48 protein-coding genes and 3 pseudogenes (2 of these 51 only partly in view) are annotated in these 56,485 nt (G+C 71.4%); 24 read left to right on the forward strand and 27 right to left on the reverse strand.

Annotation, left to right across the window (positions count from 1 at the left end; all coding sequences use genetic code 11):
* The 4 genes from NQO67_RS38310 to NQO67_RS38325 form a co-directional block, all read right to left on the reverse strand.
* Window positions 1–24: the 5' end (the start) of a lysozyme gene (locus tag NQO67_RS38310; protein ID WP_255955109.1), read on the reverse strand. Its footprint begins 849 nt before the window's first position; the window shows 24 of its 873 coding nt (coding positions 1–24); its start codon is at window positions 22–24; the stop codon falls past the left edge of the window.
* 138 nt (window positions 25–162) lie between these two features.
* Window positions 163–1,002, reverse strand: a complete 840-nt coding sequence (locus NQO67_RS38315; RefSeq protein ID WP_255955110.1) for a phosphotransferase enzyme family protein — start codon at window positions 1,000–1,002, stop codon at window positions 163–165.
* A gap of 175 nt (window positions 1,003–1,177) precedes the next feature.
* The gene (locus tag NQO67_RS38320; RefSeq protein ID WP_255955111.1) at window positions 1,178–1,957 is read right to left on the reverse strand and encodes a GH25 family lysozyme; all 780 of its coding nucleotides are present in this window, start codon (window positions 1,955–1,957) and stop codon (window positions 1,178–1,180) included.
* Between the two features lie 237 nt (window positions 1,958–2,194).
* Window positions 2,195–3,478 carry a Tim44 domain-containing protein gene (locus NQO67_RS38325; RefSeq protein ID WP_255955112.1) on the reverse strand — a complete coding sequence of 428 codons (1,284 nt, stop codon included), beginning with the start codon at window positions 3,476–3,478 and terminating at the stop codon, window positions 2,195–2,197.
* 307 nt (window positions 3,479–3,785) lie between these two features.
* On the opposite strand from NQO67_RS38325, the pseudogene NQO67_RS44700 reads away from it, so the two are divergent.
* Window positions 3,786–3,866: pseudogene (locus NQO67_RS44700) on the forward strand (IS5/IS1182 family transposase); the annotation flags it as partial.
* Window positions 3,867–3,899: 33 nt separating this feature from the next.
* On the opposite strand, the gene NQO67_RS38330 reads toward NQO67_RS44700, so the two are convergent.
* Both NQO67_RS38330 and NQO67_RS38335 read right to left on the reverse strand, forming a co-directional pair.
* The gene (locus NQO67_RS38330) at window positions 3,900–4,838 is read right to left on the reverse strand and encodes a sigma-70 family RNA polymerase sigma factor (protein WP_255955113.1); all 939 of its coding nucleotides are present in this window, start codon (window positions 4,836–4,838) and stop codon (window positions 3,900–3,902) included.
* Between the two features lie 10 nt (window positions 4,839–4,848).
* On the reverse strand, window positions 4,849–6,039 hold the full coding sequence (locus NQO67_RS38335) for an NAD(P)/FAD-dependent oxidoreductase (RefSeq protein ID WP_255955114.1): 1,191 nt from the start codon (window positions 6,037–6,039) through the stop codon (window positions 4,849–4,851).
* A gap of 537 nt (window positions 6,040–6,576) precedes the next feature.
* Between NQO67_RS38335 and NQO67_RS38340 the strand changes: the two genes are divergently transcribed.
* The 5 genes and pseudogenes from NQO67_RS38340 (at window position 6,577) to NQO67_RS38360 (ending at window position 10,356) form a co-directional block, all read left to right on the forward strand.
* The gene (locus NQO67_RS38340) at window positions 6,577–7,287 is read left to right on the forward strand and encodes a phytoene desaturase family protein (RefSeq protein WP_255955116.1); all 711 of its coding nucleotides are present in this window, start codon (window positions 6,577–6,579) and stop codon (window positions 7,285–7,287) included.
* A 57-nt stretch (window positions 7,288–7,344) separates the two neighbouring features.
* Window positions 7,345–7,812 (forward strand): VOC family protein, encoded by a 468-nt coding sequence (locus NQO67_RS38345; RefSeq protein ID WP_255955117.1) that lies wholly within the window; start codon window positions 7,345–7,347, stop codon window positions 7,810–7,812.
* A gap of 496 nt (window positions 7,813–8,308) precedes the next feature.
* Window positions 8,309–9,205, forward strand: coding sequence for an RpnC/YadD family protein (locus NQO67_RS38350; protein WP_255955118.1), 897 nt, complete (start codon window positions 8,309–8,311; stop codon window positions 9,203–9,205).
* Window positions 9,206–9,211: 6 nt separating this feature from the next.
* Window positions 9,212–9,487: pseudogene (locus NQO67_RS38355) on the forward strand (hypothetical protein); the annotation flags it as partial.
* A 188-nt stretch (window positions 9,488–9,675) separates the two neighbouring features.
* A complete protein-coding gene (locus NQO67_RS38360) occupies window positions 9,676–10,356 on the forward strand; it encodes a DedA family protein (protein ID WP_255955119.1) in 681 nt (226 codons plus the stop codon).
* Window positions 10,357–10,435: 79 nt separating this feature from the next.
* Here the strand turns inward: NQO67_RS38360 and NQO67_RS38365 are convergent, their stop codons facing one another.
* On the reverse strand, window positions 10,436–11,089 hold the full coding sequence (locus tag NQO67_RS38365) for a dienelactone hydrolase family protein (protein WP_374119269.1): 654 nt from the start codon (window positions 11,087–11,089) through the stop codon (window positions 10,436–10,438).
* A gap of 172 nt (window positions 11,090–11,261) precedes the next feature.
* A complete protein-coding gene (locus NQO67_RS38370) occupies window positions 11,262–11,915 on the reverse strand; it encodes a dihydrofolate reductase family protein (RefSeq protein ID WP_255955120.1) in 654 nt (217 codons plus the stop codon).
* 231 nt (window positions 11,916–12,146) lie between these two features.
* Between NQO67_RS38370 and NQO67_RS44705 the strand changes: the two are divergent.
* From NQO67_RS44705 to NQO67_RS38380, 3 genes and pseudogenes are all read left to right on the forward strand, one after another.
* Window positions 12,147–12,395 (forward strand): annotated as a pseudogene (locus tag NQO67_RS44705) (DUF6882 domain-containing protein); the annotation flags it as partial.
* 112 nt (window positions 12,396–12,507) lie between these two features.
* A complete protein-coding gene (locus NQO67_RS38375) occupies window positions 12,508–12,930 on the forward strand; it encodes a hypothetical protein (protein ID WP_255955121.1) in 423 nt (140 codons plus the stop codon).
* A gap of 185 nt (window positions 12,931–13,115) precedes the next feature.
* Window positions 13,116–14,141: a zinc-dependent alcohol dehydrogenase family protein gene (locus NQO67_RS38380; protein ID WP_255955153.1), complete on the forward strand. Its 1,026-nt coding sequence runs from the start codon at window positions 13,116–13,118 to the stop codon at window positions 14,139–14,141.
* Between the two features lie 33 nt (window positions 14,142–14,174).
* Here the strand turns inward: NQO67_RS38380 and NQO67_RS38385 are convergent, their stop codons facing one another.
* Window positions 14,175–14,951 carry an SAM-dependent methyltransferase gene (locus tag NQO67_RS38385; protein WP_255955122.1) on the reverse strand — a complete coding sequence of 259 codons (777 nt, stop codon included), beginning with the start codon at window positions 14,949–14,951 and terminating at the stop codon, window positions 14,175–14,177.
* 1,078 nt (window positions 14,952–16,029) lie between these two features.
* Between NQO67_RS38385 and NQO67_RS38390 the strand changes: the two genes are divergently transcribed.
* From NQO67_RS38390 to NQO67_RS38410, 5 genes are all read left to right on the forward strand, one after another.
* Window positions 16,030–16,800 (forward strand): bestrophin-like domain, encoded by a 771-nt coding sequence (locus NQO67_RS38390; protein WP_255955123.1) that lies wholly within the window; start codon window positions 16,030–16,032, stop codon window positions 16,798–16,800.
* A 166-nt stretch (window positions 16,801–16,966) separates the two neighbouring features.
* Window positions 16,967–18,208 (forward strand): phospholipase D-like domain-containing protein, encoded by a 1,242-nt coding sequence (locus NQO67_RS38395; protein ID WP_255955124.1) that lies wholly within the window; start codon window positions 16,967–16,969, stop codon window positions 18,206–18,208.
* A 171-nt stretch (window positions 18,209–18,379) separates the two neighbouring features.
* Window positions 18,380–19,021 carry a COG4315 family predicted lipoprotein gene (locus tag NQO67_RS38400; RefSeq protein ID WP_255955125.1) on the forward strand — a complete coding sequence of 214 codons (642 nt, stop codon included), beginning with the start codon at window positions 18,380–18,382 and terminating at the stop codon, window positions 19,019–19,021.
* Between the two features lie 581 nt (window positions 19,022–19,602).
* Window positions 19,603–20,613, forward strand: a complete 1,011-nt coding sequence (locus tag NQO67_RS38405) for a cellulase family glycosylhydrolase (protein WP_255955126.1) — start codon at window positions 19,603–19,605, stop codon at window positions 20,611–20,613.
* A 286-nt stretch (window positions 20,614–20,899) separates the two neighbouring features.
* Window positions 20,900–21,889: a LacI family DNA-binding transcriptional regulator gene (locus NQO67_RS38410; protein WP_255955154.1), complete on the forward strand. Its 990-nt coding sequence runs from the start codon at window positions 20,900–20,902 to the stop codon at window positions 21,887–21,889.
* 693 nt (window positions 21,890–22,582) lie between these two features.
* On the opposite strand, the gene NQO67_RS38415 is transcribed toward NQO67_RS38410, so the two are convergent.
* Entirely contained in the window at window positions 22,583–23,743 is a 1,161-nt protein-coding gene (locus NQO67_RS38415) for an adenosine deaminase (protein ID WP_374119266.1), read from the reverse strand.
* A 226-nt stretch (window positions 23,744–23,969) separates the two neighbouring features.
* On the opposite strand from NQO67_RS38415, the gene NQO67_RS38420 reads away from it, so the two are divergent.
* A complete protein-coding gene (locus NQO67_RS38420) occupies window positions 23,970–24,734 on the forward strand; it encodes a prolyl oligopeptidase family serine peptidase (protein ID WP_255955128.1) in 765 nt (254 codons plus the stop codon).
* Between the two features lie 18 nt (window positions 24,735–24,752).
* On the opposite strand, the gene NQO67_RS38425 is transcribed toward NQO67_RS38420, so the two are convergent.
* Window positions 24,753–25,706: a LysR family transcriptional regulator gene (locus NQO67_RS38425; protein ID WP_255955129.1), complete on the reverse strand. Its 954-nt coding sequence runs from the start codon at window positions 25,704–25,706 to the stop codon at window positions 24,753–24,755.
* 62 nt (window positions 25,707–25,768) lie between these two features.
* On the opposite strand from NQO67_RS38425, the gene NQO67_RS38430 reads away from it, so the two are divergent.
* The 3 genes from NQO67_RS38430 (at window position 25,769) to NQO67_RS44910 (ending at window position 28,634) form a co-directional block, all read left to right on the forward strand.
* Entirely contained in the window at window positions 25,769–27,136 is a 1,368-nt protein-coding gene (locus NQO67_RS38430; protein WP_374119267.1) for an MFS transporter, read from the forward strand.
* Window positions 27,137–27,365: 229 nt separating this feature from the next.
* Window positions 27,366–28,376 (forward strand): sigma-70 family RNA polymerase sigma factor, encoded by a 1,011-nt coding sequence (locus NQO67_RS38435; protein ID WP_255955130.1) that lies wholly within the window; start codon window positions 27,366–27,368, stop codon window positions 28,374–28,376.
* A 24-nt stretch (window positions 28,377–28,400) separates the two neighbouring features.
* Window positions 28,401–28,634 (forward strand): hypothetical protein, encoded by a 234-nt coding sequence (locus NQO67_RS44910; RefSeq protein WP_508493704.1) that lies wholly within the window; start codon window positions 28,401–28,403, stop codon window positions 28,632–28,634.
* Window positions 28,635–28,768: 134 nt separating this feature from the next.
* On the opposite strand, the gene NQO67_RS38445 is transcribed toward NQO67_RS44910, so the two are convergent.
* From NQO67_RS38445 to NQO67_RS38485, 9 genes are all read right to left on the reverse strand, one after another.
* The gene (locus tag NQO67_RS38445; RefSeq protein WP_255955132.1) at window positions 28,769–29,767 is read right to left on the reverse strand and encodes a BtrH N-terminal domain-containing protein; all 999 of its coding nucleotides are present in this window, start codon (window positions 29,765–29,767) and stop codon (window positions 28,769–28,771) included.
* Between the two features lie 30 nt (window positions 29,768–29,797).
* A complete protein-coding gene (locus NQO67_RS38450; protein WP_255955133.1) occupies window positions 29,798–30,403 on the reverse strand; it encodes a Uma2 family endonuclease in 606 nt (201 codons plus the stop codon).
* 97 nt (window positions 30,404–30,500) lie between these two features.
* Entirely contained in the window at window positions 30,501–31,799 is a 1,299-nt protein-coding gene (locus tag NQO67_RS38455; RefSeq protein ID WP_255955134.1) for a thymidine phosphorylase, read from the reverse strand.
* 120 nt (window positions 31,800–31,919) lie between these two features.
* Window positions 31,920–32,261: a cytidine deaminase gene (locus NQO67_RS38460; RefSeq protein ID WP_255955156.1), complete on the reverse strand. Its 342-nt coding sequence runs from the start codon at window positions 32,259–32,261 to the stop codon at window positions 31,920–31,922.
* A gap of 106 nt (window positions 32,262–32,367) precedes the next feature.
* Complete coding sequence (locus tag NQO67_RS38465) at window positions 32,368–33,660, reverse strand: ABC transporter permease (protein WP_255955135.1); 1,293 nt, start codon at window positions 33,658–33,660, stop codon at window positions 32,368–32,370.
* Window positions 33,657–34,811, reverse strand: coding sequence for an ABC transporter permease (locus tag NQO67_RS38470; RefSeq protein WP_255955136.1), 1,155 nt, complete (start codon window positions 34,809–34,811; stop codon window positions 33,657–33,659). Before NQO67_RS38470 ends, NQO67_RS38465 begins: the two co-directional genes overlap by 4 nt.
* On the reverse strand, window positions 34,808–36,502 hold the full coding sequence (locus tag NQO67_RS38475; protein ID WP_255955137.1) for an ABC transporter ATP-binding protein: 1,695 nt from the start codon (window positions 36,500–36,502) through the stop codon (window positions 34,808–34,810). The genes NQO67_RS38470 and NQO67_RS38475 overlap by 4 nt, the downstream gene beginning before the upstream one ends.
* Before the next feature lie 243 nt (window positions 36,503–36,745).
* Window positions 36,746–37,801: a BMP family lipoprotein gene (locus NQO67_RS38480; RefSeq protein WP_255955138.1), complete on the reverse strand. Its 1,056-nt coding sequence runs from the start codon at window positions 37,799–37,801 to the stop codon at window positions 36,746–36,748.
* A 242-nt stretch (window positions 37,802–38,043) separates the two neighbouring features.
* On the reverse strand, window positions 38,044–39,348 hold the full coding sequence (locus tag NQO67_RS38485) for an amidohydrolase (RefSeq protein ID WP_374119268.1): 1,305 nt from the start codon (window positions 39,346–39,348) through the stop codon (window positions 38,044–38,046).
* Window positions 39,349–40,018: 670 nt separating this feature from the next.
* On the opposite strand from NQO67_RS38485, the gene NQO67_RS38490 reads away from it, so the two are divergent.
* Complete coding sequence (locus NQO67_RS38490; RefSeq protein ID WP_255955139.1) at window positions 40,019–42,739, forward strand: CpaE/TadZ family protein; 2,721 nt, start codon at window positions 40,019–40,021, stop codon at window positions 42,737–42,739.
* Between the two features lie 87 nt (window positions 42,740–42,826).
* Here the strand turns inward: NQO67_RS38490 and NQO67_RS38495 are convergent, their stop codons facing one another.
* The 5 genes from NQO67_RS38495 to NQO67_RS38515 form a co-directional block, all read right to left on the reverse strand.
* Complete coding sequence (locus NQO67_RS38495; protein ID WP_255955140.1) at window positions 42,827–43,264, reverse strand: hypothetical protein; 438 nt, start codon at window positions 43,262–43,264, stop codon at window positions 42,827–42,829.
* A 59-nt stretch (window positions 43,265–43,323) separates the two neighbouring features.
* On the reverse strand, window positions 43,324–44,325 hold the full coding sequence (locus tag NQO67_RS38500; protein ID WP_445195117.1) for a hypothetical protein: 1,002 nt from the start codon (window positions 44,323–44,325) through the stop codon (window positions 43,324–43,326).
* 530 nt (window positions 44,326–44,855) lie between these two features.
* Window positions 44,856–45,815, reverse strand: coding sequence for an N-acetylneuraminate synthase family protein (locus tag NQO67_RS38505; protein ID WP_255955141.1), 960 nt, complete (start codon window positions 45,813–45,815; stop codon window positions 44,856–44,858).
* Window positions 45,816–45,829: 14 nt separating this feature from the next.
* A complete protein-coding gene (locus NQO67_RS38510) occupies window positions 45,830–47,212 on the reverse strand; it encodes an N-acylneuraminate cytidylyltransferase (protein ID WP_255955142.1) in 1,383 nt (460 codons plus the stop codon).
* Between the two features lie 357 nt (window positions 47,213–47,569).
* Window positions 47,570–48,931 carry a DUF6716 putative glycosyltransferase gene (locus NQO67_RS38515; protein ID WP_255955143.1) on the reverse strand — a complete coding sequence of 454 codons (1,362 nt, stop codon included), beginning with the start codon at window positions 48,929–48,931 and terminating at the stop codon, window positions 47,570–47,572.
* A 198-nt stretch (window positions 48,932–49,129) separates the two neighbouring features.
* Here NQO67_RS38515 and NQO67_RS38520 point away from each other — a divergent pair, with 198 nt between their 5' ends.
* Both NQO67_RS38520 and NQO67_RS38525 read left to right on the forward strand, forming a co-directional pair.
* On the forward strand, window positions 49,130–50,110 hold the full coding sequence (locus tag NQO67_RS38520) for a glycosyltransferase family 2 protein (protein WP_255955144.1): 981 nt from the start codon (window positions 49,130–49,132) through the stop codon (window positions 50,108–50,110).
* A complete protein-coding gene (locus NQO67_RS38525; RefSeq protein WP_255955145.1) occupies window positions 50,107–51,489 on the forward strand; it encodes a polysialyltransferase family glycosyltransferase in 1,383 nt (460 codons plus the stop codon). The genes NQO67_RS38520 and NQO67_RS38525 overlap by 4 nt, the downstream gene beginning before the upstream one ends.
* Before the next feature lie 138 nt (window positions 51,490–51,627).
* On the opposite strand, the gene NQO67_RS38530 is transcribed toward NQO67_RS38525, so the two are convergent.
* The gene (locus NQO67_RS38530; RefSeq protein WP_255955146.1) at window positions 51,628–52,020 is read right to left on the reverse strand and encodes a DUF3592 domain-containing protein; all 393 of its coding nucleotides are present in this window, start codon (window positions 52,018–52,020) and stop codon (window positions 51,628–51,630) included.
* A gap of 458 nt (window positions 52,021–52,478) precedes the next feature.
* Between NQO67_RS38530 and NQO67_RS38535 the strand changes: the two genes are divergently transcribed.
* On the forward strand, window positions 52,479–53,639 hold the full coding sequence (locus NQO67_RS38535; RefSeq protein ID WP_305126793.1) for an acyltransferase family protein: 1,161 nt from the start codon (window positions 52,479–52,481) through the stop codon (window positions 53,637–53,639).
* 15 nt (window positions 53,640–53,654) lie between these two features.
* On the opposite strand, the gene NQO67_RS38540 is transcribed toward NQO67_RS38535, so the two are convergent.
* Window positions 53,655–54,854, reverse strand: coding sequence for an MFS transporter (locus NQO67_RS38540; protein ID WP_255955148.1), 1,200 nt, complete (start codon window positions 54,852–54,854; stop codon window positions 53,655–53,657).
* Between the two features lie 57 nt (window positions 54,855–54,911).
* Here NQO67_RS38540 and NQO67_RS38545 point away from each other — a divergent pair, with 57 nt between their 5' ends.
* Window positions 54,912–55,481: a CGNR zinc finger domain-containing protein gene (locus NQO67_RS38545; RefSeq protein ID WP_255955149.1), complete on the forward strand. Its 570-nt coding sequence runs from the start codon at window positions 54,912–54,914 to the stop codon at window positions 55,479–55,481.
* 376 nt (window positions 55,482–55,857) lie between these two features.
* Window positions 55,858–56,485: the 5' portion of a class I SAM-dependent methyltransferase gene (locus tag NQO67_RS38550; protein ID WP_255955150.1), read on the forward strand. Its footprint extends 302 nt past the window's final position; only the first 628 of its 930 coding nucleotides appear in the window; it begins with the start codon at window positions 55,858–55,860; its stop codon lies beyond the right edge, outside the window.

A 56,485-nucleotide genomic window follows, 5' to 3' on the forward strand; every position in this document is an offset into this window, starting at 1 on the left:
TGGGGTGGTTCGAGTGACGCGCATGGGGTACCTCCAAGGGCTGTGGGGGGTGACGTGTTGCTGCCCTGGCGTGAACATGTCACGGCGCACGGTACGCGCGTAGATCTCCGGGTGGAAGAAGTGCCGGAGATTTGGATGAGGTTGCTTTGGTGAACGTCGGTGTCACAAGGCCCGGCGATCGCGTGCCGCACGGAGCTGGTCGAGCCACTCTCTGCCCAGCTGGCGCCCGTTGGGGAGTTCGTCGCCGCGATCCCAGCGCCACGTTGTGATCATCGCCAGCACGAGCATCCGGCACTGGCGCAGGACGTCGTGACGGACTCCCGGATAGTGCGCGCCGACCTCTTCGGGCGCATGCGCGAGATCGAACTCGACGGGCCCACGGCAACACGTCTCAAGGTCTATGAACAGCAGCCCGTCCTTCGTGCCGAGCAGGTTGCCCGGGTGCGGCTCGCCGTGCAGCAGCTGCTCGGCGCCGCCGCGCTCGCCGATCACTCGCCGCAGGCTTCGCAACGTGTCGCCGAGCAGCTCCCGGTCCGCGTCGGCGAGCGCCGGGGTGCGGTCGGGGTCCGCCACGAGCTGTTGCGCCTCCTCGACCCGATCCGTGTAGTGCGGCGTCGGGACGTCGAGCGTGCGCATGCCGGCATGCAGCCGCTCCAGCGCACGGGCGTAGTCGGCCGGCGGGACCTCTTGGGACGCCACGGGCTCGTAGTGGGTCCACAGCGTGACCAGGAAGCCGTCACGCTCGTGGACGCCCGGCTCCACCCGGGGCTCGAGTGCGGCCACCGGGCACCCGGCTGCGGCAAGCCGCTGGGCGAGCTCGACTTCGAACGGTGCGGCCTGATGCGCCACGGTCGCCACCCGGGCCAGCACGTCACACGGCAGCAGGCGCAGAGCCACCCTGTTCGAGTTGTGGAGAACGATCGCGTCGTCGGCGGCCAGGCCGAGTGACGAGGCGATCGACAAAGCCGCGGCCACCGCACGCGAGACCTCTGACGCCAGCATCGTCGCGTGGCCCCTCTCCCTATGAACGTCGCCGCTCCTCCGGTTGCCAGCCGCCAGCTGACTGCCACCAGCCGCCGGCTGACTGCCACCAGCCGCCGGCTGACTGCCGGCAACCGGCAACCGGCAACCGACGGCCGACAGCCGTCAAACAGTACAAACGATCCCGGTCACGGCACTATCCATTATTGGCGAGTCGCTGGAGCGCACTCAGCGAGCCGTTGAAGTCGACCCCGTCGCCCGGGAACCTGCCGGTCTCCGGGTGCTGCCAGAACGTCCAGGTGGCCCAGCCGGCCGGCAACGTACCGGGGTCGGTGGCGTTGCGCGCGATGAACAACGGGTCGTTGGTCCCGAGGCCGGCGAAGTCGCCGGTGCACTGGGTCCACCAACTGGTGGTCGTGTAGACGACGGGCCACCGGCCGGTCCTGGCGTGCACCTCGCCCACGAAGTCCGTGAGCCAGGTCCGCATGGCCGCCTGACCGAGTCCCCAGCACGCGCTGGACGCGCCGTTCTCGATGTCCAGCAGGGGCGGGAGCGTCTTGCCGTCCGCCGACCAGCTGCCCCCGTGCGCGACGAAGTAGTCCGCCTGCGCCGTACCGGTCGACGTGCTCGGCGTGGCGAAGTGGTAGGCGCCGCGCAGGAAACCGGCCTTGGCCGCGTCGGCGGAGTCGGTCGGGAAGTCGGGGTCCTGGTACGACGTGCCCTCGGTGGCCTTCAGGTACACGAAACGGGCGCCGGCAGCGTAGGCGCCGGCCCAGTCGATGGGGCGCGCGAGGCCGCCGATCTCCAGACCGGGGGTGGTCTCGGCGAGGGCGCCATGGTGTGCGGAGCGTACGGCGCCGCGGTCGGTGGCGGCCGGTAACGCCTGCGGGGTCGCCGTGGCCGAGTCGGGCGCGACCAGGGTGAGCCCCATCAAGCCGAGCACCGCGCCGGCGGCTGCCAGGAGGGGGCGCACCATGGACGATCGGCGGTAGCGGGAGGTGGGGCGGGGTCGGGCGGGGTGCATAAGGGCCTCCGAGGGTGGGGTGACGTCTGCCCTGCCGTGCACGTATGCCGCCGAATGTACGCGCGTAGACATCCGGCGCGGAAGACGGCGCCGGGGTGACGGAATTCCCCCGCGGTACATCGAAGGGCAACCCGCCACACGATCTCGCGGACACGTCCCCTTCTCGGGCGCCATCCACGGGCCGCCCAGCTAGTCGACGTCGGCGGTGACCACGGTCCAGCCCGCAGCCTCGGGGCCGTCCAGGCGCAGGTCGAAGGCGAAGCTGAGCGGGCGGCGGTGGTGGGCGTCGCCCTTGAGGACCTGCTCGGTGCGGCGGTCGACCTCGTAGAAGACGCCCTCGGCCCGGACCGTGACGCGGAAGACGATCGGCTTGCGCGACACGAGCGATCTCACCGTGATCGACGTGACGGCTGCGTCGCGCATCACGGTCCGGTTGACCGTGTGGACGGACGTGAAGTCGAGGCTGCCGTCGTTCATCACCCACTCCTCGATGAACTGCTCGACGGCGATCTCCAGGACCGCCTTGTCGAACCGTCCGTCGAGCACGCTCAGGTCGCCGGCCGCGGCGTCGGCGTCACCGCTCCACGACAGGTTGGTGAGCGAGAGGATGTCGCCCGCGCCCCGGACCGAGGTCTTCCCGGCCACTTCCAGCACGGCCTCCCGGGCGACCGCCTTCTGGTCCCAGCCGTCCGTCTCGACGGCGCCGGTCAGGTGGTGGGCGCCCTCGGCCGCCTGCTCCACCGAGGAGACGATCCACTCGCCGGTCGGGCTCTTGCGCAGCGTCCAGTACTCGACGGGGCGGGTCGAACCGTCCTTGCGCTCGGCGGTCGCGCCGCGGTCACGCACCACGTAGTCGTTGAGCGTCGCACTGATCCGGAAGGTGACGGTGTCGTTCACCTCGCCGGTGCGGTTGGCCAGGTCGACCAGCTCGACCACCGGGCCCGAGACGATCTCCACGACGTTGGTCTCGCCGCGCGACTCGTAGTGGTGCAGCTCCTCGGCCCACTTGCCGTAGAGCGCCGGGGACATGATCTGCTGCAAGGTGGCGTGATCACGTGCGGTCCAGGCGCGTTGGGCGGTGGTGTACAGCCAGGCGGCCCGCTGCTTGAGCGGTTCGAGGTCGAAGGTCGCGTCCGTCTGGGCGAGGTCGGCGACCCGGGCCTCGACCTGCCGGGCGCGATCGCGCGCCTGCTCGTCGCTGCGGTGGGCCGTCCGGTCCGAGCCGGTGTTCAGGCCGCTTTCCCGATCGGACTTCTGCCGCCGCTTGACCAGCCACACGATCAGCACGATCACGGCCACGAGCAACAGCACGCCGAAGATCCCGCCGCCGCCAGAGCTCGAACCGTAGCCGCCGACGAAACCCCCGCCGGTCGACCCGTGGAACCCGCCGCCACCCCCGCCGCTCCCGCCGAACCCGTGGCTACCGCCGCCACCCCGGGCGTACGCGACCGACGGGCTGGCAAGCGCGAGCATTCCAGCGACCACACATATCCGCAGACCGGTACGCACCCGCGTCCTCTCCGACATTCACCGACACCTCGGAAGAGCCTACAAGTCGCCCGCGCGCCCTGAACCTCCTCGCGCGCAACGGCGGCGCGGCGGGGGCCGGGTCGGTGTTGGGCGCGGCCAGGGTACTGAGGAGGTGGCGGGCGTCTTCGGTGGAAGAGCACGGGCCCGAAAGCAGGTGGCCACCGCCACTCACGCTCATGTTTCCCGAGGGTTTTGAGCCTCCGCTCAGCGAGACGCAACTCGGCTGGCTGCGAGCCGAGTGGGAGGGGCGGCCTCAGCTGCCCTGCCCGGCGCTGTTCACGACATCAAGGCCGCCCGCACCCACGGCATCATCGAGGGTGCCGTCCTTGCTCCGACTCAGGTCACTGGATTGCGGTGGCGCTGGTCACCATGCGGTGATGACCGGCGCGTCGGGTTCGTGCTGCCGCCATGCCTCGTTGAGGCGCGCGAGCCGGTCCGCGGCGGCGATGGCGTGCAGAGACGCGACCTTGCCGTCGCTGACCTCGAACGCCACGGCACCCACGACCCGGTCGTCCACCAAGGCGAGGACGGCTGGGGAGCCGTTGACCAGCGCGATGTGGAACGCGGGGGAGCCTCCGGCCAGCCGCCGTTTCGCCGGTGTGGGCTTGAAGCCGGCCCGCACGTAGGCGGCGATGCGCTCTCGGGTGTCGTACCGCAGCAGCCGCCTTGCCAGTCCGTAGCCGTCCGAGACCGCAGTCGCGTCGTCGGTGAGCATCGCCACCAGCCGTTCGGTGCGCCCCGACACGGCGGCGGCGAGGAACTCCTCGACAATCCGGCGCGCGGACGCGGGGTCCACCTCGTCGCCGCCGCGGCGCTCGGCGGTGACCCGGCGCCGCGCCCGGTGGACATGCTGCTGGCTCGCGGACTCGGTGATGTCGAGGATCCCAGCGATCTCGGCGTGCGGGTACGAGAAGGCCTCGCGCAGGACATAAGCGGCCCGCTCGACCGGCGAGAGGCGCTCCATGAGGATCAGCACGGCCAAGGACACCAATTCGCGCTGCTCGAAAGTATCGGCCGGACCGAGCATCGGGTCGCCCTCAAGGAGCGGCTCGGGCAGCCGTACACCCGCCGCTCGCTCGTGCCGCGCCTGTGCCGAGCGGAGCCGGTCGACGCAGAGATTGGTGACGACCTTGGTCAGCCACGCCTCAGGCACCTCGATACGTTCCCGGTCCGTGGCCTGCCAGCGCAGGAACACGTCCTGCACGGCGTCCTCGGCGTCGGCGGCCGAGCCGAGCAGACGGTACGCGAGCGAGGCCAGCCGGCCCCGGCTGGCCTCGAACCGATCGATGGCTGCGCTGTCCATGCGGAGCAGCCTAGGCGGCAGCCCCCACACCAGCCCCGTCAAGCGAGTCGGCCAGGCGGTGCCTGCGCCTGGGCATGCCGAAGGTCGGGTGGGCGATGCCCCACCCGGCCCCTTTGAGTACGCCCGACTTGAGCCGCGCGGCGGTCCGGCCGCCCAGGTACCAGGACTTCGACCGGACGTTCCCGTCCACCATCTGGAAGATCGCGTCCCGCCGCCCGAGGCTGATGTGATTGCCGTAGTACTTCAGTCCGGTAGTCGGGACCTTGCTGCCCGTCAGGCGCGCGATGATCGCGGCGGTCGCCTGCATGTTGCCGACGCCGGCCGAGGCGCAGGACATCGGCAGCGGCCGACCGTTGTGGCCGATCGCGTAGGCGCAGTCACCGGCGGCGTAGACGTCCGGATGTGAGACCGAGCGCATGCTGCCGTCGACGACGATCTGGCCGGTCTCGGCGACCTTCAGACCGCTGCCGGCCGCGATGGGGTCCACGGCGAAACCAGCAGCCCACACGGTCAGGTCGGCCGGGACGGACGTGCCGTCGGCGGCGATCGCCCCTGCCGGCTCGACGGCTTCGATGCCGGTGTGCTCGTGGACGGTGATGCCGAGCCGCTCGAAAGCTTGGCGCAGGTGACGGCGGGCCCTCGGGGAGAGCCAGGCCCCCAACTCGCCGCGGGCGGCGAGCGCGACCGAGAGGTCAGGCCGGGACTCGGCGAACTCGGTCGCGGTCTCGATGCCGGTCAGCCCCTCACCGACGACCAGCACGGCGCCGCCCGCGCCCAGTTCGGCCAGGCGTTCGCGCAGACGCAGCGCCGAGGACAGGCCGGCCACGTCGAAGGCGTACTCGGGCACGCCCGGGACGCCATGGTGGGCTACGGAGCTGCCGAGCGCGTAGAGAAGCGTGTCGTACATGACCTCGCCGTCGCCGTCCTCGCCGGTCACGGCGACGGTCCGGCGCTCGGGGTCGACGCCGGTGACGCGGGCCAGGCGCAGGCGCACCCCGGTGCCCGCGAATACGTCGGTGAGCTTCCGGAACGTGAGGCCCTGGCCGGTTGCGAGTTGGTGGAGCCGCATCCGCTCAACGAAGTCGGGCACGGCGTTGACGACGGTGATCTCGGTGTCGGCCGGAGAGAGCCGGCGGGCCAGGTTTCCGGCGGCGAAGGCCCCGGCGTATCCGGCTCCGAGTACCACGATGCGGTGCTTCATGGCGTTGCTCCTGTCTCGTTCGCGTGCCCTCTGAACGAGATGGCGCCCCGATTGCTGACAGGAGCTGGGTGTGACGCCGGTCACCGAACTAAAACGGGCGGCTGAGCCGCCGGCAGGTGCCTGGGCCTGCGTTGGGCAGTCGAAACGGAGAGATGGTGGACTAAGGATCGGCATCGCAATGGGAAAGGGCTCAATGACGCGCCGTTTTCCCACGCCCCCATCGAGATCCCCTCGTCCCTCGTAGCGAAATGAGGATTTCAGTGCAGGTGGGCTGTGCCTACTCACGGCAGGCCGAACGGCTGAAGCGGCTCGCATACCGCCCGCGTAGGAAACTACCGCTCGCCACTATTCCACCCGATGTGCTCGCTCGCACATGGAGCTGCGCGCAAGCCGGTGCGAAAGCATCGTCGACGGGGCCGGCCCCCGCGGGTTTCAGGAGCGAGCTGAGGCCGCCCGGCGCGAACGCATCGTCGAGGAATGAGCGCCGATGGGTCACCCCGCCTGCGCCCTGTCACGACCGCACCTACGGTCGGGAACATGACCGCCTTTCCCGCTCACGCAGACGTCGTTTTCGTGGGCGCTGGTCACAACGCCCTGGTCGCCGCCGCGTACCTGCTCGATGCCGGGCGCAGCGTCTGCCTTTTCGAGCAGATGCCCCGGCCGGGCGGCTGGGTGCAGACGGCCGAGCTCGGCGCTCCCGGATTCCTGCACGACCGCTGGTCGGCGCTGCACCCGGCCTTCGTCGGCGGCCCGGTCTGGGCCGAACTGGGGCCGGACCTCGAGCGTCACGGGCTGGAGTACGTCACCGCGCCGCTGGCCACCGCCTCCTCGCTACCCGGCGGCCGGACGGCGATCGTTCCCGTCGATCCGCGGTCGTTCGCCGAGGAACTCGACCGGCTCGGCGAGCGGGCCGGGTGGGACGCCGCAACCGCCGAGGCGTTCGCCGATCGCGTGCTCGCCGAGGCCGAGGCACACGTCCCCGGCCTGTCCGGGCTCGTGCTGGAACGCCACCTGACCACGCCCGCCGACCTCGCCGCGCAGAGCCCGAACGCCGGCCCCGGCGACCACGGCGCGGGCGAGAACTCCCTCCAGCAGGCGCTCACCCAGCGTCCCATCCCCGCCCACCGTGGCGGTCACCGCACGCTCCTGCCCGGTGCCTGGCTGATCGGCGCCGCGACCTGGCCCGGTCCTGCCGTCAGCGGTGCCTCCGGTCGTGCGGTCGCGCGGGCACTGATCGCGGCAGCCTGACCCGATGCGCCCCTCGATTCGCCGACCGGTCCGACCGAACCGCTCAAGGAGTCCGCCATGCCGATGCCGGCCAACCCCCCGAGGACGCCGTCGAGCCCCTTCGCGTCCTTCCGCGGCCACCACGCGGCCATCCGCGTCCCCGACTACGACGCCGCGAAGGATTGGTACACCGGGAAACTGGACTTCCGGGTACTGCACGAGTGGCCGTACGCCGACATGAAGCTGGCCTACCTGAGCCTGCCGGACGACGACGCCTTCCACCTGGAACTGCTGGCGGGCCCCGTCTCCTTGCCCCGGGAGGTCCCCGACGACCTGGGCGAGAGCCTGCGGCACGGCGGCTACCACCACGTCTGCATGGCCGTCGACAGCGTCGACGACACCCGGGTCGAGCTGGTCCGCCGCGGTGTCGACGTGCTCGGCGAACCATTCGAGATCGAGCAGATCAGCCGCCGCCTGGCCTTCTTCCGCGACCCCTGGGGCACCATCATCGAGCTCTCGGAGAATCTCCCCGGCGCGGGGGCGTGACACCAGCGGAGCCCGGGCCCGGCCGTTGTGCAGAGCCCGGGGCGGCAATCCGGGTGATGGCCTCGTCCGTTTCGCCAGTGGGTCGTTCCGCCGCACCGTTCACCGGCATCCGTGCCCCTCCAGTACCGCGTCGTAGCACGAGGCCCTACCCGTACCCACTGCCCGGACAGCCCGGACAGCACAGGACAAGTCCCGGACAATCACCGTATCCAACCCCGCTGTTACGCTTCACTGTGCATACGATCAGGCACGCTGAGTGATGCGAACCGGGGAATTGCCGAGTCCGCGGTTCAAGCTCAACTCGGCCCGGGCGTCCCGAACTTCAGCGTTCGGCTGTCGTCCACGCCGCGCGGCGCCCGTCTCGTCCGGCTGCACGCGGGAGGCGCCTGGAACCACCCGCACATGTAGGGGCCACACCGAGAAACCACCGAGAAACCACCGAGAAACCAGAAACACCAGAAACACCAGAAACACCGGAAAAAGCAAGGAACGCGCCATGGTCAGTCCGCCTCACGAGGCGATGCACCGCATCTTCCAGCACGACCCCGGGCTCTTCACCCGAGTCTCCGAGGTGCTCGGGATCGCCGTCCCCGCACCCGACAAGGTGACCGTGATGCCCACGGACCTCACCGAGACCAGCGCCGTGGAACGCCGGGTCGACACCCTCTTACGCCTGGAGAGCGCGGAGCGGGACGCCTTCCTGCTGGCCGTCGAAGCCCAGGGAAAGCAGGACGCCGCCAAGCCCGCCAGCTGGGCGTACTACGTCTCGTACCTGTGGACGAAGTACCGGCTGCCCACCGCGTTGCTGGTGGTGTGCCAGGACCATGCGACGGCCCGGTGGGCGCAGCGGTCGGTGTCCAGTGGGCCATCCGGGTTGCCCACGCTGACGCTCAGCCCGGTCGTGGCGGGACCGCACAACATGCCGCTCATCACCGACCCGGACGAGGCCCGCGCCGACCTGGCCCTGGCCACCCTGTCGGCGATCACGCACGCGGCGAACCCGGACATCGGTGCCATACTGAAGGCCCTGTCCACCGCGCTGCGGGGCATTCCCGAAGACGTAGCAGACCCCATCGTCGAACTCACCGCTCAGGGGCTGGGCAACCGCCCGGCCAAGCACATCTGGAGGAATCTGGTGGCTGTGGACCTCTCTTTCTACAAGTCGTGGCTTTCGGAGGAGATCCGCGACGAGGGTCGCGAGGAAGGCCGTGCGGCAGGCCGTGCCAAGGGCCGTGCGGAGAGCATCCTGCTCGTTCTGGAGCAGCGAGGCCTGTCCGTGTCGGATGCGGTCCGCACGCGCGTCATGGAGTGCGTTGACGATGACGTCCTCCGTCGCTGGCTGGTCCGTGCCGTCACCGTGTCCTCTGCGGAAGAGATCTTCCAGGGCGACTGAGAGGGGAATCTGGTGGCTGTGGACCTCTCTTTCTACAAGTCGTGGCTTTCGGAGGAGATCCGCGACGAGGGTCGCGAGGAAGGCCGTGCGGCAGGCCGTGCCAAGGGCCGTGCGGAGGGCCATGCGGAGAGCATCCTGCTCGTTCTGGAGCAGCGAGGCCTGTCCGTGTCGGATGCGGTCCGCACGCGCGTCATGGAGTGCGTTGACGATGACGTCCTCCGTCGCTGGCTGGTCCGTGCCGTCACCGTGTCCTCTGCGGAAGAGATCTTCCAGGGCGACTGAGGCGAGAGGCACCGTGGCCTGGTCACACGGACCGCGGGTCCCCGTCGTCACCCGGGCGGGGACCCGTGCCGTCCCAGGCCCGCACGGTCGGAGCGGCACCCACGGGTTTGCCACCCGTGCCGCAGAGGTACCGGACTCGGGCGCACCGCCGGTCACCCGGGCCGGCCCCGCGGGGAGGAGGCAACCGCATGGCGATGCCGCCGCCCCTCCCCGGCGTCCTGGCCGGGCTCGCCCCGCTCCTCGACCGTTGGGGCTACCTGGCCGTCGGCGGGCTGATCTGCGCGGAGGACTTCGGGATCCCGCTGCCGGGCGAGACGGTGCTGATCGTCGCCTCGGTCTACGCGGGAGCCGGCCGGCTGAACGTCTTCGGGGTGGCGTGCATCGCCTGGTGTGCGGCCGTCGTCGGGGACAACATCGGCTACCTCATCGGCCGGACGGGTGGCCGCCGCCTCGTCGAGCGCTTCGGCCGCTACGTCTTCCTGACCCCCGAGCGGATGGCCCGCGCCGAGTCGTTCTTCACCCGCCACGGCGGGAAGGTGATCCTGGCCGCGCGCTTCATCGAGGGAATGCGCCAGGCGAACGGGATCATCGCGGGCATGGCCCACCTGGCGTGGCCCCGCTTCCTGTTCTACAACGCGCTCGGGGCCGCCCTCTGGGTGGGAACCTGGGTCGCCCTGGGATATCTGGCCGGCCAGCACATCGGCAGCCTCTACCCGGCCATCGAGAAGTCGGAGCTGGGCCTGCTCATCGCCACCGGGGTGATCGTGGCGGCCCTCATCGCCCGCCGTGTCCACCGCACCCGCCGTAGGCACCGGCAGAGCCACGAAGACCGTCAAGACAGTGGTGACGGGCAGAACGACGACCGCTGACGGCAGTGAGCCACCACCGCAGACGGACGATGCCGGCCCCGAAGGACCTCGCCCCAGGCGCGGGGCAAGGAGGCCGGGGCTACCGTCCGCCCTGCCGCTCCACCCCCAGGAACCACTCGCGTGCCGCCGCGGCCACCTCGTCGAGGGCGCCGGGTTCCTCGAAGAGGTGCGTGGCGCCGGGGACGACGTAGATCTGGTGCGGCGCGGTGAGCAGCCCGGCCGCCGCCTCGTTGAGGCGCAGCACCTGCTGGTCGTCGCCGCCGATGATCAGCAGGACCGGTGCCCGTACCCGTCCCAGCGCCTCGTCGGCCAGGTCGGGGCGTCCGCCGCGTGACACCACGGACCGGATCCGCCCCGGGCGGCCGCCGGCCGCCACCAGGGCCGCCGCAGCCCCGGTGCTGGCCCCGAAGAGTCCCACCGGGAGGTCGGCGGCGCCGGGGTGCTCCCCGAGCCAGTCGATGGCCTTGACCAGGCGGTCTCCCAGCAAAGGGATGTCGAACCGGTGCTCCCCGGTGACCATGTCCACGCGTTCTTCGTCCTCGGTGAGCAGGTCCATGAGGAGGGTGCCCAGGCCCGCCTCCTGGAGGGCCGCGGCCACCGCCCTATTGCGCGGACTGTGCCGTGAGCTGCCGCTCCCGTGGGCGAACAGCACGACGAGCCCCGCCCCGGGCGGGACCACCAGATCACCGGCGATCGAGGCCCCGTCGACCGGGACCGAGACCGCTTCGGTCAGCGCCGTCACCGTCACCGCCTCCCTCCGGGCGACCACGGCCGCGTGCACGACCACAGCCGCGTACACGCCATGGGCCGCGTCCGTCGCCGCCGTCCTCCGACGGGTAGCCGGCACGCGGCCCGTCATGCAGCCCGATGCGGTGGCGCCCCGCCCCTCGTGTCGCCGCCGCCCCTCACTCCTCCCGGTTCCGTTCGAAGATCATGTGCGTGACTCCGGACGGTGTCGTCACGGACTCGATCCGGAACCGCTGCTCGATGCCTTCGAGGCCGTCCCACAGCCGTTCGCCGCGGCCCAGGACGATCGGGACGACGACGATGTGCATGCGGTCGATCAGGTCGGCGGCCAGGAACTGGCGGACCGTGGTCGGGCCGCCGCCGATGCGGACGTCGAGGCCGTTCGCCGCCTCACGCGCCTGGCGCAGCGCCTCCTCGGGCGTGGCGTCGATGAAGTGGAACGTGGTGCCGCCCTCCATCTCCACCGACGGGCGAGGGTGGTGCGTCAGCACGAACACGGGCGTGTGGAACACCGGATCCGGGCCCCACCACCCCGTCCAGTCGTGGTTCTCCCAGGGGCCACGCTGCGGGCCGAACTTGTTCCGGCCCATGATCTCCGCGCCGATCCCGTCCGCCCAGGTGCCGGCGAGCGCCTCGTCGACGCCGGTGCCACCGCCATCCTCGCCGTGCATGCCGCGGAACGTGCGGGTGTGGAAGAACCAGTCCATGAGCCGCCCGCCGGCGTGGCCGAACGGAGCTTCGAGGCTCTGCCCCTCGCCGGTGCTGTAGCCGTCGAGCGAGACGGCGAAGTTGTGGACCCGTACGCGGGACATGATGGGTGCCTCCTTGTTCAGGCGCCGGACCGGCGCTGACCGCCGGGGTGGATATGGCGACGGACGCATGGAACCACGGAGGATCGCGATGCGCGTCGCATGACACGTTCTGCCGTACGACGGCGACCTGTCCAGCGCCCCGGGAGCGAGGCCACCGCCGGCAACACGGGCTGACGTGGAGGCAGTTGTTACCCTGCGCGGCACGCTTCCGTTGACCATCGACCGGGACATGTGCCACATGACGACGAACGCCCCTTTCAGCGATGCCCTGTTGACTTCGCTCGCCCCCTGATCCTCTGGTCCGTCGAGCAGCACGACCTCTTCCAGGAACTGGTCCCGCTCGACGCACCCGCCGTCGACCGGTCCGAGCCGCGCGTCGAATGCCCCGTCGGGCCCCTGCGGGCCCATCTGCTCGGCACCCTGGACTCCGCGGGCACCTGGCGGTGGGCCTGGGCCGACGAGCGGACCGCCGGCGCACCGCCTCGACGAGGGCTGGTTCGCCTGGGCGGACGGCACGGACGACGTACGGAACGCGTTCCTGGACGCCGTCCGCCAGGAGGCAACCGCCCAGGGCGCAGACCCGGCCGCCCCGGTGCCCGTCCTGTCCGAGCCCCGGCTCGCCCTGACCCGCTACCCCAAGCCCGAGACCGTCGCGGTCCTGCTGGCCCGTACCGCGGCCGTCGTCGCCGGAGGCGCGTTCACCTCGCTCGGCAACCAGTTCCTGGTGGTCTCGGACGACCGTCTGCCGCAGCCCGGCACCGACCCGGAAAGCGCCGCCCGGGACATCCACGCCGGCGCCAGCTGGCTCACCGGGATCGTCCCGCCCCGGACCCGCGCCGAGACCATGCGCACGGCGGCGACGGCCTACTTCGAGCACTACGGCATGCAGGTCAACCACTACGGCATGCCCGACTTCCTCAGCGGCATGACGGGGCTCTACGAGGTCCGGGTCCACCTCGCCCCGGACGGCACGATCGTCGACGCCCGGCCGGGCATGGCGTTCATGCCGCAGTAGTGACGGCGTTCATGCCGCAGTAGTGACGGCGTTCATGCCGCAGTAGTGAGGGAGAGCGAGGGGGGACGAGGGTGACGCGGGGGGGTCCCGTGGACCGGGTGGGAACCTGGAGAGAAGGGGGCCGCGCCTGGTCGAGGGAGGTGGCGCAGGTGGATGCCGAGCCGCATGCCCAGGTGCCCTCGTCCATGCGGGCCTGGGTGGTCACCGGCGCCCGCACCGGGACCGTCGAGCTGGTGGAGCTGCCCGTGCCGGTGCCCTCGGCCGGCGAGCTGCTGGTCAGGGTGCGGGCCTGCGGGGTGTGCCGGACGGACCTGCATGTGCGCGACGGCGACCTGCCTCCCCAGCGGGAGCGGGTGGTGCCCGGCCACGAGGCGGTCGGCGAGGTCGTCGCCACCGGTGGCGAGGTCACCGGTGGCGAGGACAGCGGCGGGGAGGCCACCGGGCAGCCGGTCGGCACCCGGGTCGGGATCCCGTGGCTGCGCAGCACGTGCGGTGCGTGCCGGTACTGCACCCGCGGGCAGGAGAACCTGTGCCCCTCGTCCGTCTACACCGGATGGCACCGGCACGGCGGCTACGCGCAGTACGCCACCGTGCCCGCGCCGTATGCCTACCGCCTGCCCGAGGGGTACTCCGACGAGGAGCTGACCCCGTTGCTGTGCGCGGGGATCATCGGCTACCGGGCGCTGCGCCGCGCCGAGCTCCCCGCGGGCGGCCGGCTCGGCATCTTCGGCTTCGGGGGTTCCGCACACCTCACCGCGCAGGTCGCCCTCGCCGAGGGCGCGCAGGTGCATGTCTTCACCCGGTCCCCGGACGCGCAGGCGCTCGCCCTGGAGCTCGGTGCCGCGTCGGCGTCGGACCCGGCCGCCCGGTCACCCGAGCCACTGGATGCGGCGATCCTGTTCGCGCCGGTGGGGACGCTGGTCCCGGTGGCGCTGGAGGCGTTGGACAGCGGTGGGACGCTGAGCATCGCCGGCATCCATCTGACGGACGTCCCGCCGTTGAACTACGAGGCCCATCTCTTCCGCGAGCGCACGGTGCGCAGCGTCACCGCCAACACCCGCCGTGACGGCCGGGAGTTCCTCGCCACGGCCGCCGCACACCACCTGCGGCCCACCCTCACCCGCTACGACTTCGACCACGCCGACCGCGCCCTGGACGACCTGGCCGCGGGCCGGGTCAGGGGCGCGGCGGTCCTGAGGATGCCGCGGTAGCGACTGCGCCGCGGCCGACGCGTCCGGGTGCGCTCAGACCTGTGCCACCCCGACGTACAGCATGTTCTTCTCGTACGGTGGCGGCGGTGTGTCCCGGTACCAGCGGCAGGCCTCGACCACTCCGGGCTCCACCAGGTCGAGTCCGTCGAAGAAGCGCTCGACCTGGGCGCGGGTGCGCAGTTGCAGGGGCATGCCGCCGCCGCGGTAGGTCCGGTTGAACTCTTCCTCGATCTCCGGGTGGAAGTCGTAGGTGCCGTGCGTGAGGATCAGATGGCTGCCGGGGGCGAGCGCGTCGACGAGGGTGCGCACGATGCCGTACGGGTCGTCCTCCTCGACGATGAAGTGCATCAGGGCGATCAGGGACAGCGCGACGGGACGGCTGAAGTCCAGGAAGTCCTGGGCGTGTTCGAGGATCCGCTCGGGCTCGCGGACGTCCGTCTCCACGTAGTCGGTGGCGCCGTCGGGGGTGCTGAACATCAGGGCCTGGGCGTGCCGCATCACGAGCGGGTCGTTGTCGGCGTAGACGACACGGGCGGACGGGTGGATCTCCTGGACGACCTGGTGCAGGTTGGGCGGGGTCGGGATGCCGGTGCCGATGTCCAGGAACTGGGTGGTGCCGAGCCGGGCCGACCAGGCGGCTGCGCGGTGCATGAACGAGCGGTTCAGCTGGCAGCCGCGCTTGGTGTGTTCGGGAAGTTGCTCGGCCAGCTGGCGGTCGACGAGGTAGTTGTCCTTGCCGCCGAGGAGATAGTCGTACACCCGAGCCGGGTGCGGCTTGCTGGTGTCGATGTGCGGGAAATCGGTCTCCATTGTGCCGCCAGCCACCTCTTTCGGCCCTGCGCGGAAGCGGACGGAACCACGCCAGCTCAAGTTATCACCGGGCCTGTTCGGCGGGGGAGTTCGTGGTGGCGGGCTGGTGAAGGGTGAGTAACCGGCCGCGGGGTGACGGCCGTTGGGTGGCGGACTCTCGCCCTTACCGCTCGCTCACTCCTCGTGCAGAATCCTTCACATGTTTCACCCGATGGAGCGAACTGACGGGTTCGCGCGACTGGCGATGGCCTGATCAGCCGACGATGTTCCTTGTGAACCGAGGGCAGCGTGTGTGGCGTTCATGGGTCCTGCTCGGGGTCCTTCTGCTCGCTTCGACGGGGACCGTGGCAGCGGGGGCGGCATCGGCGGTGGACCGGGGCGCGGGCGACGCGTCCGCCGTGCCGACCGCGCCACCGCCGGCGGCCGGGGTCGGTGCCACCGCCGATGCGCCGGATGCCGGGGTGGGCGTGGGCGTGGGGGTGGTCGTCTGTATCCCCGTCGTGCTGGGCCGCTGCCTGTGCATCGTCGTGCGGACCGGCCTGGGCGGCAGCGGGGGACACCACGCGCACTGTCCGGCCCACCACCCCCCGCCCCCTCCACCCACGCAGACCCCGACGCCGCCGCCCAGCGCCACGCCGACCCCGTCGCCCACCCCCACCCCGTCACCGACCCCTTCGCGGCCCCCCGCAGCCACCCCCGCACCCTCGCCCGGGCACTCCGCGCCCCCGCTGTCGCCCGCGCCCTCCAGGACGCAGGCACCTCCGCCGGGCGCCTCACCGCCCCCGTCGCCCGGTCCCAGCCCCTTGGACCTGCGCCGCCTGCACCACACGGCCCCGCGCCATGCGTCTCCCACGGGAACCTCCGTGGTCACCTTCACCCTGCTGATCGTCGCGCCCGCCATCTTCGCGGCCGCCGCACTCCGCCCCCGCTCGCGCTCCGCGGCGGCGGGTCGTGCAGGCGGCTGACGCCGCTCGCCAAAACCCTTGGCCGAAGCCCGTCGCCGTCGCCGTCGCCGTCGCCGATGCCCCGTCGCCGGCGCGGCCGACGCCGCACCACCGTCCCGTACCGGAGGTTGCCCATGCCCGTCTGGCTGATCCTGACCCTTCTCACGCTGGCGGTCTGCGCGATCGTGGTGCTGCTCGCGGTGCTCAACGCCCGCCGGCTCGGCGAGGACGACGACCCCAGCGAGACGCCGGACGTGCTCGACTACATGATCATGATGATCGGCGTGATCTACGCGATCGTGCTGGGTCTGGCGATCGCCGGGGTCTGGGAGGCGCGCGGCGCCGCCCAGGACGGCGTACAGGTCGAGGCGCAGGCGCTGCACGAGGTGAGCGAGCGGGCCGCGGTCTACCCGAAGCCGGTGCGCGACCACATCCGGTCCGACGTCAACGCCTATGTGCACTACGCCGTGGACCAGGAGTGGCGCGGCATGATCGACCACGGGCAGCTCACCGGGCGCGGCACCACCCTGCTGAACACGTTGCGGCACGACGTCACCCAGGCCACCCCGCACACCGATCTCCAGACGCTGGCCTACCAGCCGATGGTGGACGGGGTCGCCGCCGCGGACGCGGCACGCCATACCCGGGAGCAGAACGCGGGCCCGACCATGCCCCCGGTGGTCTGGGGCGGCCTGGTGCTCGGCGCGGTCCTGGTGATCGGCCTGGTCTTCACCCTTCAGATCCGCCGTTCCCCCCGTGAGCTGTTCCTGTCGGTGATGTTCTGCGCCCTCATGGTCTTCCTGCTGTTCCTGGTCTGGGACTTCGACGAGCCCTTCGGACGGGCGGTGGGCGATGCCACGGGGCCGTTCACCGCACTCTTCCCCGGGGTGACGAAAGGCGGCTGAGGCGACGGCGGAGGCGGCGGCCGGGGGAGGGGCTCCGCGGGCCCGGCGGCAGGCCCCTCCGGAGGGCGTCGTTCCGCTGTGTGAACGTGTCATGCACACATAAGCTCGCTCCCGGAACAGGCAGGCCGGCGGATGTCGGCAGATGTGTCGCCAAGACGGGAGCTCCATGACCACGTTACGGATACGCGCCCAGATAAGACGCCTGACCGGCCTGCTGGCCGGCACCGCGGCGGTGCTGGCCGGCATGCTGATACCGGCCGGAGGCTCCGCGCAGGCCGCCACCACCGCCACCGTGCCGACCGGGGCCGTCTTCAACAAGCCGACCGGGAGCACCGCCGAGCAGCAGGCCATCCGTACCCAGGTGCAGACCATCGTCGCCAACGCCGACAGCGGCTCGATCATCCGGGTCGCGATGTACCACCTGTGGGACGACGGCCTGGCGAACGACCTGGTGGCCGCCAAGGACCGTGGGGTCAACGTCCGGCTGGTGCTGGACCACAGCACCCTCGACTACCCGTCCTCCTACAACATCCTCAAGGCCGCGCTCGGCACCTCCACCGGCACCGCCTCGTGGGTGAAGCTGTGCACCTCGGGCAGCTCCTGCCTCGGGCCGGCCGGCACCGGCATCAACCACAACAAGTGGCTGCTGGCGAGCAGCGTCGGCGGCGGAGCCCAGACGAACGTGGTGGCCCAGCTGACGTCCAACCTGACGCCGTCGAACTACAGCAAGTACTGGAACAGCTCGGTGACCGTGGCCGGCAACGCCGACCTGTACAACGGGTACGTCGGGTACTTCAACAAACTCCAGGCCGAGAGCCGTGGCTCCTGGTCCTACACGTACGGCAACGCGGGCGAGTACAAGTACTACTTCTTCCCGCGCGCCGGGAGCACCGAGTCGAGCGACACCATCGTCAACGCGCTCGACAACGTCACCTGCCGCTACTCCGATGCCTCGGGCGCCCACCAGACCAGCATCCACATCGCGATGCTGAAGATCACCCGGCAGGCGGTGGCGGACAAGCTGAAGAGCCTGGGTGCGGCCGGGTGCGTGGTCGACATCGTGTACAGCGAGACCGACTCCGGTACCTGGCCCGTGCTGCACTCCACCGGCCTCACCAACCGGTGCTACCAGCACGACAACGACGCGGACAGCAGCACCCCCAACCGCATCGTGCACTCCAAGAACATGCTGATCAGCGGCATGTACGCGGACGTGGTGCAGAAGGTGATGTGGACCGGCAGCCACAACTTCAGCGGCCCGGCGCTACGGAACAACGACGAGGCGATGCTGCGGATCACCAACGCCTCGGTCTACGCGGCGTTCGAGTCGAACTTCCAGGCCGCACGCGCCGCCGCCGTGCCCGGAACCAGCGACAACGTGACCATCTGCAAGACCGAGAGCTCGTGACCACCCGCGAGACCGGGAGCTGACCCGCGGCCGGTGGGCCGTACGCGCGACGGCGGCGTACAGCCCACCAGGCCCCGTGGGCCGGTCCCGCGCCACGGTGTGCGCGCCTGAACATACGCCGCCTCCCGCCCGTACCCCCTACAGAGAGACGGGACGGGACAAGGAGTTCCCATGCGGCACAATGACAGGACACTCGCGGTGGCCGGCGCGGCCATCGTCGCGGCACTCACCCTCGCGGGCTGCGGCTCGGACGGCTCGGGGGGATCGGACGGCTCGGGCAGCTCAAGTGGCAGCAGCAGTGACGGCCGCCATGACCAGGCCGGGAGCACGTCAGGTGGCGGCAGCGGTGCCGGTGCCATGGATTCGACCACCCTCAAGACCGCCGGAACCTCGCTCGGCACCGTCCTCGTGGACGGCAAAGGCCGCACGGTGTACCTGTTCACCGAGGACCGCGCCAACACCAACGCGATGCGCTGTGACGCGGCATGCCTGAAGGAGTGGCCGCCGGTGCAGGGCAAGCCCAGGGCCGGCTCCGGCGTCGACGACGGTCTCGTCGACACCACGAAGGTGGGGAGCAGGACCCAGGCGACGTACGCGGGGCACCCGTTGTACTACTACGCCGACGACAAGGCCGCGGGGGACGTCAAGGGGCAGGGGATCGACAAGATCTGGTACGCCCTCGACGCCTCGGGGCACGCGGTCAAGAAGGCGTCGAACGCGTCCGGAAGCGATGACGACGGCGACACGGGTGACGACCACGGTGGCGGTGCCGACGGACCTGGCGCCGGCGCCACCGGCGGTTACGGCTACTGAGCCCGCCCCATCGCACGACACCTCGGCCCGGGCCGCTCGCGGTCCGGGCCGACCGCTGTGCCCGGCGGTTCGGTGCGTCCGACCCGTCTTGTCGCGTTTACGCAAACACGAGTCCCGTCCGGCCCCTTGACGCACCCCGCCCTCCCGGTCCTACCGTAATGGTTGCGTTAACACTCTGACCGAGCGGAGCCGCCGGTCACCTGCGAACGTCGCCGCCTACGCGCCCGTGTTCAGCGGCCCGGCCGCGACCGGACGCAGGGACCCGCAGCAGGACCCCGGCCGAGGTCCGCCCCGCTCGTCCGCGCCACCCCGGAACCACGCACCGCCGCGGTCGACTCGACCGCATCCCGCGCACGACGTCGCCGGCTCCCCGTACGCCGCCCTGCGGCAGCCGTGGCCGGCACGAGGCCCGACCGGCACCCCTCGGCTCACCGGCGCCCCCGCTCACCGGCGCCGACGGCCCGGAACCGCCCCGAACCGTCCCGCGTCGGGTCGGGGTCGGGCCAGGTGACCGTCCTGCCCCGCCCGGCGCGGCCTGCAACGACCCGTTCGTATCCGTATGCCAGGAAGGTGAAAAGGCCATGACCAGGCAGATCAGACACTCCCTCACCACCCTGCTCGCCGCCTCGATGGTGCTCGCCCTCGGCTGGACCGTCGACACCACGCCCGCGCACGCCGCGACGAATGACTTCCGCGGCGTCAACTGGGCCGACGAGCGCGACAACTTCGTCGACGGGGTCCTCGTGCTGGGCGGGCTCAGCACCTCGGACAGCTACGCCACCACCCAGACGAAGGCGGACAAGATCCTCAGCGGCTTCCAGAACAACCTGGGCGCCAACACCGTCCGCATGCCCGTGAACTACGCGACCGTCTCCGGCTCGTACTGGAACTCCTACACCGGAGCGATCGACAAGGCCACCAGCAAGGGAATGAAGGTCATCCTGAGCTACTGGGAGGGCGACAGCTCCCGGGACGGCAAGGTGGACAACACCTCGCAGTACTGGTCGATGTGGCAGACCATCGTCAACAAGTACAGCGGCAACGGCAACGTCTACTTCGAGCCGTTCAACGAGCCGCACGGCTACAGCGACAGCGACTGGAAGAACCTGGCGGCGCAGTGGCTCGGCAACTACTCGGGCGTGCCGCGCGGCCGGGTCATCATCAGCGGTGCCGGCTACAACCAGCGGCTGACCACCATCGGCAGCGACAGCAGGTTCGACGGCTGCCTGATCTCGCGCCACACCTACCAGTTCTTCAACAACAGCCTGCACACCAAGCAGGCCTGGAAGGACGACCTGGGCAACAGCATCGGCAGCTACGCGAGCCGGGTCATCGTCACCGAATGGGGCGCGCCGATGACCGACGGCAGGAACTACGACGTGGACGCCGACAACCAGGACGACTTCGTGGCGTTCATCCGCGGTGTGTCGTCCGAATCGCGGGCGCTCGGCCTCGGCACGGTCTACTGGCCGGGCGTGCGCCCCAATGACACCTACCGGATCCAGACCATCAACGGCAGCGGGACCGACATCTCGCTCACCACGACGAACTCCACCGGACGGGACCAGTTGAGGTTCTCCTGGGGGATCTGACCTGCTCGGGCGGGCGTTCCCCGTCGCCCCGGGCCCGTCGCGCGCCGTGCGTGACGGGCCCGCACGCGGGACGTGGGGGACCGGCCCGACGGTCGCCGGCGGAAGCCGCACATGTCAGACTTCCGGTGGCCGGGTGACCCGGTCGACACCTGCGGCTGTGAGGTACCCGACCGAAGTGGACGACATCGCTGCCACGGAGCACCCCGACGGCACGGCCGGACCGCACGGGCAGGCCGGTACGGACGCCTCCCCCGTCCCCCGTGCCCGGCAGGCCCGCAGGGCGTCCATGACGGACGTCGCCCGGCTGGCCGGGGTCTCCGCCCAGACCGTCTCGCGGGTGTCCAACGGCTTCCCAGGAGTGCTGGAGTCGACCCGGCAGCAGGTGCTGGCGGCGATGAAGGAGCTGGGCTACCGGCCCAACAGCGCGGCCCGGGCGCTGAAGCGCGGCGAGTTCCGCACCCTCGGCGTGATCCTCTTCAACATGTCCACGACAGGCAACATGCGCACGCTGGAAGCGATCGCCCTGTCGGCGGCGCGGGAGGGGTACGCCACCACGCTGCTGCCGGTGACCGTGCCCACCCGTGACGAGGTGCGCGGCGCCTTCACCCGGCTCGGCGAACTCGCGGTGGACGGCATCGTGATCGTCATGGAGGTGCACCTGCTGGACTCCGCCACGGTGACGTTGCCACCGCATGCGCAGGTGGTCGTCGTCGACTCCAACGCCGGTGACCGGTACTGCGTCGTCGACACCGATCAGGTCGGCGGTGCCAGGGCGGCCGTGGACCACCTGCTCGGGCTGGGGCACCACACGGTGTGGCATGTGGCGGGGCCGGAGGACTCCTTCTCGGCCGAGGGGCGGGTGAGCAGTTGGCGCACCGCGCTGGCCGAAGCGGGGCGGCCGGTGCCGCGGCTGCTGCGGGGGGACTGGTCGGCGGAGTCCGGCTACCATGCGGGGCTGCGGATCGCTTGCGATCCGCAGTGTACGGCCGTTTTCGCCGCCAACGACCAGATGGCGCTCGGGGTGCTGCGCGCGCTGCACGAGTGCGGTCGTCGTGTGCCGCAGGACGTGAGCGTTGTCGGGTTCGACGACATTCCCGAGGCGGCGTCCTTTGCGCCGCCGCTGACCACCGTGCGTCAGGACTTCACGGAGGTGGGGCGGCGGTGCGTGGAGAGTGTGTTGCGGCAGATTCGTAACGGGGTGGCGGAGCGGGGGACGTCGTTGGTGGCGCCGCGGTTGGTGGTGCGGGCCAGTACCGCCGCACCACCGGGTGGTTAGGTCGGTCGTCCGGGGGGCCCGGTGCCGTTGCACGTGACCGTGCGTCGTGGTCTGTGCCCACCCGTTCCGCCCTGCGGAACGACTGCCCACAGAGGGGTTGGGTTGGGGTGCCCCCGTCCGCAGAGGGTAGGGGGCGGTGCGGTGTCCCCTTGTCCCGGGGTGCCGAAGGGCCGCGTTCGGTGGGGTGGGTGGGTCGGTGTCGCGGGGGTATGTACGTGCTCGGCCGGCGCGATTGCCCTGGACCGTCAGTTCACCGGCACCCAGCGGCGGTCCTGCGCGCGCACATACCCCCACGACACCTCCCGTCTCACTCGCGGCTTTCCCCCGGCGGCCCTTCTTTTCCTTCCTCCACCCCTTTCGGGGTGTCGCCCCCCTACGGGCATGGGGCAAGGCCCCACCGGGGTGCGGGTCGCGTACGAGACGGGAGGGGGTGTGGGGGATGTGCGCGCGCAGGACCGCCGCCGAGTGCCGGTGAACTAACGGTCCACGATCATCGCGCCGGCCGAGCACGTACATCCCCCACGCCCCCGACCCACAACGAAACAGAAGGCGACCCCAGCCACAGACGAACCCGCACTCGCCACACAACACCAGCGCACCGGCACACGCCGCGCACATCAAAGCCCGTCCGGCGATTGAGGACGAGGCCGTCAAGGCCGAAAAGGGGGGCCTGGGGGCAAAGCCCCCAGATCATCAGTCCGTCGTGGTCTCGCGGAACAGCCACGCCGACTTCAGCTCCGCATACCCCGGCTTGATCACATCGTTGATCATCGACAGCCGCTCGTCGAACGGGATGAACGCCGACTTCATGGCGTTGACCGTGAACCACTGCATGTCATCCAGGGTGTACCCAAACGTGTCGACGAGGTGCTCGAACTCCCGGCTCTGGCTGACGCCACTCATCAGACGGTTGTCCGTGTTGACGGTGACCCGGAAGTGCAGCCTGCGCAGCAGCCCGATCGGATGATCGGCATACGAGGACGCCGCACCGGTCTGGAGGTTCGACGTGGGGCACATCTCCAGCGGGATGCGCTTGTCGCGGACGTACGAGGCGAGCCGCCCGAGCACCACCCGGCCGTCGTCCGCGACCTCGATGTCGTCGATGATCCGCACACCGTGGCCGAGCCGGTCGGCGCCGCACCACTGGAGCGCCTGCCAGATGGACGGCAGTCCGAACGCCTCACCGGCATGGATGGTGAAGTGGTTGTTCTCGCGCTTGAGGTACTCGAACGCGTCCAGGTGCCGGGTGGGCGGGTACCCCGCCTCCGCACCCGCGATGTCGAAGCCGACGACCCCCAGGTCACGGTGGAGGTTGGCGAGTTCCGCGATCTCCAGGGCCCGGGCGGCGTGCCGCATCGCCGTGAGCAGGGCGCCCACCCGGATCCGGTGACCGCGCTCGCGAGCGCGCCGCTCGCCCTCGCGGAAACCCTCGTTCACGGCCGTGACCACCTCGGGCAGGGTCAGGCCGGCTTCCAGGTGCTGTTCGGGCGCGTAGCGGACCTCCGCGTAGACGACGCCGTCCTCGGCCAGGTCCTCCGCACACTCGGCGGCGACCCGGGTCAGCGCCTCTTTGGTCTGCATCACGCCGACGGTGTGCGAGAACGTCTCCAGGTAGCGCTCGAGGGAGCCGGAGTCGGCGGCTGCCCGGAACCAGTGGCCGAGGCTGCCGGCGTCGGTCTCGGGAAGTCTGTCGTAGCCGCTCTCGCGGGCCAGGTCCACGACCGTCTCAGGACGCAGTCCACCGTCGAGGTGGTCGTGCAGCAGCACCTTGGGGGCACGGCGGATCTGCTCGGCTGTGGGGATCTCCAGGCTCCTGGCGGGGGTTCCCAGGGGGTTCGCAGTGGGCTTGCTCATCATCTCCGTACCCTAACGCCTACGCGCGTAGACACAACTCTTTCGCAGCCTCCCGGCCCGGCGCCGCCGTCACGTACCACCGGACGGCCGCCGGAGCGCGCCGTCCGACGGCCGGGGCAACCAACCGACCGGCGGCGGTGGTCACATGGCGGACCGGCAACAGTGATACGTAACAGTGATCCCCTGGACAGCTCGCGTACGCGTGTGCTTCTGACACTGTTCTGTCATGGCACAGCAAGCGACGCCGGTGCGCACGGCCAGGCTGGGGAGGGCGATCGGCTCCGAGCCGACGGCGGTGGGCGGCGTGGTGCTGCTGCTGCCGCGCGGCGCCGAGGTCTCCGCCCGCCGGCCCGCACCGCTGCCCTCGGCCTCCCTGCACACGTTAGGACGCACGCTGGCCCGTGCCGGACGCTCGGAGGGCCTGGTGGCGCACGTCGTGCGGTACCGCTACCGCGGCTGGAACGGCGCGCAGGCCCAGCTCGCGCGGGACGCGGCGTGGGCCGCCGACGAGGCCGTACGCCGTTACGGTGATGTGCCGTTGTGCCTGGCCGGGACCGACATGGGTGGCCGGGCCGCTCTGCACGCGGGCGGCCATCCGGCCGTGACCACGGTGGTGGCGCTCGCGCCGTGGCTGCCCGAGGACGATGTGGCGGCGCCTCCCGAACCGGTCAAGCAGCTCCAGGGCCGGCGGGTGTTGATCGTGCACGGCACGAATGACGAACGGACGGATCCGGAGCTGTCCTTCCGGCTGGCCGCCCGGGTGAAGAAGGCCAACCGCGACGCGTGCCGCTTCGAAGTGCACACGGACGGGCACGGGTTGCGCCAGTACCGTTCCGAAGTCCTGGCGCTGACTGCGGACTTCGTCATGGGATCGCTGTTCGGTCACCCCTGCTCCCGCCCCGTCGAGGACGCCCTCGCCGCTCCCCCGCCGCTGGGCCTGCGGATGCCGTTGGCATCGGGGTTCGCGGGGGCGCGGGCACCGGGGGTGTAGCACGCCGGCGCACCGGGGTCAGTGCGGGAGCAGCTTGTCCCTGCGGGAGAGCAGGAACTTCTTGAAGGCGGCGACCGGGGGCGCGTCCTGCCGGCCGTCCAGCCAGGCGACCCCGATCTCGCGGACCGCGCGCGGTGCCGTGACGGTCAGCTCCACGACGCCCGGCCGGGGCACCGCGGGCGGCGGCAGCAGGGCGACGCCGAGCCCGGCGGCGACCAGGCCGCGCAGCGTCTCCGTCTCCTCGCCCTCGAAGGCGATCCGCGGCCGGAAGCCCGCTTCGCGGCACAGGTCATCCGTGATGCGCCGCATGCCGTAGCCCGACTCCAGCGTCACGAAGGCCTCCTCCGCCGCCTCGGCGAGCCGGACGCGCCGGCGGTCGGCGAGCCGGTGGTCGTCGGGGACGACGAGCCGTAGCCGCTGCTCGTCGAGCCGGCGGGCGACAAGACCTGGCTCGTCGGGCACCGGCGAGGTGAGGCAGAGGTCCAGCTCACCGGCGCGCAACCGCTCCAACATGGCCTCGCCGTAGTTCTGCACCAGGCTGAAGCGGATGCCGGGGTGGTCGGCGCGGAAGGCGCGGATCAGGCCGGGTACGGTCTCGGAGCCCATGGTGTGCAGGAAGCCGAAGGCGACCTTCCCGGAGGCGGGGTGGGCGTCGGCGCGCACCGCTTCGGCGGCCCGTTCCACCTCGCCGAGCGCCCGCTCGACCGAGGTCAGGAAGGTACGGCCGGCGGGGGTGAGCGAGAGGGTGCGGCCACGGCGTACGAACAGGTCGACGCCGAGGTCCCGTTCGAGTCGTACGAGGGCGCGCGAGAGGGTCGACTGCGGCACGCCCATCTCCAGCGCGGCCCGGGTGACGTGCTCCCTTCGGGCGACGCCCGCGAACTGGGCCAGCCGCGGCGCCAGAAGCGTGACAATGTCATCTGTGTCACCGGCAGGTGACATCCACGACGCTGACCTGCGATCATGCACCATGGGATCGATTATCTCAATTCCATGCATTGGACGCATCAGCGCCGCGGCCATACGTTCGAAGCATGCCTGCTGTCGATCGTGAGAATGACGTCCCTGCTCCTCCTTCTGATCCCGCCCGGGCCACCGAGCCCGCTACCACCTCCGACGGCGACGACGACGGCCGGCTCACCCCGGGAGGCCCTGGCTACCGCCGGATGAGCCTGGCGCTGTTCCTGGCCGGGATCGCGACCTTCGCACTTCTCTACTCCACGCAGGCACTGCTGCCGCTGGTCTCCACGGACTACGGCTCCACGGAGGCGACGGCGAGTTGGACGGTGTCGGCGGCGACCGGCGCGCTGGCACTGTGCGTGCTGCCGCTGAGCGCGCTGTCCGAGCGGTTCGGCCGGCGCGCGACGATGACGGGGTCGCTGGCCGTCGCGGTGACGATCGGCCTGCTGGTGCCCTTCGCGCCCTCGATCGGCGCACTGATCGCCCTGCGTGCGGTGCAGGGTGCGGCGCTCGCCGGGCTCCCGGCGTCCGCGATGGCGTACCTGGCCGAGGAGGTCAGGGCCAAGGCGCTGGTGGCCGCGGTCGGACTGTTCGTCGCGGGCAACAGCATCGGCGGCATGAGCGGCCGCATCGTCTCCGGCTGGATCGCGCAGGCGTGCGGCTGGCGGGTGGCGATCGGCGTGATCGGCGTGATCGCGGTGGTGTGCGCGGTGCTCTTCCGCGTCCTGCTGCCGGCGCCCCGGCACGCGAGCGCGGCTCCCGGTGCGCGGGACGCGACGGACACCCGGGCGCTCGTCCGCGCCGTGCGCGACCATCTCGCGAACCCGCTGCTGCGCCGCCTCTACGCGATCGGCGCCCTGTTCATGACGGTCTTCGGCGCCTCGTACACGGTCATCGGCTACCGCCTGACCGACGCCCCGTACTCGCTGCCGCAGGGCCTCGTCGGCTCGATCTTCCTGGTCTACCTCGTCGGCACGGTCTCGTCCGCGACGGTGGGCCGGCTGGTGGGCCGGCTCGGCCGGCGCGGGGCGCTGTACCTGGCGGCCGGTACGACCGCGAGCGGTCTGCTGCTGTCGCTGGCCGGCCCGCTGGTGCTCGTCCTGCTGGGCCTGGTGCTGATCACGGCGGGCTTCTTCGCCGGCCACACGGCCGCCTCGTCCGCCGTCAGCCACACGGCCACGCACGGTCGCGCCCAGGCCTCCGCGCTCTACCAGTCCGGGTACTACCTCGGCTCCAGCATCGGCAGCACGCTCGGCGCGATCGCCTTCCGTGCGGCCGGCTGGGGCGGCACGGTGGCGCTGGGACTGCTGGCCCTGTGCGGAGTCATCGTGGTCACCCTGTACGGCACCCGGGCGGCGGTCCGGGCCACCGGCGCCACACGGGCCGCGAACGCCGGGACCAACGCAGCGGGCACCCGTTCGCCCAGCACCGCCCACAGCTGATCGACCGCCCCCACCTGATCGGGCAGGGGGCTCCACCCGCCCGGGGCGTCGCGGCACCGGCGAAGGCGCCGCGACCAGGGGGAACGTGCCAGGTGGGAGCCGTTGTCAGTGGGCTGCTGTAGCTTCCGAGGTATCGGAGCTGACGGAGTCGTGCGAAGTCCCGCACCGGCACCCCAGCTGTCTCACACGAACAGGCCGCAGGCTGGGCAGCCGCAGGCCGGGTTGGGCGATGAGCGACATGACGGCGACGACGGACACGGACCGGGACCAGGCAGCCAGGCACCTGGAGCAGTACCGCACCGAGCTCACGGGCTACTGCTACCGCATGCTCGGCTCGTCCTTCGAGGCGGAGGACGCCGTGCAGGACACCATGGTGCGAGCCTGGCGGGGCTACGACCGCTTCGAGGGCCGCTCGTCCCTGCGCTCCTGGCTCTACCGCATCGCCACCAACGTCTGCCTGGACCTGCTGAACGCAGGCAATCGCCGCGCCCGCCCCATGGACCTCACCGAGCCCCAGGCGGCCGCGTCGGCGGTCCTGACGGAGCGCCCCGAGCCGACCTGGCTGGAGCCGGTGCCGGACGGCCGGGTACTGCCCGGCTCGGCCGACCCGGCCCAGGCCGCGGTGGCCCGCGAGTCGGTGCGCCTGGCGTTCGTGGCGGCCCTCCAGCACCTGCCGGCGAAGCAGCGCTCGGTGCTGATCCTGCGGGAGGTGCTGGCCTGGCGGGCCAGCGAGGTGGCGGAGCTGCTGGACACCTCCGTCGCCTCGGTGAACAGCGCGTTGCAACGCGCCCGTGCCACCCTCGCCGCGGCCCGCGCCCAGGACACCGACACCCTCCAGCCGATGGACGAGGAGCAGCGCAAGCTCCTGGACCGCTACGTACAGGCCTTCGAGGGCTATGACATGGAGCAGCTCACCGCCCTGCTCCACGAGGACGCGGTGCTCTCCATGCCGCCGTACGACCTGTGGCTGCGCGGCCCCCGCGAGATAGCGAACTGGATGCTCGGCAAGGGCTGTGGCTGCCGCGGCTCCCGCCTGCTCCCCACGGTGGCCAACGGCACGCCGGCGTTCGCCCAGTACCGCCCCAGCGAGTCCGGCACCGGGCATGACGCCTGGGCGCTCCAGGTCATCGAGATATCAGCCGGCCGGATCACCGGGCTCACCTCCTTCCTGGACACCGCCCGGCTCTTCCCTGCCTTCGGCCTGCCGCTCCACCTCGAAGCTGAGGCCGGTCAGGAGTAGCAGGGCCGGCAGGTCGGGAGGCGGATGCCGAAGTCGTATGTGCCCTCCGGCGCGGCGCGCGGTGAGCTCCAGCCGGGCCAGCAGGTCGACGGCGGCCAGACCGCGCCCGCCGAGCGCCCGCGCATCACAGAGGACGACACCGCACCCGGCCACCGCCAGCCGGGCACGCACGTCGCCGCAGAGTCGGGCCAGGCCGTCGGGGCCGACGACGGCCGGCAGGATCAACGCTGGGGATGCCATGGGGTCCACAGCAGGTAGACCGTGCGGGAGCGCGGTCCTCATCGGTGCAGCAGGCACGGGTACCGGGCAGTCCGGTGGCTGCCGGCGTCCTCGGGGTCGGGCGGGCGTCAGCCGGTTTCGACACAGCCGGTTTCGCCCCGGGGCCAGGCCGCTCAGTGCCTGCCCTGGGCCAGCCGGCTCAGCGCCTTCATGGCGTCACGCTCGATACGTGAGAGATCGCGAAGGATGTCGCCGGCCTGTACGAGGCACTGCGCATCGCCTGCCGTACCGGCCTGCGTGACCAGTGCTGCGACTTCCGTCCACAGGGTGGCCGCCTCGGTGTACAGCTCGTGACCGGTGCGCAGGTGGCTGCTGTCGAGCAGGTGGGAGCATTCGGCGAGGAAGTCCCGGTAGAGGTTGCGGAACAGGGCGCCGCCGGTGCCGGCCTTCTCCATCAGAAGGGCGGCCTGGGGCAGGTCGCGTTCCGGGTCGTCGGTGCGCTGGAGCCAGGTCCGCACCAGCTTGCCGGCCTTCTCGATGCCTCGGTGACCCAGGTTGGCGATGGGCGGGTTGAGGAAGGCGTCGGCGCAGGCGGTGATGGCGGGAACGATCTGCCCCTGCGGCGCGGCCAGGTCCCCCGGAGCGGTGAGGGTGAAGGACCGCTGCCTGGCGGTCATCGGCCCGCGCGCGGCCCTGGCCTGGGCGAGGCTGGTCAGGCTGGTGGACACCGTGCCGCCCTGCTGGGCGGTGTCCACCAGGTAGGCGGTGTGGTCGTCGTAGCCGTACATGGCGACGACATGGCCGCCGAAGTGCACCTTCGTTCCGAAGTAGTCCAGGTGGTAGCTGTCGAGTTGGAGTCCGACCGGCTGGCCGGCGTCGATGGGCGCCGCCACGTTCTCCCACGCCTTGCGGGGGGACGCGGTCTCCTGGACCAGGAGCTCAAGACCGAGCGTGGTGGCCAGGTTCTTCGTGAGCTCGAAGGGCTTGACCCGCCCCCCGAGGAAGGGAAAGCCCATGTTCTTGCTGTCCCAGTAGATGAACGACAGCCCGGAGCCGAGTCCGAAGATCATCGGCTCGGACAGGTCGAGCCCCTGGTGCCGCAGCAGCACTCCGAGAGCTGTCGTCTCGCAGTGCTGCGATGCACGGCGGTCGATGTCCAATACGGTGGCCACACCACACCCTGATCGCATGAAGGTCAGCTTTCAGACACCGTCGGGGAACTCGCTGGTGTCGAGATCCAATCCGATGGGCTTCGGGATGCTGATCGTGTCGCCGAACTTCACCGCATGGTGTACGCGGTACACCTCACCCACGGGCTCTTGATAGAGGGTCACGGTGGGACCACCGGGCGACCAGGCATCGATGAGCAGGTAGAACGGGACACCCGCTGCGGCGTACCCGGCGGTCTTGGTGATGCGGTCGGCCGCGGCGTTCGATTTCGAGGTGATCTCGACGACCAGTTCAGCCGCAGCAGCGGGGATGTAATACTCCGACTCCGCATCCAGGAGCGCCGCCTTAGGGGCCACAGCGATATCCGGAATGAACAACCCCCGCCTCGAAATCACAGCGGTCCCAAGGGTTTGAAAAACACCCCAGTCAACCGGAATGACGTTATACAGCGACCGGTGGACCAGGTCGGCAATGAGATTGTGGACATTCGACGGCGGCGGAACCACGGTGACGATCCCCTCGATGATCTCCACCGTGCAGCCCTCAGGTACGTCCGTCTCCTCCCAGATCCGGACCAGCTCATCCCACGTGTACTCGTGGCCGCTGGCCCACGCGTGGTCGACGGTGAGTGCGCTCATGGCGGTATCTCCAATCAGTACGCCACCGACTACAGCATGCCGGACTCGATCGTCGCCGGTCTACCGAACACGTTCGCCCGAAAGGGATATCCCAGGATCAGCCAATACGTTCATGCACAATCGGCCCCACCACGAACTCCGTCCCCGCCGGGGCGATGTCGTAGGACGAGGTGAGGGACTCGAGGGCGTGGGGGATGCGGTCGGGGGTGTCGGTGTGGAGGGTGAGGAGGGGGGCGCCTTCGGTGACGGGGTCGCCGGGCTTGGCGTGCAGGACGATGCCGGCGGCGGCCTGGACCGGGTCCTCCTTGCGGGCCCGGCCCGCGCCGAGGCGCCAGGCGGCGACGCCGACATCGTAGGCGTCGAGCCTGGTCAGGACGCCGGACGTGGCAGCGGTGACGGTGTGCGTCTCGCGGGCGTCGGGCAGCGGTGCGTCCGGGTCGCCGCCCTGGGCCGTGATCATGCGGCGCCAGGCGTCCATCGCGGAGCCGTCGGCGAGCGCCTTCGCGGGGTCGGCGTCGGGCAGCCCCGCCGCGTCCAGCATCTCGCGGGCCAGCGCCAGGGTGAGCGCGACGACGTCCGCGGGGCCTTCGCCCGCCAGTACCTCCAGGGCCTCGCGGACCTCCAGGGCGTTGCCCGCGGTGCGCCCGAGCGGGGTGGACATGTCGGTGACCAGCGCGACCGTGCGTACGCCGTGGTCGGTGCCGAGGCCGACCATGGTGCTGGCGAGTTCCCGGGCGTCGTCGAGGGTCTTCATGAAAGCGCCGGTGCCCACCTTCACGTCCAGCACCAGCGAGCCGGTGCCTTCGGCGATCTTCTTGGACATGATCGACGAGGCGATGAGCGGGATGGACTCCACGGTGCCGGTGACGTCGCGCAGGGCGTACAGCTTGCGGTCGGCGGGCGCGAGGCCCTCGCCGGCCGCGCAGACGACACAGCCGGCGGAGCCGAGGACGTCCAGCATCTCCTTGTTCGACAGGCTGGCCCGCCAGCCCGGGATGGACTCCAGCTTGTCGAGCGTGCCGCCGGTGTGGCCGAGGCCGCGGCCGGAGAGCTGCGGCACGACGGCACCGCAGGCCGCGACGAGCGGGGCGAGCGGAAGGGTGATCTTGTCGCCCACGCCACCGGTGGAGTGCTTGTCGGCGGTGGGCCGGGCGGCGCCGCCGGCCGCGGAGAGGTCGCCGGCGATGTCCAGGCGCTCGCCGGAAGCGATCATGGCGGCGGTCCAGCGGGCGATCTCCCTGCGGGTCATGCCGTTCAGGAGGATCGCCATGGCCAGGGCGGACATCTGCTCGTCCGCGACGGTGCCGCGGGTGTAGGCGTCGATGACCCAGTCGATCTGGGGGTCGGTGAGCTCGCCGTGGTCGCGCTTGGTGCGGATGATGTCGATGACGTCCATCAGGTGGGTCCTGGGGGTCGGTGCGGGAGATCTGAAAGTGCGGGAGATCCGAACGTGGGGGTGGGCCCGGGGACGGCCGCGGGATCCGGCGGCGCGGGCGGCCGTCAGGTCGTCAGCCCATCAGCCCAGCTTGTCCGGGCCGAAGGCGTCCGGGAGGAGGTCGCCCAGCGGGCGGAAGCCGGACGCGGTGTCGAGGATCAGGGTCGGGCCGCCGAACTCGTAGAGCAGCTGGCGGCAGCGGCCGCACGGCATCAGGGTCTCCCCCTTGCCGTCGACGCAGGTGAAGTGGGTGAGCCGGCCGCCGCCGGACAGGTGCAGCGCGGAGACGAGGCCGCACTCGGCGCACAGTCCGAGGCCGTACGAGGCGTTCTCCACGTTGCATCCGGTGATGGTGCGCCCGTCGTCGACGCGGGCCGCGGCGCCGACCGGGAAGCCCGAGTACGGGACGTAGGCCCGGCGCATGGCGCCCCGCGCGGCCTCGCGCAGGGCGTCCCAGTCCACCTCCGTACCGGCGCGCGCGCCGCCCTGGTCGCCCGGTGTCACGTGCACCGTCCCTGGCTGCCCTGCGTCATGTGCCCTGTCCCTTCCGGTAGCGCATGCCGTCGGCCCTGGGCATCCGCAGCCGCTGGGCGGACAGCGACAGCACCAGCAGGGTGACGACGTACGGGGTGGCGCCGACGAAGTCGCCGGGCACCGAGTCCGTCAGCAGGTACCAGGCCAGCACCGCCACCGCGATGACGGCACTGGTCACGCCCTGCCACAGGGCCTTGCGATACAGCTTCCAACCGGCCAGCAGCGCCAGCAACACGACGAGCAGGAGCAGCAGCGCGTGCACGGTCTCGCCACCGTTGCGCAGCTGGAGGGCGTCGGCGTAGCCGAACAGGCCGGCGCCCATGGCGAGTCCGCCGGGCCGCCAGTTGCCGAAGATCATCGCGGCCAGGCCGATGTAGCCGCGGCCCCCGGTCTGACCCTCCAGGTAGATGTGCGAGTTGACCAGCGCGAGGAAGGCACCGCCGAGCCCGGCGAGGCCGCCGGAGACGGCGACGGCGGCGTACTTGTACGAGTAGACATGCACGCCGAGGGATTCGGCGGCGACGGGGTTCTCGCCGCAGGACCGCAGGCGGAGCCCGAAGGCGGTGCGCCACAGCAGCAGCCAGCTGCCGACGAACAGCACCACGGCGACGACGGTGATCACGGAGAGCCCGGTCACCAGGCCGCCGAGCAGGCCGGCGAGGTCGGAGACGACGAACCAGTGGTGCTTGGCCACCGAGCCGAGACCGTCGGAGAGACCGGGCACGGTGATGTCGCCGAGGCTCTCGGCGGGCGGGGACTGCTTGGGGTTGCCGCCCTGGTCGACGGCGTCCCCGGTGGTGAAGCTGATCTTGGCCAGGTACTGGGTGGCGCCGAGTGCGAGGAGGTTGATGGCGACACCGGAGACGATGTGGTCGACGCCGAAGGTGACGGTGGCCACGGCGTGCACCAGACCGCCGATGACGCCGAAGGCGATGCCGCAGATCAGGCCGAGCCACGGATTGGTCTGCCAGCCGAGCCAGCCGGCGCCGAACGTGCCCAGGATCATCATGCCTTCGAGGCCGATGTTGACCACGCCGGCCCGCTCGGACCACAGGCCCGCGAGACCGGCGAGCCCGATCGGCACGGCGAGTTCGAGCGCGGCGCCGATCTGGCCGACGGAGGTCAGCTGGTCGGCGCCGGTGATCAGGCGCACCACGGAGACCAGCGCCAGCGCACAGCCGAGCGCGAGAAGTATCTTCGCGGGCGTCCAGCGCCTGCTGCGCGAGCCGGCGCGTGCCGCGGGTGCGGCGGGTGGCGTCTGGGGCGCCTTCGTGATCTGGGTGGTCATCGCGCCACCTCCTTCTTCACGGTGGGGGCGGTGGCCTGGCGCGGTCCTGCGGCGAGCCGGCCGGCGGCCAGTTCGGCGCCGACCCGCTGCTGCTGCCGCCTGAGCCCGTAGCGGCGTACGACCTCGTAGGCGATGACGACGCAGAGCACGATGACGCCCTGGATGACGCCGAGGATCTCCTTGTCGTAGCCCTGGAACTCCAGGTGGTTCGTGGTGCGTTCCAGGAAGCCCCAGAGCAGGGCGCCGAGCGCGATGCCGACGGGGTGGTTGCGGCCCAGCAGGGCGATGGCGATGCCGGTGAAGCCGACACCGGCGGGGAAGTCGTTGCTGAACTGGTGGCTGTCGTTCAGCAGGGTCGGCATGCCGATCAGGCCAGCCACGGCGCCGGAGAGGATCATGCTGGTGGCGACCATCTTCTTCACGCTGACACCGCTGGCCGCGGCGGCCGACTCGGAGCGGCCCACGGCCCTCAGGTCGAACCCGAAGCGGGTGCGGCCCAGCACGAACCAGAAGAGGACGCCGACCAGCGCGGCGATCACGATGAAGCCCCACAGCTCCCCCGCGGGGCCGGCGTTGAAGGCGAAGAAGTACGACGACTTCGGCAGCGGATGCGTGGACACCAGCGTGCCGGCCTTGTCGAGCTGGCCGAGCTGCTCCGGCTGGAGGAGGTAGCCGATGATCGCGGTGGCGATGGAGTTCAGCATGATCGTGGCGATCACCTCGCTGACGCCCCGGACCACCTTGAGCAAGCCCGCTATCGCCGCCCAGATGGCACCGGTCGCCATCGCGCAGAGGATGATCAGCGGGACGGCGACGATCCCCGGCAGGGTGAGCGCCCCGCCGAGCACCGCGGCGAAGAACGCGGCGAGCCGGTACTGGCCGTCGACCCCGATGTTGAAGAGGTTCATCCGGAAGCCGATCGCGACCGCGACTCCGGCCAGGTAGTACATCGTCGCCTTGTTGAGGATGTAGACCTGGCTGTCGCTCGCCGAGCCGTAGCTGAGCATGTCGCTGAAGGCGGCGAACGGGTCCTTGCCGGTGGCCAGGAACACCACGGTGGTGACGACCAGCGCGGCGACGATCGCGAGGACCGGCGCCGCCAGCGCCAGGAGCAACCGCTCCTTGTCGATGCGTGCGGTCAGCTTCTTCATCGGGCGTCTTCGTCTTCCTGTGCTGCGGCGTCCGTGCGGGCGACCCCGGCCGCGGCGGCCTCGGTGGGGTGTTCCAGGTGGCCGGTGGCCGCGCCGGTCATGGCGGAGCCCAGCTCTTCGGGGGTGATGGTGGCCGGGTCGGCGTCGGCGACCAGGCGGCCCCGGTACATCACCCGCAGCGCATCGGACAGGCCGATCAGCTCGTCCAGGTCGGCGGAGATCAGCAGCACCGCCAGGCCCTCGCGGCGCGCCTCGCGGATCTGGTCCCAGATCTGCGCCTGCGCGCCGACGTCGACACCGCGCGTGGGGTGCGCGGCGATCAGCAGCTTGGGCCGGTGGCTCATCTCGCGGCCGACGATCAGCTTCTGCTGGTTGCCGCCGGACAGCGAGGCGGCGGTCACGTCGATGCCGGGGGTGCGGACGTCGTACTCCTGGACGATCCGTCCGGTGTCGGCGCGTGCCGCCTTGGTGTCGATGAGGCCGCCGCGCGAGTTGGGCCGCTCGGTGACGTGGCCGAGGATGCGGTTCTCCCACAGCGGCGCTTCGAGCAGCAGCCCGTGACGGTGCCGGTCCTCGGGGATGTAGCCGACCCCGCTCTCCCGGCGGCGCCGGGTCGGCAGGTGCGCGATGTCGCGCCCGTCGAGGCTGACGGTGCCGCCGTCGGGCTCGCGGATGCCCATGATCGCCTCGACGAGTTCGGACTGGCCGTTGCCTTCCACGCCGGCGACGCCGAGCACTTCGCCGCGGTGGATGGTGAACGCCACGTCGTCGAGGATGACCCGTTCGACCCCGTCGAGATCGGTCTGCGTCAGCCGGAGCCCGTCGACCTGGAGCACCGGGGTGTCGGTGACCGTGGACTCCTCGGTCTGCGGCGAGGGCAGTTCGCTGCCCACCATCAGCTCGGCGAGCTGCTTCGACGTGGTCGTGCGCGGGTCGGCGGTGCCGACGGTGGTGCCGCGCCGGATGACGGTGATCTCGTCGGCGACGGAGAGCACCTCGCCCAGCTTGTGCGAGATGAAGATGACGGTGAGGCCCTCGGACTTCAGCTCCCGCAGGTTGTCGAAGAGGGCGTCGACCTCCTGCGGCACCAGCACGGCGGTGGGCTCGTCGAGGATCAGCGTGCGGGCGCCGCGGTAGAGGACCTTGAGGATCTCCACGCGCTGCCGGTCGGCGACGCCGAGCTCTTCGACGAGCAGGTCGGGCCGTACGCCGAGCCCGTAGGCCTGGGAGATCTCCGTGATCTTCGCTCGGGCCCTGGCCCCGATGCCGTGCAGCTTCTCCGCGCCGAGGACGACGTTCTCCAGCACCGTCAGGTTCTCGGCGAGCATGAAGTGCTGGTGCACCATGCCGATACCGCGGGCGATGGCGTCGGCGGGGGTGTGCAGGGTGACCTGCTCGCCGGCGATGGTGATGGTGCCCTCGTCCGGCCGCTGCATGCCGTAGAGGATCTTCATCAGGGTGGACTTGCCGGCGCCGTTCTCACCGCACAGGGCGTGCACGGTGCCCTGGTGGACGGTGATGTCGATGTCGCGGTTGGCGACGACACCCGGGAAGCGTTTGGTGATGCCGCGCAGCTCCACGGCGGCGGCCTGCGGTGGTGCGGGGCTGGACGCGTTGATGGCGCACTCTCCTCGAAGGGGGTGTCCGAGTCTCGGGAGGGTGGGGGTACGAGCCTCGGGAGCCGGTCGCATGGGGCTCGGGAGGGCGGGAGCGAGTGATCAGCTCGGAGGCGAGCACCGGCTCGGGAGGTGAGCCGGCGGGTCTCGCGGCGAGGGGGCGGCGAGGGCGCCGCCGTCCGGGTCAGCCCCGGTGGCGTCGGTGGGTGGCCGACGGCCGGGTCCCGCGCGGGGAGTCCCGGCCGGGTGGGCGCCGCGCACCGCTGAGTCCCGGCCCGGTGGCCGGGACCCGGTGCGCGGCGGGTCCCACGGCGAGGGTCACGGAGTGGTCTTGACCTTCACCTGGCCGCTGACGATCCGCTCCCTGGCGTTGTCCAGCTTGGCCTGGATGTCCTTGATGTAGCCGCCGCTGGTGGCGAGCGAGACACCGTTCTTGGCGAGCGTGTAGGTGCTGACGCCGGTCTTCGGGCTGCCGTCCTTGACCGACTTGACCAGGTCGTAGACGCCGATGTCGACGTTCTTGACGACCGAGGTGAGGATCGAGGAGCGGTACTTCTTCAACCCGGGGACGTTGTACTGGTCGGAGTCCACGCCGATCGCCCAGGCGCCCGTGACGCCGTGCACCGCTTCGATCGCGCCGGTGCCGGAGGAGCCGGCCGCCGTGTAGATCACGTCGGTGCCCTTGTCGAGCATGCCCTGCGCGGCGGCCTTGCCCTTGTCCGGGCTGGCGAAGCCGGAGGTGTCGGAGCCGTGGCTGAGGTACTGCCGCTCGATCTTGATGCTCGGCTTGGTGTCCTTGACGCCCTGGACGAAGCCGGCCTCGAACTTCTTGATCAGCGGGACGTCGACGCCGCCTATGAAGCCGACGTGGTCCTTCTTCGTCTTCAGCGCCGCGGCCACGCCGGCCAGGTAGCTGCCCTCGTTCTCGGCGAACAGGATGTTGTCGACGTTCTTGGCGTCCACCTGGGAGTCGACGATGCCGAAGGTGGTCTTCGGGTGGGTCTTGGCGACCTTGGCCATCGACGCGGAGTAGGCGTAGCCGACGCCGATGACGGGGTTGTAGCCTGCCTCGGCGAGTTCGGTGAGGCGCTCCTCGCGGTCGGCCTCCGTGTCGGTGGTCTTCGCGGTGAGTTCCTTGACCTCGCCCTTGAACTCCGCCTTGGCGCGGTCGACGCCACGGGCGGCCGCATCGTTGAAGGAGTAGTCACCACGCCCGCCGACGTCGAAGGCTATGCCGACCTTGATGGCACCCTTGCCCCCGGAGGAGTCCGAGTCGGAATCCTTCTCGGAGGATGTACTGCCGCACGCGGTGGCGGTGATGGTGAGTGCTGCGGACGCGAGACACGCAGCGGAGAACTTGGCTACCCGGCGCAAGGAAGGCTCCTTCAACCCGACCTGGAGCGCCACGTGCGGCGCTGGTTTCCGGCCGCATCGTAACGCGCGTAGAATCCAGTTGACGCCGGTCTTTCCAACCCGTTACCGGATCGACGCGAAGCGCCCCGCGGCGGGGCCGGAAACGGCACGCGCGACCACCCACCGGACGGTGGCCGCGCCGGCAGTCACCCGCTCCCCCGCAGGGCACGCGTCATGGCTGAAAACCATGGCCTCGGGCATGACTAGAACCGTTCGGCGTCGAGGAGTGCCGCTGCGGTGAACATCTCCACGCCGACCGTGATCGCGTACTCGTCGGCGTCGAAGTCGCCTTGGTGGAGGTCGCGGACGCCGCGGTCTCCGGGGGTGCGGACGCCGAGCCGGGCCATGGCGCCCGGGACCCGCTCCAGGTACCAGGAGAAGTCCTCGCCGCCCAGGCTCTGCGGGGTGTCCTCGATGGCTCTCGTGCCGCGCCGGGTGGCCATGGCGTCGTGCAGCAGCTCGGTGATGAGCGGGTCGTTGACGACCGGCGGGACGCCGCGGACGTAGTTGATCTCCGACTTGGCCCGGTAGAGGTTCGCGATCTCGTCGATGGCGGCGTGCACCAGGTCGGGAGCCTGCCGCCATGAGTCGAGGTCGAGGCAGCGGACCGTGCCGGACAGCTCGGCGTGCTGCGGGACCACGTTGCAGGCGTGTCCCGACTCGATGCGACCCCAGGTGACCGCCAGCCCCGAACGTGCGTCGACCCGGCGGGCGACCAGCGCGGGCACGTCGGTGGCGACGCGGGCGGCGGCGGTGACGAGGTCGGTGGTCAGGTGCGGGCGTGCGGTGTGCCCGCCCGGGCCGTCCAGGGAGATCTCCAGGCGGTCGCAGGCCGAGGTGATCGGCCCGTGCCGCAGCCCGATGCGGCCGGCGTCGACCTTCGGGTCGCAGTGCACCGCGATGATCCGGCCGACGCCGTCCAGCGCGCCGGCCTCGATCGCGTCGGGCGCACCGCCCGGCAGCACCTCTTCGGCGGGCTGGAAGAGCAGCCGCACCGGGTGCGGCAGTGCGCCCCGCCGGTGCAGGTCGGCGAGGACCAGGCCGGCGCCGAGGACGACGGTGGTGTGCACGTCGTGGCCGCAGGCGTGGGCGCGGTCCGGAACGGTGGACCGGTAGACACAGCCGATCTTGGTGTCCGGGATGGGCAGGGCGTCGATGTCCGCCCGCAGGGCCAGCATGCCGCGGGTGCGCGGTGCGGCGTCGCCGGTGCCGTGCACCGCGTCGTCGTCCTCGGCGTCACGTCCGATGTCACAGATGAGCCCGGTGCCCGTGTTCAACACCCGGGGGTGCAGACCGGCCAGTTCGAGCCGGGACTTGAGGGCCGCCGTGGTGCGAAACTCCTGGTTCCCGAGCTCGGGGTGCATGTGCAGATCGCGCCGAAAGGCGACGAGCTCGGAACGGAGCTCCTCGGGCAGCGTGCCGGGCAGCGCAGCGCCGGACGACAGGCCCGGCGGCACGGCTTCCCCTGGCAGATCGACCGGGGACTCGGAGGACGTCAACTGGTTCACCCTTTGAAGGGTAGGCCCCATCGGGGCGCCGCCACCTCTCGATCACCATAATTTCGGCCAGACAGCCGAGAAAAAGGCTGCGTCCCATGCATGGGACCGAATCAGATCGGGTATACCAGCCCTTTCTTTCGCGTTTCCTTCGGCTTGCTTCGTTTTCCTCGGCTTGCTTCGTTTCCTTCGGCTTGCTTCGCCTTCCTTCGCTTCGGTCGGCTTGTCTCCCTTATCTCCCTTGTCTCCCACGGCTCCCATGACTCCCATGTCCTTCTCGCCGTCGTTCGCCTGGGGCTCGGTAGGGCTCGGCTGGCTGCACGGGGCGACGGGAGTGGTTCACGGGAGTGGTTCGACCGAGTCCGCTTGTGCCGTGACGGTGACCGATGGCGCGGTGACGGTGTCCGATAGCGCTGGATCGCTAGCCTCTGCGGAAGAGCTGGATCGCCGACCTCTCCGCCCTGGTGGGCGCGCCTGCGCGCGGCGGCACATGACCCGCCGGTGGCCGCGGGGTGTGGGTGCGGTGGGACTTGGGGATGAGGTGCGGCATGATCCTAGGGCCCGTACCAGAGTTGGCCTCACTAGCCGGGCGTCAAGGCCGTAACGTGGCAGCGGTCGCGCGAGGCCGGTCGGCGCAGGAGTCGTTCGGGTCGTCTAGATCGTGGGTGATGGGGAGATCCGCATGGGGCAGGGAACTGACGGGCAGCGCGATGCGCTTGCGGCGCTCGGCGACAGCCGCGGCGCCACGGCCGCAGTGCCGAGCGCGCCGCTCTCCCTGGGAACGTTCGACACGGACGGCGACAGAAGCACCACGGCGCTGAAGAGGGACACGGTGACCGACGGGATCAAGCGCACGGTACCGGTGGGGATCTTCACCTTCGACGACGAGCCGACGGACCGGGACGGCCGGCCCGCGGTCGGTGCCGGCGGCACGAGCGGCGCCGCAGGCGGGGCGCCCGCGGACCCGGTCGACGGCGACGGCGACGGCGACAGTGCGTCGTCCGGCGGTACGCCGTCCGGGGGGTCCGGGGAAGCGGCGGGGGACGCTTCTGGTGCGGGTGGGCCCGTCGCTCGGGACGGTGCCGATGGTGCCGCTGGGTCCTCACCTGCCGGCGGCTCCGCTGCGGGCGGTTCCTCTCATGAGGACGCGACGGGGGCCGATGAGGCCCCGGCGACGGCGGCTCCCGAGTCCCGGGACGACGACGACAACACCAACGGCGACGACGCCGGCGCACCGTCCGCCGATGCCCCGTCGCCCGCCGAGTCCTCCGCCGACCTGCTGGGAGACCCTCCCACGACGAGGCTGAAGCCCGGCACCGTTGACCGGTCCAACCGGCTGGACCAGCCGACCGCCCAGTTCATCACGGGCCACGGCGCGCTGGCGTCCCCGACCCCCGCCCCGGACGTGCCGGACGCGGCCCAGGCGGAGGCAACGGCCCAGGAGGATGCCGGGGCCGAGGTCGACACCGTGGGCCAGGACGACACCTCGTCCGCGGACGACGCCGGGTCCCCGGACGCCGGATCCCCAGTCGACGACTCGTCCCAGGAAGAGGACGCCGGCTCCCCCGCCGACGACCTGGCCTCGCCCCGGGACGACGAGCCCGGGCCGCAGCCCGCCGACCGCACGGATACGGAATCGGGTCCGGACGCGGAGCACGGCTCCCCCGCCGACTCCGCCCCGGTCAAGGAGCCCAGCCCCGCCGATACGGAGAACCGCTCGGGTTCGGACGGTGAGAGCCACCCGGACACGGAGCCCCACCCGGGCACGGAGCCCCACCCGAGCACCGAGACCCACCCCGCCGAGAAAGCCGATCCCGACGCGGAAGCCGGTCCCGGCGGCGAATCCGGTCCCGGCGCGGAAGCCGACCCCGACGGCGAATCCGGTCCCGACGCGGAAGCCGGTCCCGGCAGCGCATCCCGTTCCGACACGGAAGCCGACCCGCACAAGGGGCCCGACGCGGACGACGAGTCCGCTGTCGGATCGGCTCTGATGGTCTACGACCCCGAGGCCGTGGTCACGACGCCCACGTTGCGTATCCCCATGCGCCTCTTGAAGCCGACGTCCGACACCGCCGAGGATCCCGCGGCCGACGTGCAGGCCGCTGTCCCCGCGGCGCCGATCGACGCCACCGCCGCCCCGGCCGCCCCGGCCGACGCCCCCGTGCCGCCGGCCGGTGCCGCTGCCGCCGCGTCCCCGGTCATGCCGCCCCAGCCCGCCGGAGCCGGCGGGCCCGTGGCCGGGCCGGAGACCGCCGCTCCGGGTGCCGTGCCCATGCCCGGTGCCGTGCCCATGCCCGGTGCCGGGGCCCCGCCCGAGCCGGTGCCCGGCGCGGCCGGCCCCATGCCCGGTGCACCCGGCGCCGCCGGTGGCGTTCCCGTCCCGACGCAGGCCGCCTCCCCGGTGCCGACGAGCCCGGTGCAGCAGCCGGACGTGCCGCAGGGGACCGTTCCCACGCAGTCGGGGTACGGGTACGTGGCGCTGCCGACGCCGGAGCCGATTCCGACCATCGACCCGCGGCTCTCCATCGCGCTGGGGAAGCCGCAGCACGGCGACTCCGTGAAGCGACGCACGGGGCACTCGCTGCGCCGGACGGTGCGGGGCGTGCAGGAGCAGGAGCAGGAGACCCGGCGCAGGCTGGACGTGGCGCTGCCGGTGCAGACCGGGCGGGTGATCGCGGTGACGTCCATCCGCGGTGGCGTCGGCAAGACGACGGTGGCGACGCTGATGAGCAAGGCGTTCAACCGTTACCGGCACGACCCGGTGCTGACCCTGGAGGCGGACGCCGCGCTGGGCACGCTCGCGGTGCGGATGGGGGCGGAGTCGGTGCGGTGGTCCTGCATGGACCTGGCCCAGATCCTCCACCCGGAGATGCGGCTGACCGACATCACCGGCTACATGGTGCAGGTCAACGACGGCGGCTGGCTGCTGCCGGCCAGCCAGGGACGGGTCGGCGCGCCGCTCGACGTGCAGACGTACTTCCGGGTGGTGGCCATGCTGCGGCGCTACTTCGCGGTGACGGTGGTGGACTGCGAGACGCTGCCGGGGGACGTGGCGCGCACCGCCATGGACACCTCGCACGCGCGGGTCGTGGTCGCCCCGATGACGGCGGAGGGAGTGGACAGCACGCGGGTGGTGCTCGACTGGCTCGCCCACCTCCCGCACTCCGCGCTGGCCAGCACCGTGGTGGCGCTGACCGCGCACTCCCCCGACGTCACCCTGGACACGAGGACGGCCGAGGAGCATCTGCGGGAGACCGGGGTCGCGGTCGTCACCTTCCCGTACGACCGGCATCTGGCGCAGGGCGGTCCGATCCACGCCCCGAAGCTGTCGCACACGACGCGTGACGCGGCGGTGGTGCTGGCCGCGGAGATGGTGAAGCGCTCGATGGCGACCCCGCACTGAGCCCTCCCCGGCGAGGGAGACCGATCGGAGCCGGCCGGGCAGGCCGTGCGAGCGGCCGGGCAGGCCGTGCCGAGCCGTCGGGCCGGCTCAGAACGCGTACTTGTCGCGCATGTGCTGGAAGAGGTGCCAGCCCGCGACGTCGTCGCGCCCGCTCAGGAGACCGCCCTGCGTGGTGTCGTAGACCCGGCAGTCGAGCGCTTCGGCGAGCCGGAAGATCGGCTCCATGACGTCGTCACCGCTGCCGCGCACCAGGAGGCCGAGGGTGCGGACCGGGTCGTCCGGGCTGGCGAGGGGCAGCTCTATCGACCAGGTGGGGCCCTCGAGGACCCACCAGGTCGGATCGGACCGATCCAGCTCCGGCAGCACCCTGTGCACCGTGTCCAGCACCTGGCTGCGCGGGCCGAGAGCCGGCCCTTCCGCACCGTCGTCCCGCTCGTCCAGTTCGTCCGGCTCGTTCAGTGCGTCCAGTTCGTCCAGGGCTGTGACACCCTCCGGCAGGCGCATCAGCGCCACGTCCCAACTCATGCGTCTTTACATATCACTTGGCTTTACGTGGCACTCTGCCCGGCCGCCCGCGGCGAGGGTCACGCCGGTGTCGGGCGCCCCCCGCTCACCGTCCGTCCGTCGTGCCCCGGTTGGGCGGGGAGTTCGGGGCGGGCGTCCGCGGGGGTGGCCGGATCGGCTCCCACCCGGTGGACGTCGCGTGCCGTGCCGGTGACGTCGGCCAGGAAGCCCTCGGCGCGCGGGGAGGCGTGCTCGGTGAGCCACGCGGGGTCGATGTCGCAGACCGCGACCTGCACTCCGGTGCCGGTGAGGGCCAGCGGGAGGGTGTGCACGACCGTGGAGGGGAAGCTCAGGACCGTGCTGCCGATGGGGCCGCGCCGGGCGATGAGCTCCAGCGGCAGATCGGGCCGGACGATCTCCAGGCCGCTCTCGGTGGCGAGGCGGTGGAGCTTGTCGGGGTGCTCGCGGCGGTGTGCGAAGTAGCGGGTGGCGCCGTACGCCCGGGCCAGGTCGCGTACCGCTGCCAGGTAGCGTTCCAGGTCGACGACGCCGGTTTCGACGAGTGAGGTGCCCACCAGGTCGGCGCCGGCGGCGACGCGTGGCGGGCCGAAGCGGGCGCGGGTCCAGGCGAAGTCGTTGCGGGTGAGGCGCACCCCTTCGGGGGCGTCCGCGACGGGCATCGCGGAGAAGACCTCGACGCTCCGGCGGCGACCGGGCGTCAGGCGGCGCCGGGCGGACGCGGAGACCGGCGCGAAGACCAGCTCGCGCGGTCCTGGCCGGCCGCCGCTGCGGTGCCACCGCACCAGGCGTTCGCCGCGGGCGAGTTGCGCGACGAACTCCATGGTGGCCGTGCCGTCGTCGACGACGACGAGGTCACGGGCCCGGGTGATGGTCAGCAGGAGTTGGACGTACCGGGAGAACGGGTCGCCGACGACGATCCGTCGCGCGGCGCGCAGCAGCGGCGCGAGCCCGCGCACGGTGCTCAGTGGCGCGGTGGCGGCGCCGCGCGCCTCCTCCCAGCGGATCTGGTGGCCCTCGTCGCGTGCCAGTTCCGTCATGCGGCGCAACTGGCCGCGGGTCATCGGGTCGGTGGGGGCCAGCACGACGACGGTGACGGTTCCGCTGTCGGCCGGCGGCGTGCCCGCCGCGGCACCGGCGTCCGGTGCGCCCCCCGGCGTCGCGCCGGGCGCCGCGCCGTCCCCCGTGGCGCCGGGCGACCGGGCGTCCCCCGCACCCTCCGACGCCCCGTCACCCCGCGCCCCCGGCACCCGCACCGGCACGTCCCGGGTTCGGGTCCCCGGGCCCCCGGGCGCCGGCACCGTGTCCGACGGTCCGGTGGCCACGGCGGCCGCACCCGCACCGTCGCGTGCCGCGCACGCTCCGGCGGCCACCCCCGCCGCGCCGTCCCGGGCGTCCTGCGCCGGGGCACCCGGAGGCGTGCGGGCGCTGCGGTGCGCCCACTCCAGCACGTTGAGGAGCTGGACGGGGCTCTCGACGAAGGCGAGGGTCTCGGTGGGCGCTCCGAGGGCCGCGGTGAGGGGGGTGGCGATGGTCGGGCCCGGCCGACCGGTGCGGGGGCTCATGGTGAGGGGGTCGTCTTCTCGCCGGCGGGTCAGACGGCCGCCGGCTCGCGCTCGGCGTCCAGGGCCGCCCCCTCCTCGGCCTGCGCGACGACGCCCTTGACGCGGCGCAGCTTCTTCATTGGCGCGAGTTCCGATTCGTAGACCTTCTTGACGCCGTCGCCGAGCGAGGCCTCGATGGTGCGGATGTCGCGTACCAGGCGCGTGAGGCCCTGCGGCTCCACGGAAGCGGCCTGGTCGGAGCCCCACATGGCCCGGTCGAGGGTGATGTGCCGCTCGACGAAGGCGGCGCCCAGCGCCACCGCGGCCAGCGTCGTCTGCAAACCGGTCTCGTGCCCCGAGTAGCCGATCGGGACGTTCGGGTACTCGGCCTGGAGGGTGTTGATCACCCGGAGGTTGAGCTCCTCGGCCTGCGCCGGGTACGTCGACGTGGCGTGGCACATCAGGATGTTGTCCGAGCCGAGCACCTCGACCGCGTGGCGGATCTGCTTCGGCGTCGACATGCCGGTGGAGAGGATGACCGTACGGCCGGTGGCGCGCAGGGCGCGCAGCAGCTCGTCGTCGGTGAGCGAGGCGGAGGCCACCTTGTGGGCGGGCACGTCGAACTTCTCCAGGAAGGCGACGGCCTCCGTGTCCCACGGGGAGGCGAACCAGGCGATGCCCCGCTCCTTGCAGTGCTCGTCGATGGCGCGGTACTCGTCCTCGCCGAACTCGACGCGGTGCCGGTAGTCGATGTACGTCATCCGGCCCCAGGGGGTGTCGCGCTCGACGTCCCACTGGTCACGCGGGGTGCAGATCTCCGGGGTGCGCTTCTGGAACTTCACCGCGTCGCAGCCGGCTTCGGCGGCGGCGTCGATCAGCTTGATGGCGTTGTCCAGCTCCCCGTTGTGGTTGATGCCGATCTCGCCGGTGACGTAGACGGGGTGGCCGGGGCCCGCGGTCTTGGCGCCGAGGGTGCGTAGCCGGGGGTGCCGGGGGGTGTTGGTGCTCATGACGGCAACTGTCCTTAACTGTCGAGGGGGTCGAGAGAAGGGCCGAGGATCCAGCTGGCGATCTCTCGGATCGCGCCGTCACCCCCGGGACGGGTGGTGACCGCGCGTGCGGCGCCGCGCACGACGTCATGAGCGCTCGCGACCGCCACGGGCCAGCCGACGAGGCCGAAGCACGGGAGGTCGTTGACGTCGTTGCCGGCGTAGAGCACGCGCTCCGGCGCGATGCCCTGCTCCTCGCACCACTGCTTGAGTGCGAGGTCCTTGCGGTCGATGCCGTGCAGCACGGGGATCTTGAGCTTCCGTGCCCGGGCGGCGACGACCGGGTTCTGTTCCGTGGACAGGATCAGCAGGGGCAGGCCGGCCCTGCGCAGGGCGGCGATGCCGAGGCCGTCGCCGCGGTGCACGGAGACGAACTCCCGTCCATCGGAGTCGATCAGCACCCTGTCGTCGGTCTGGGTGCCGTCGAAGTCGAGTACGACCGCGTCGATGTCGTCGCGGGTCGGGTGGGGGACGGCGTCGGGGGCGCCGGCCTGGGCGGGCACGGTGCCGCCGAGGGCCGGCGGGCCCGCGTAGCCGTCCTGGTCCGTGTGCAGGTGGTGGCGCTCGGCGTCGAAGAGGGGCGCCAGGGCGCGGGCGCGCGCGAGGTCGTGCGGGTCGTCGACCTCCAGGACGCGCGCCGGGTCGGTGCGTACCGGTTCGGTGTGGCCGAAGAAGCGGTGCTGGTGCTCGCGGAAGCTGGTCGCGTCCATCCCGTAGACCGCGCCGGTCTCCAGCAGGTCCTGGGGGCGGTCCTGGCGGCGCGGGCGGAACGACTTGTCGTGGTTGACGCCGTAGCCGCCGCGGGTGGTCGAGCCGGTGACGGCGGTGGTGGTGCCGCCGACGGCTCCGGTGCTGCGGGTACCGAGGACGCTGGGATCATCGGCGGCGTCCCGCCAGACGAAGCCGTGGAAGGGCGCGACGGTGAGCGCGGTGTCGGCGCCGTGCTCGATGATCGCGGCGGCCACCCGGTCGACGTCCTCGCAGGTCAGGAAGGGGCTGGTGCACTGCACCAGCAGCACGGTGTCGACCCGGGCGCCGTGCAGCGCCTCGTGTGCGTCCATGGCGTGCAGCACGGCGGCCTCGCTGGTCGCGGTGTCACCGGCGATGGCGGCGGGCCGCAACACGATCTCGGCGCCGGCGGCGCGGGCCACGTCGGCGATGGCACGGTCGTCGGTGGAGACCACGACATCGGTGACCCGCCGCGCGGCCCGGCACTCACGCACCGCACGCACGACCAACGGCGCACCGCCGACCGGGGCCAGGTTCTTGGCGGGTACGCCCTTCGAACCACCGCGTGCGGGGATCACGGCGAGGACCCGGCGGGCTGGCGCCGTGGTGTCTGCTTCCGGATGGGTCATGGCAGAGCTCCTAGAGGGGACGGTGGGGGGCGGTGGTGGAGAGGCGCTCCGGCCCCGGGAGAGGCGCTCCGGCCCCGGGAGAGGCGCTCCGGCCCCGGGAGAGGCGCTCCGGCCCCGGGAGGGGCGCGGGGAACTGCGCGACCGACCACGACGAGGTCCGCAGGTCGCCACCACCCGAAAGGGGCGGCCCAGGCCGTATCCAGGCCACCGGCCTGGGACAGCCCACCGGCCTGGGACAGCCCACCGGCCTGGCACAGCCCACCGACCGGACGCAGGCCACCGACCTGGCACAGGCCACCGACCTGGCACAGACGACTGGCCTGGCACAGGCCCCCGCCCTGCCGCGAAGCGCAAACGTCATAGCTCCCCCATCCGCCGGATCACCGGCGCCACCCGCTGCACCCCGTGCCGGTAGGCACCGCGCGCGGCGCGCCGTACGACCTGGCGCACCGCCCCGGGGGCCTTGTCCACGCCGGGTGCGCCGGGCAGCGGGCTGCCATCGGGGGCGAGGTGGTGCCGGGCGAGGATGCCGGGCAGGTAGCCGGGGGCGGTGACGGTCGTGTAGTACGGCGCGAGGGGCGCCGGCACCTCGCGCGCCCGCAGCTCGGCGATCCGGTCCCGGGCCGCGTCGAAGGCCTCCTCGTATCCCCCGTCCGCTGCGACGCCCTGGCGGGCCAGCCAGTCGCGGTCGGGCTCGGGCGCCTCGCCGGTGTCCAGGCGGTCCCAGGAGGTGAGGCAGCCGGAGCCGAGGAAGTGGTGGTTGCCGAGCTTCTCGCGCACCCCGAGGTCGGTGAGGACGGCGGTGGGGATGCGGCGGTGCAGGGACTCCAGGGCGGCCGTGGAGGAGACGGTGACGAGCAGGTCGGTGCGGTCGAGCACCTCGCCCATGTGGCCGTAGACGGTCTGGAAGTTCTCTGGCAGGGGGCCGAGGCGCTGGGCCAAGCGCTGGTAGGGCAGTTCCTCGATGTGGGTGGTGTGCTCGCCGGGCTTGCTGCGCAGCTTGAGCAGCACCTGCCGCTCGGGGTGCAGCCGGGCGTGCCGCACCAGGCGGTCCAGCAGGTAGGTCCGCTCGGCGCGGGTCTCCGGCACGGAGGGCTGGGCGGCGAAGACGACGGTGTACGGGTCGTGCGGCGCGGTGTGGGCGGCGCCACCGAGGAAGGGCAGCGCCACCTCCACGACCGAGGAGGCGTCGGCGCCCACGCCCCGGTAGACGCCGCGGAACCGCTCGGCGTCCTGCCGGGAGTTGGCGAGCACCAGGTCGGCGCCGTGCCTCAGCAGCAGGCCGTCGGCGAGCTTCTCGTAGACCACGCCGACGTAGCCGGTGACGATCAGCGGGCGACGGGTGCGGCCCTGCCAGGCGTGGGCGAGGCCGTGCAGCATGGCCTGGACGCCGCCGCCGACGAGGGCGAGCACGATCACGTCCGGGAGGCGGCCAGTGCTGCCGCCTGCCAGGTGGTCGGGGGTCGCGGTGCCCGGCGCCGGTCCTTCGCCGCCCATGTCCCGCAGGAACTCCACCGCGGTGACCTCGCGCAACGAGTCCGCGCGTACCCCGACCTCCTCCAGCTGGCGGGGCGTGGGGGTGGCACGCCCGCGCAGGAGGTAGCCGTCGAGGTGCGGGTCCGCGGCGATGCGGGACGCGGTGAGGGCGCCCCATTTCCATCGGGTGTCGGAGTCCGCGAGCACGGCGACGCGCAGGGAATTCGAGGTACTTGCTGGCACGTAGGTGACGCTAGGAAGCCATTCGTAGCCGCAGCCCAACCCAAGGGCAACAAAGGGTTAACAGCACATCGACGGATGGGTAATCACCGAACTGATGATCCGCACAACAAACCGGTTCACCAGACCGCCACCACTCGTTCACCTTCCATATCACCGAGGGAAAGCACGAGATCCGGGCCGACACCTAATGTCCCCTGCGTGGTTAAGCTCTCCGTCATCGTGCCGTTCTACAACGTGCAGCAGTACGCGCCCGACACCCTCAGAAGTCTCCGTGCAAACGCACGCGACGACATCGAATTCATTTTCGTTGACGACTGCTCGAAGGACGGCACTCCGGACATTCTCCAGCGTGCCGCGCAAGAGGTTCCCGGCGCCGTCCATCTCACGCACGAGAAGAACGGCGGCCTCGCAACCGCCCGGAACACCGGTATCGACGCGGCACGCGGCACGTACCTGACGTTCCTGGACGGCGACGACTGGCTCGCGCCCGGGTACTACCCGCAGCTGCTCGCCGCGATCGAGGACCTGGGGTGCGACTTCCTGCGCACCGATCACGTGCAGTGCACGGCACGTGCCCGCACCATCCACCGGGTCCCGCACGGCCGCCGCGGCGAGGTGATGGACCCGCGCGACGCGATCCTGCCGGCGGACCGCTCCACCTCGGTCGACTACGCCTACGCCTGGGCCGGGATCTACCACCGCAGACTGCTCGACGCGGGCCTGCTGCACTTCAGGGACGGGTTGCGCACCGCGGAGGACCGGCCGTGGATCTGGCGGCTGCACCGGGAGGCGAAGTCCTTCGCCGCGGTCGACCTGCTCGGCGTCTTCTACCGGCGCGGGGTGGCCTCCTCGCTCACGCAGATCGGCGATGTGCGCCAGCTCGACTTCATCCGCGCCTTCGACCAGGTGATCTCGGAGACCGCACAGGACCCCGACGCCGACCGGCTGCTGCCGAAGGCGGTGCGCACGTACTGCGCGATCATCTCCCACCATCTGGGCTCCGTCGAAAGGTTCGAACCACCCGTGGCGCGCAAACTCAAGGCCATGAGCGCGACGGCGCTCAAGCGGATGCCGCAGCGCATCCTCGAAGAGGCCCTGGACTCGATGGACATCCAGCGTGCGACGCGGCTGCGCAGGCTGCGCCGGCGTCCGGTACCGGCCGGGGAGGCCGCCGCGTGAGCAGCACCCTGCCCCGGGGCACGACGACCACCGCCCGCCGCCGCACCACCCGCATCTACTGCGCGTCCACGCTGTACGGCGCCGCCACCCTCGCCGCCGCGCTCGACGCGGACTGCTTCACCGCCCCCGACCGCTCGATCCTGCTGGTCCTGAACAACGCGGCGACGCCTGAGACCACGCCCGCGCTGGACGAGATGCCCGGCTTCGAGCGGCTGCGCCACCGCTTCGACGACATCCTGTCGTGGAACGAGACGATCTTCCCCTTCCACCCCGGCGGCTGGGCGCCACGCCCGGACGACGTGCCGCTATGGGAGAAGTACCTCCGGCTCGCCTGGCGGCTCGGCGACGACGCGATCGAGTTGGCCGTCGAGTCGATCCAGGTCAACCCGTCCCTGGCGATCAGCCAGATCTTCACCGGCGCCCCCATCGACGTCTACGCCGACGGCCTGATGAGCTACGGCCCCACCCGCAACAAGATCGATCCGCTGGTCGGCACCCGGATCCGCCGCCTGCTCCACCTGGACCTGGTACCGGGCCTGAAGCCGCTGCTGCTCACCGAGTTCGGCGTACCACCGGAGGTCGTGCCGACCGAGGTCTTCCTGAAGGTGCTCGGCGAGCTGGGCGACACGGTCGCCACCGGCCTTCCCCAACTCCACCGGCCCGCACTGCTGCTCGGCCAGTACCTGTCCGCGCTGGAGATCCTCACCGCCGAGGAGGAAGAGGACCTACATGTGCGGATGCTGCGCGGTGCCGTCGAACTCGGCCACCGGCAGATCGTGTTCAAGCCGCATCCGATGGCGCCCGCGCGCTACTCCCGGGCCCTGGAGCGCCAGGCCGAGCAGCTCGGTGCGGAGCTGACCGTCCTGGACACCCCCGTCCTCGCCGAAGTGCTGTTCCAGAAGGCCCAGCCCGCGCTGGTCGTCGGCTGCTTCTCCACCGCGCTGTTCACCGCGTCCACCTTCTACGGCCTGCCGGTCGCACGGCTCGGCACCGATGCGCTGCTGGAGCGGCTGGCCCCGTACCAGAACAGCAACCGGGTACCGGTCACCATCGTCGACGCGCTGCTGCCGGAGCTGACCGACCGGCCGATGGTCGAGGCTCAGCTCATCGACCCTGCGGAGAAGGAGCTGACCGGGCTGATCGCGGCGGTCGGCTACGCCATGCAGTCGAAGATCTACCCGGACCTGCGGGACGCCGCCGAGCACTACCTCGCCCGGCATCTGAACGCCCACACCTGGCGCTACTTCAAGCGCCGCCGGCTCACGTCGCTCGCCCTGCCGGGCGCGATCCCGGCGCAGCTCGCGTTCATCCCACGCAACGCCCGGCTGCGGAGGGTGGTGCGCCAGGCGCGGGCGTTGCGGAGGACGGCACGTAAGTAGGGGGCAGGCCCCTCTTGTCGTGGGTGATGTGGTGACGGCCTCGTCGGGGCCGGGCGCGCGACAGCTGCGCGGGAAGGGGCCGGGGTGGGGTGCCGGCCCCATGAGGCGGCGCTGCACCGGCCTGATGAGTGAACAAGCTCATCGGCCGGTGGCCAGCATCCAGATCCCGATGGCCGTGAACAGGCTGCCGACCGCGAGAGGAAACGCGATATCCCCGACCCTTCTCCTGGTGAGGTCGATTCGCGCGCCCTTCGGGGCGTCCGGAAGGTAGCGCACCGGGACCGCACCGCCCACAGGAAGGCCCCTGACTCCGGATGACCTGGCCTGGAACGTGTGCCGACCACCCTGTACATCGACGAATTCGACCACCGCGAAGTAGACGGGGCCGTCCTTTCCGGAGTGCACGCGGTGGCGGACCACCCGGCCCCTGGCACGGATCCCCGCGCGGCGGAGGCGTCGCTGGATCATGGCCTCATGGGTACCGGCACCGAGCACGACGAGACCCGCCACCAGCGACATCGCAACCCACACGGCCGTCTCCCCCTCCCTGCTTGGGACGACTCTCCGGGCACCTCCTGTCGCAGGAGTGGACGCTCCATCGGCTGGGGAAGGTTCCTGGTGCAAGCGAGGACAACACCATGGGGCACAGCTGGAATCACAGCTGGAATGCGTGCGGTCCGACGACCCGGGGGGCACCGTCCGTGCCGGGTGCAAGGTGACATCCAGGCGACGGCCCGGGAAACGTCGCCGTGCCGTAGGTGAACTCCTGGCGCCAACCTCGGAAACGCATATTTTCGTACCGATACGCGCGGAGCGCGGGATTTACGCTGGCCCAGCCGGGCGTCGCCGCACGGCGCCGTCCCCGCTCGAGCCGAAGGTGAACCGTGACGATCACTCCCGAGGAGCCGCGTGCCGCGCTCGCCGAGGACACGCAACCCGGTCCCGGGACCCCCACCGTTCACCCGCCCTACCAGCCACGCGTCCGCCGCATGACCACCCTGGCCGCCGCACCCGCCCGGGCGCGCGCCGCGGTGCGCGCGACGAGCGCCGTGGCGGCCCCGGCTTCGGACACCCGGGCCGCGCGGCGCGACACCGGGCGGCTCCGTGCACTGGACGGACTGCGCCTGATCGCCGCGCTGATGGTGGCGCTGTACCACTACGGCGGCCGTAGCGGCGACATCAGCCGGGCCTGGGGCGAGTCGCCCCGCAGCCTGTTCCCCGCGCTGCACGGCTTGTTCGCCTACGGCTGCCTCGGCGTGCAGATCTTCTTCGTGATCAGCGGTTTCGTCATCTGCATGAGCGGCTGGGGGCGTCCGTTGCGGGCCTTCTTCGCTTCCCGCGTGGCCCGGCTGATGCCCGCGTACTGGTGCGCGATCGTGCTGGTCACGGCGGTCTTCGCGCTGCCGCCCGTGATCTACGCGGCGGTCTCGCCGAGCGATGCGCTGCTGAACCTCACCCTGCTCCAGCAGCCGTTGGGCGCCGACCGGGTGCTGGGCGTGTGCTGGACGCTGTGGATAGAGATCCGCTTCTACGCCCTCTTCGCGCTCTGCCTGGTGCTGCCCGGGGTCACCCGCCGCCGGGTCGTGCTGTTCTGCACGGTGTGGACGATGCTGGCCGCGATCGCCCAGGCGTCCGGCGAGCCCACCCTCGATCTGATCCTGATGCCCCAGTACGCCGCGTACTTCATCGGCGGCATGGGCCTGTACCTGCTGCACCGCAACCGCCGGGACACGACGGCCTGGGGCATCGTGGTGATCAGCTGGCTGATCGGGCAGCACTACGCGGTGGCGAGCCTCTGGCACCACCACGACCCGGCCGCCTTCTCCCACCGCTCGGCCACGGTGATCATCGCGATCGTCACCGCCGGCTTCGTCCTGGTGGGTGCCATCGCGCTCGGCGCCCTGAACTGGGCGAACTGGCGCTGGCTGACGGTCGCCGGGGCGCTCACCTATCCGTTCTACCTCGTCCACGAACACCTGGGATGGGTGGTCATAAGGCAGCTCCACCATGGATTCGGGATATCCCCGTGGGCGACTTTCTCCGTCACGGTGGCCGGAATGCTCGTACTGGCCTGGCTGATGAACCGCTACATAGAGAAATGGGCGACCCCGCTGTTGCGCCGCTCGCTGACGACGAACGGCGCACGATAACGCACGGGAACTCCCTCAGCATGCACGTGGACCGGAAGTGCCTCCGCATGTCCGGGACGGAACGGCGAAGAAAGCCAGTGCCGCGAGGGCCGCGGTCATCGCCGCGCATGTCAGAGCGGCGGGCAGGGACCGCGTCGCGAGAGGTCCGGCAAGCGCCGCGCCCACGGCGAATCCGGTGATTTTCACGCTGGCGCCGCTGGTGAAGATCTGACCGCGCAGGTTTTCCGGCGCCTCCCGATGACGGACGGCGAACACGGCGGCCAATTGGGGGCCTTGCCCGATCCCGACGGCGAGTGCGGCCACGATGACGACGGCCGGTCGCGCCGAGACGGCCAGGGCCAACGCAGCGGCCTGGACGAGCGCGCCGGTCCAGATGATCGTGTCGGGGGCGACCGAACTCGGGAACCGGGCGAGTACGGCGTTGGCCACCAGGGCGGCGAGCGCCACGCAGGAGAGCAGCACCGCGCCACGGTCGGCCCCGCCCAGGACGCGCTCCCCCAGCAGCGGAACGCAGACCGTCAGCATGCCCTCCGCCGTGCAGCAGCCGACCGAGGCGAGCGTGGCGCGGGCCAGTGCGGGTTTCCCGACGATGGCCCGCGTTCCGGCAGCGAGATCGCCGATCACGGACGTCGTCCGAGCACCGCGGCCCCGGCCCGGACCGGTGGGCAGCAGCCACGCGGCGGGCAGCGCCAGGCCGACGAGGACGGCGGAGACCAGCACGGCCGACGGGGCGCCGACGGCCTCTGCCGTGCCGCCGGCGAGCGCCGGCCCCGCCAGGCTCGCCACGCCGAACGTCAGCGCGTCGAGCGCGTTCGCCCGAGGCAGGTGGTCGCCCGGCGCCATCCGGGGGACCTGGGCCGTCCAGCCGCCCGACAAGGCCGGCCCCAGCAGCCCCGTCACCACGGCGATCAGGAGAGTGGCGGCTGACGGCAGCCGACCGAGCCCCGCGAGGATCAGCCCCAGGCCCACCGCGTAGCCGACGAGTGCGCCGGCCAGCAGTCGGCCCGGCTGCCCCGACCTGTCCAGGAGTGCCCCCAGCACCGGCCCGCCCACCGCGGCGGACACCGTGACGGCCGCGAGCAGCGCGGACGCTTCAGCGGCCGACCCGGTCACGGCGAACCCGGCCAGCAGCAGCGCCGGCCGTGACATCTCGTCGCCGGTACGCGCCGCCACCGCTCCGGCGAGATAGCAGGGAAGCGCGTAACGCCATCTCATCGGGCAGACGTTACGGCGGTAACGGAAACCTGATCAATATGCGTTACAGTCCGCTGCATGCCCTCCGCTGCCGCCACCGACGACGGCTGGTCCACCCGGCACTCCGTGCTGGCCGTGGCCCGGCGGACCGCCGCCCTCGTCAACGTTCTCGCCGGCGACCGTCCCGACCCGGCCGACATCGCCGACGTGCTCCGCGCCCACGGCGAGGCGGGCCCCATCGAGCTCACCCCCCGCGACGTCGCCGGGATGCGCACGGCCGCCGCCCTGCTGAGGGACGTCTTCGCCGCCGAGGACGTGGACGGCGCCGCACTCGCCCTCAACCGCCTCCTGGCGGATGGCACCGGCCCGCTCCGGCTGACCGCACACGGCGGCGGCACCCCCTGGCACCCCCACCTCGACCGCGACGACGACGCCGCCTGGAACGAGTGGTTCCTTGCCTCGTCCTGCATGGCCCTGACGGTCGTCCTCTGGGACCGCCAACGCCCGCCCGGCAGGCTCTGCTCGTCGCCGAGCTGCCGGAACGTCTTCATCACGCAGGGCAGCGGCCCGGAGCGCCGCTACTGCTGCCGCCGATGCGCCACCCGCGAACGGGTAGCCGCCCACCGCCGCTCCCGGCCCTCCGCTTAGTCCTGCTGGAGATTACTTTTCCTGGAGATCAGTTCCGCCGGAGAAATGAATTCCGCGTGACGCCACGACGACGGAACACTTCACCTTCCCGACGGCAAGGCGCCATCGCCCGAACGGCATAGTCACCGGGGCCCCGGGCAGCCGCTGCGTCATGAGCCCGGACGATCGAGCCGGCGCGCCCCCCGACGGGGTGGGCCCCGCACCCGTACGGCGGATACGGCGGCGCGCGTCCCTCCAGCACCGTACTCATACTGAAACCGTACAAATAGCATGATTCTTGCGTAAGCCCCTCCCTCTTCTCCCCCTCCCTCGCTCATCTGCCTACGCCCCACGCCCCACGCCCCACGCCTCCGACAGCATCGCGAAGGTTCGTTCCATGACGACAGCGCACGACACCGCACCGCTTCCCCGGGAACTCAGCGACGTCCGCGGCTGGTTTCCCGCCCTCGACCAGGTCCTCTTCGAGTGGCTGCTGACCCGGCAGGAAAACCGCGGTGAGCGCGGCGACCTCCTGGAGCTCGGCGTCTTCATGGGCAAGAGCGCGATCTTCCTGGGTCGCCACCTGCGGCCCGGTGAAGCCTTCACGGTCTGCGACCTCTTCGAGTCCGACGCGCCCGACCAGGCCAACACCAAGGAGATGGCCAAGTCGTACGCGTCCCTCACCCGGGAGGCGTTCGAGCGGAACTACCTCTCCTTCCACGATGCGCTGCCGACGGTGTTGCAGGGCCCCAGCTCGCTGGCGGCCGAACACATCAAGCCGGCCTCCTGCCGCTTCGTGCACGTCGACGCGTCACACCTGTACGAGCATGTGCACGGCGACATCGCCACGGCCCAGCAGGCACTGTTGCCGAACGGCATCGTGGTGCTCGACGACTTCCGCTCCGAGCACACCCCCGGGGTGGCCGTCGCCACCTGGGAGGCCGTGCTCAACCGCGGTCTGCACCCGATCTGCCTGAGCACGCAGAAGCTGTACGGCACCTGGGGCGACCCCGGGCCCGTGCAGG

It is taken from the genome of Streptomyces odontomachi, assembly GCF_024435355.1.
GTDB lineage: Bacteria > Actinomycetota > Actinomycetes > Streptomycetales > Streptomycetaceae > Streptomyces > Streptomyces odontomachi.

Excerpts from the sequence above, each read along its gene's own strand:
- NQO67_RS38315 (WP_255955110.1), bottom strand. The coding sequence starts at position 1,002 with ATGCTGGCGTCAGAGGTCTCGCGTGCGGTGGCCGCGGCTTTGTCGATC.
- NQO67_RS38320 (WP_255955111.1), bottom strand. The coding sequence starts at position 1,957 with ATGGTGCGCCCCCTCCTGGCAGCCGCCGGCGCGGTGCTCGGCTTGATG.
- NQO67_RS38325 (WP_255955112.1), bottom strand. The coding sequence starts at position 3,478 with ATGCTCGCGCTTGCCAGCCCGTCGGTCGCGTACGCCCGGGGTGGCGGC.
- NQO67_RS38330 (WP_255955113.1), bottom strand. The coding sequence starts at position 4,838 with ATGGACAGCGCAGCCATCGATCGGTTCGAGGCCAGCCGGGGCCGGCTG.
- NQO67_RS38335 (WP_255955114.1), bottom strand. The coding sequence starts at position 6,039 with ATGAAGCACCGCATCGTGGTACTCGGAGCCGGATACGCCGGGGCCTTC.
- NQO67_RS38340 (WP_255955116.1), top strand. The coding sequence starts at position 6,577 with ATGACCGCCTTTCCCGCTCACGCAGACGTCGTTTTCGTGGGCGCTGGT.
- NQO67_RS38345 (WP_255955117.1), top strand. The coding sequence starts at position 7,345 with ATGCCGATGCCGGCCAACCCCCCGAGGACGCCGTCGAGCCCCTTCGCG.
- NQO67_RS38350 (WP_255955118.1), top strand. The coding sequence starts at position 8,309 with ATGGTCAGTCCGCCTCACGAGGCGATGCACCGCATCTTCCAGCACGAC.
- NQO67_RS38360 (WP_255955119.1), top strand. The coding sequence starts at position 9,676 with ATGGCGATGCCGCCGCCCCTCCCCGGCGTCCTGGCCGGGCTCGCCCCG.
- NQO67_RS38370 (WP_255955120.1), bottom strand. The coding sequence starts at position 11,915 with ATGTCCCGCGTACGGGTCCACAACTTCGCCGTCTCGCTCGACGGCTAC.
- NQO67_RS38380 (WP_255955153.1), top strand. The coding sequence starts at position 13,116 with ATGCGGGCCTGGGTGGTCACCGGCGCCCGCACCGGGACCGTCGAGCTG.
- NQO67_RS38385 (WP_255955122.1), bottom strand. The coding sequence starts at position 14,951 with ATGGAGACCGATTTCCCGCACATCGACACCAGCAAGCCGCACCCGGCT.
- NQO67_RS38390 (WP_255955123.1), top strand. The coding sequence starts at position 16,030 with ATGCCCGTCTGGCTGATCCTGACCCTTCTCACGCTGGCGGTCTGCGCG.
- NQO67_RS38395 (WP_255955124.1), top strand. The coding sequence starts at position 16,967 with ATGACCACGTTACGGATACGCGCCCAGATAAGACGCCTGACCGGCCTG.
- NQO67_RS38400 (WP_255955125.1), top strand. The coding sequence starts at position 18,380 with ATGCGGCACAATGACAGGACACTCGCGGTGGCCGGCGCGGCCATCGTC.
- NQO67_RS38405 (WP_255955126.1), top strand. The coding sequence starts at position 19,603 with ATGACCAGGCAGATCAGACACTCCCTCACCACCCTGCTCGCCGCCTCG.
- NQO67_RS38410 (WP_255955154.1), top strand. The coding sequence starts at position 20,900 with ATGACGGACGTCGCCCGGCTGGCCGGGGTCTCCGCCCAGACCGTCTCG.
- NQO67_RS38415 (WP_374119266.1), bottom strand. The coding sequence starts at position 23,743 with ATGAGCAAGCCCACTGCGAACCCCCTGGGAACCCCCGCCAGGAGCCTG.
- NQO67_RS38420 (WP_255955128.1), top strand. The coding sequence starts at position 23,970 with ATGGCACAGCAAGCGACGCCGGTGCGCACGGCCAGGCTGGGGAGGGCG.
- NQO67_RS38425 (WP_255955129.1), bottom strand. The coding sequence starts at position 25,706 with ATGGTGCATGATCGCAGGTCAGCGTCGTGGATGTCACCTGCCGGTGAC.
- NQO67_RS38430 (WP_374119267.1), top strand. The coding sequence starts at position 25,769 with ATGCCTGCTGTCGATCGTGAGAATGACGTCCCTGCTCCTCCTTCTGAT.
- NQO67_RS38435 (WP_255955130.1), top strand. The coding sequence starts at position 27,366 with ATGAGCGACATGACGGCGACGACGGACACGGACCGGGACCAGGCAGCC.
- NQO67_RS44910 (WP_508493704.1), top strand. The coding sequence starts at position 28,401 with ATGCCGAAGTCGTATGTGCCCTCCGGCGCGGCGCGCGGTGAGCTCCAG.
- NQO67_RS38450 (WP_255955133.1), bottom strand. The coding sequence starts at position 30,403 with ATGAGCGCACTCACCGTCGACCACGCGTGGGCCAGCGGCCACGAGTAC.
- NQO67_RS38455 (WP_255955134.1), bottom strand. The coding sequence starts at position 31,799 with ATGGACGTCATCGACATCATCCGCACCAAGCGCGACCACGGCGAGCTC.
- NQO67_RS38460 (WP_255955156.1), bottom strand. The coding sequence starts at position 32,261 with ATGCGCCGGGCCTACGTCCCGTACTCGGGCTTCCCGGTCGGCGCCGCG.
- NQO67_RS38465 (WP_255955135.1), bottom strand. The coding sequence starts at position 33,660 with ATGACCACCCAGATCACGAAGGCGCCCCAGACGCCACCCGCCGCACCC.
- NQO67_RS38470 (WP_255955136.1), bottom strand. The coding sequence starts at position 34,811 with ATGAAGAAGCTGACCGCACGCATCGACAAGGAGCGGTTGCTCCTGGCG.
- NQO67_RS38475 (WP_255955137.1), bottom strand. The coding sequence starts at position 36,502 with ATGCGACCGGCTCCCGAGGCTCGTACCCCCACCCTCCCGAGACTCGGA.
- NQO67_RS38490 (WP_255955139.1), top strand. The coding sequence starts at position 40,019 with ATGGGGCAGGGAACTGACGGGCAGCGCGATGCGCTTGCGGCGCTCGGC.
- NQO67_RS38495 (WP_255955140.1), bottom strand. The coding sequence starts at position 43,264 with ATGAGTTGGGACGTGGCGCTGATGCGCCTGCCGGAGGGTGTCACAGCC.
- NQO67_RS38500 (WP_445195117.1), bottom strand. The coding sequence starts at position 44,325 with ATGACCCGCGGCCAGTTGCGCCGCATGACGGAACTGGCACGCGACGAG.
- NQO67_RS38505 (WP_255955141.1), bottom strand. The coding sequence starts at position 45,815 with ATGAGCACCAACACCCCCCGGCACCCCCGGCTACGCACCCTCGGCGCC.
- NQO67_RS38510 (WP_255955142.1), bottom strand. The coding sequence starts at position 47,212 with ATGACCCATCCGGAAGCAGACACCACGGCGCCAGCCCGCCGGGTCCTC.
- NQO67_RS38535 (WP_305126793.1), top strand. The coding sequence starts at position 52,479 with ATGACCACCCTGGCCGCCGCACCCGCCCGGGCGCGCGCCGCGGTGCGC.
- NQO67_RS38540 (WP_255955148.1), bottom strand. The coding sequence starts at position 54,854 with ATGAGATGGCGTTACGCGCTTCCCTGCTATCTCGCCGGAGCGGTGGCG.
- NQO67_RS38545 (WP_255955149.1), top strand. The coding sequence starts at position 54,912 with ATGCCCTCCGCTGCCGCCACCGACGACGGCTGGTCCACCCGGCACTCC.